General features: G+C 50.9%; 54 protein-coding genes and 3 pseudogenes (1 of these 57 running past the window's edge). 15 read left to right on the top strand and 42 right to left on the bottom strand.

What is annotated here, in order from left to right; genetic code table 11:
* Both Psfp_RS07580 and Psfp_RS07585 read left to right on the top strand, forming a co-directional pair.
* A partial coding sequence (locus Psfp_RS07580; RefSeq protein ID WP_205079499.1) for a hypothetical protein occupies positions 1-890 on the top strand: 890 nt, incomplete at its 5' end.
* 683 nt (positions 891-1,573) lie between these two features.
* Entirely contained in the window at positions 1,574-2,536 is a 963-nt protein-coding gene (locus Psfp_RS07585; protein WP_134217946.1) for a MauE/DoxX family redox-associated membrane protein, read from the top strand.
* A 988-nt stretch (positions 2,537-3,524) separates the two neighbouring features.
* Here the strand turns inward: Psfp_RS07585 and Psfp_RS07590 are convergent.
* Positions 3,525-3,683 (bottom strand): annotated as a pseudogene (locus tag Psfp_RS07590) (transposase); the annotation flags it as partial.
* A gap of 324 nt (positions 3,684-4,007) precedes the next feature.
* Here Psfp_RS07590 and Psfp_RS07595 point away from each other — a divergent pair.
* Positions 4,008-4,673 (top strand): hypothetical protein, encoded by a 666-nt coding sequence (locus Psfp_RS07595; protein ID WP_134217947.1) that lies wholly within the window; start codon positions 4,008-4,010, stop codon positions 4,671-4,673.
* 189 nt (positions 4,674-4,862) lie between these two features.
* On the opposite strand, the gene Psfp_RS07600 is transcribed toward Psfp_RS07595, so the two are convergent.
* From Psfp_RS07600 to gatC, 10 genes and pseudogenes are all read right to left on the bottom strand, one after another.
* A complete protein-coding gene (locus Psfp_RS07600; protein WP_134217948.1) occupies positions 4,863-7,337 on the bottom strand; it encodes a mannose-1-phosphate guanyltransferase in 2,475 nt (824 codons plus the stop codon).
* A 32-nt stretch (positions 7,338-7,369) separates the two neighbouring features.
* Positions 7,370-8,605, bottom strand: coding sequence for a glycosyltransferase family 4 protein (locus Psfp_RS07605; RefSeq protein WP_192895314.1), 1,236 nt, complete (start codon positions 8,603-8,605; stop codon positions 7,370-7,372).
* A 111-nt stretch (positions 8,606-8,716) separates the two neighbouring features.
* A complete protein-coding gene (locus Psfp_RS07610) occupies positions 8,717-9,094 on the bottom strand; it encodes a carbohydrate-binding protein (protein WP_134217950.1) in 378 nt (125 codons plus the stop codon).
* A gap of 273 nt (positions 9,095-9,367) precedes the next feature.
* A pseudogene (locus Psfp_RS07615) lies at positions 9,368-9,553 on the bottom strand (isocitrate/isopropylmalate family dehydrogenase); the annotation flags it as partial.
* Between the two features lie 5 nt (positions 9,554-9,558).
* A pseudogene (locus Psfp_RS07620) lies at positions 9,559-9,807 on the bottom strand (3-isopropylmalate dehydratase large subunit); the annotation flags it as partial.
* Positions 9,808-9,809: 2 nt separating this feature from the next.
* Positions 9,810-10,943: a homocitrate synthase gene (gene nifV, locus Psfp_RS07625; RefSeq protein ID WP_134217951.1), complete on the bottom strand. Its 1,134-nt coding sequence runs from the start codon at positions 10,941-10,943 to the stop codon at positions 9,810-9,812.
* A gap of 189 nt (positions 10,944-11,132) precedes the next feature.
* Positions 11,133-11,363, bottom strand: a complete 231-nt coding sequence (locus Psfp_RS07630; protein WP_134217952.1) for a DUF2164 domain-containing protein — start codon at positions 11,361-11,363, stop codon at positions 11,133-11,135.
* A gap of 208 nt (positions 11,364-11,571) precedes the next feature.
* The gene (gene gatB, locus Psfp_RS07635; protein WP_134217953.1) at positions 11,572-13,011 is read right to left on the bottom strand and encodes an Asp-tRNA(Asn)/Glu-tRNA(Gln) amidotransferase subunit GatB; all 1,440 of its coding nucleotides are present in this window, start codon (positions 13,009-13,011) and stop codon (positions 11,572-11,574) included.
* 603 nt (positions 13,012-13,614) lie between these two features.
* Positions 13,615-15,072, bottom strand: coding sequence for an Asp-tRNA(Asn)/Glu-tRNA(Gln) amidotransferase subunit GatA (gene gatA / locus Psfp_RS07640; protein WP_134217954.1), 1,458 nt, complete (start codon positions 15,070-15,072; stop codon positions 13,615-13,617).
* A gap of 44 nt (positions 15,073-15,116) precedes the next feature.
* The gene (gene gatC / locus Psfp_RS07645; protein ID WP_134217955.1) at positions 15,117-15,398 is read right to left on the bottom strand and encodes an Asp-tRNA(Asn)/Glu-tRNA(Gln) amidotransferase subunit GatC; all 282 of its coding nucleotides are present in this window, start codon (positions 15,396-15,398) and stop codon (positions 15,117-15,119) included.
* Between the two features lie 342 nt (positions 15,399-15,740).
* Here gatC and Psfp_RS07650 point away from each other — a divergent pair, with 342 nt between their 5' ends.
* Entirely contained in the window at positions 15,741-15,968 is a 228-nt protein-coding gene (locus Psfp_RS07650; protein WP_134217956.1) for a hypothetical protein, read from the top strand.
* Positions 15,969-16,047: 79 nt separating this feature from the next.
* On the opposite strand, the gene Psfp_RS07655 is transcribed toward Psfp_RS07650, so the two are convergent.
* From Psfp_RS07655 to pcrA, 6 genes are all read right to left on the bottom strand, one after another.
* The gene (locus Psfp_RS07655; protein WP_134217957.1) at positions 16,048-16,263 is read right to left on the bottom strand and encodes a spore germination protein; all 216 of its coding nucleotides are present in this window, start codon (positions 16,261-16,263) and stop codon (positions 16,048-16,050) included.
* A 108-nt stretch (positions 16,264-16,371) separates the two neighbouring features.
* Positions 16,372-16,725: a spore germination protein GerPC gene (gene gerPC, locus Psfp_RS07660; protein WP_134217958.1), complete on the bottom strand. Its 354-nt coding sequence runs from the start codon at positions 16,723-16,725 to the stop codon at positions 16,372-16,374.
* 180 nt (positions 16,726-16,905) lie between these two features.
* Entirely contained in the window at positions 16,906-18,915 is a 2,010-nt protein-coding gene (gene ligA, locus Psfp_RS07665; protein WP_134217959.1) for an NAD-dependent DNA ligase LigA, read from the bottom strand.
* Between the two features lie 206 nt (positions 18,916-19,121).
* Positions 19,122-19,991, bottom strand: coding sequence for a lipid II flippase Amj family protein (locus tag Psfp_RS07670; RefSeq protein ID WP_134217960.1), 870 nt, complete (start codon positions 19,989-19,991; stop codon positions 19,122-19,124).
* 114 nt (positions 19,992-20,105) lie between these two features.
* The gene (locus tag Psfp_RS21560) at positions 20,106-20,267 is read right to left on the bottom strand and encodes a hypothetical protein (protein ID WP_190258996.1); all 162 of its coding nucleotides are present in this window, start codon (positions 20,265-20,267) and stop codon (positions 20,106-20,108) included.
* A gap of 119 nt (positions 20,268-20,386) precedes the next feature.
* On the bottom strand, positions 20,387-22,555 hold the full coding sequence (gene pcrA, locus Psfp_RS07675; RefSeq protein WP_134217961.1) for a DNA helicase PcrA: 2,169 nt from the start codon (positions 22,553-22,555) through the stop codon (positions 20,387-20,389).
* 491 nt (positions 22,556-23,046) lie between these two features.
* On the opposite strand from pcrA, the gene aroF reads away from it, so the two are divergent.
* The 6 genes from aroF to Psfp_RS07705 are packed head-to-tail and all read left to right on the top strand — an operon-like array spanning position 23,047 to position 28,515.
* Positions 23,047-24,051, top strand: a complete 1,005-nt coding sequence (gene aroF, locus Psfp_RS07680) for a 3-deoxy-7-phosphoheptulonate synthase (RefSeq protein WP_134217962.1) — start codon at positions 23,047-23,049, stop codon at positions 24,049-24,051.
* Positions 24,052-24,081: 30 nt separating this feature from the next.
* Positions 24,082-24,957, top strand: coding sequence for a prephenate dehydrogenase (locus tag Psfp_RS07685; protein WP_134217963.1), 876 nt, complete (start codon positions 24,082-24,084; stop codon positions 24,955-24,957).
* Entirely contained in the window at positions 24,938-26,002 is a 1,065-nt protein-coding gene (gene aroB / locus Psfp_RS07690; RefSeq protein WP_134217964.1) for a 3-dehydroquinate synthase, read from the top strand. Before Psfp_RS07685 ends, aroB begins: the two co-directional genes overlap by 20 nt.
* Position 26,003: 1 nt before the next feature.
* Entirely contained in the window at positions 26,004-27,269 is a 1,266-nt protein-coding gene (gene aroA / locus Psfp_RS07695; protein ID WP_134217965.1) for a 3-phosphoshikimate 1-carboxyvinyltransferase, read from the top strand.
* Entirely contained in the window at positions 27,259-27,351 is a 93-nt protein-coding gene (locus Psfp_RS07700) for a chorismate synthase (RefSeq protein ID WP_134217966.1), read from the top strand. Before aroA ends, Psfp_RS07700 begins: the two co-directional genes overlap by 11 nt.
* A 21-nt stretch (positions 27,352-27,372) precedes the next feature.
* Complete coding sequence (locus Psfp_RS07705; protein ID WP_134217967.1) at positions 27,373-28,515, top strand: bifunctional chorismate mutase/prephenate dehydratase; 1,143 nt, start codon at positions 27,373-27,375, stop codon at positions 28,513-28,515.
* Positions 28,516-28,781: 266 nt separating this feature from the next.
* Here the strand turns inward: Psfp_RS07705 and hisI are convergent, their stop codons facing one another.
* From hisI to hisC, 6 genes are all read right to left on the bottom strand, one after another.
* The gene (hisI, locus tag Psfp_RS07710) at positions 28,782-29,180 is read right to left on the bottom strand and encodes a phosphoribosyl-AMP cyclohydrolase (RefSeq protein WP_134217968.1); all 399 of its coding nucleotides are present in this window, start codon (positions 29,178-29,180) and stop codon (positions 28,782-28,784) included.
* A gap of 565 nt (positions 29,181-29,745) precedes the next feature.
* A complete protein-coding gene (gene hisF / locus Psfp_RS07715; protein ID WP_134217969.1) occupies positions 29,746-30,504 on the bottom strand; it encodes an imidazole glycerol phosphate synthase subunit HisF in 759 nt (252 codons plus the stop codon).
* Positions 30,505-30,508: 4 nt separating this feature from the next.
* Positions 30,509-31,246 (bottom strand): 1-(5-phosphoribosyl)-5-[(5-phosphoribosylamino)methylideneamino]imidazole-4-carboxamide isomerase, encoded by a 738-nt coding sequence (hisA, locus tag Psfp_RS07720; protein WP_134217970.1) that lies wholly within the window; start codon positions 31,244-31,246, stop codon positions 30,509-30,511.
* Positions 31,237-31,851 (bottom strand): imidazole glycerol phosphate synthase subunit HisH, encoded by a 615-nt coding sequence (gene hisH / locus Psfp_RS07725; protein ID WP_134217971.1) that lies wholly within the window; start codon positions 31,849-31,851, stop codon positions 31,237-31,239. Before hisH ends, hisA begins: the two co-directional genes overlap by 10 nt.
* A 152-nt stretch (positions 31,852-32,003) precedes the next feature.
* A complete protein-coding gene (hisB, locus tag Psfp_RS07730) occupies positions 32,004-32,591 on the bottom strand; it encodes an imidazoleglycerol-phosphate dehydratase HisB (protein ID WP_134217972.1) in 588 nt (195 codons plus the stop codon).
* Positions 32,592-32,761: 170 nt separating this feature from the next.
* Positions 32,762-33,835, bottom strand: coding sequence for a histidinol-phosphate transaminase (gene hisC, locus Psfp_RS07735; protein WP_134217973.1), 1,074 nt, complete (start codon positions 33,833-33,835; stop codon positions 32,762-32,764).
* Between the two features lie 153 nt (positions 33,836-33,988).
* Here hisC and Psfp_RS22470 point away from each other — a divergent pair, with 153 nt between their 5' ends.
* A complete protein-coding gene (locus tag Psfp_RS22470) occupies positions 33,989-34,117 on the top strand; it encodes a hypothetical protein (RefSeq protein WP_282434330.1) in 129 nt (42 codons plus the stop codon).
* 103 nt (positions 34,118-34,220) lie between these two features.
* Here the strand turns inward: Psfp_RS22470 and hisD are convergent, their stop codons facing one another.
* The 11 genes from hisD to purE all read right to left on the bottom strand — a co-directional run bounded on the left by hisD (position 34,221) and on the right by purE (position 45,915).
* The gene (gene hisD / locus Psfp_RS07740) at positions 34,221-35,561 is read right to left on the bottom strand and encodes a histidinol dehydrogenase (protein WP_134218019.1); all 1,341 of its coding nucleotides are present in this window, start codon (positions 35,559-35,561) and stop codon (positions 34,221-34,223) included.
* Between the two features lie 82 nt (positions 35,562-35,643).
* A complete protein-coding gene (locus Psfp_RS07745; RefSeq protein ID WP_134217974.1) occupies positions 35,644-36,009 on the bottom strand; it encodes a YerC/YecD family TrpR-related protein in 366 nt (121 codons plus the stop codon).
* A 217-nt stretch (positions 36,010-36,226) separates the two neighbouring features.
* Positions 36,227-37,498 (bottom strand): phosphoribosylamine--glycine ligase, encoded by a 1,272-nt coding sequence (gene purD / locus Psfp_RS07750; protein WP_134217975.1) that lies wholly within the window; start codon positions 37,496-37,498, stop codon positions 36,227-36,229.
* Between the two features lie 297 nt (positions 37,499-37,795).
* Positions 37,796-39,337 (bottom strand): bifunctional phosphoribosylaminoimidazolecarboxamide formyltransferase/IMP cyclohydrolase, encoded by a 1,542-nt coding sequence (purH, locus tag Psfp_RS07755; RefSeq protein ID WP_134217976.1) that lies wholly within the window; start codon positions 39,335-39,337, stop codon positions 37,796-37,798.
* Between the two features lie 5 nt (positions 39,338-39,342).
* A complete protein-coding gene (purN, locus tag Psfp_RS07760) occupies positions 39,343-39,969 on the bottom strand; it encodes a phosphoribosylglycinamide formyltransferase (protein ID WP_134217977.1) in 627 nt (208 codons plus the stop codon).
* Positions 39,970-40,262: 293 nt separating this feature from the next.
* On the bottom strand, positions 40,263-41,306 hold the full coding sequence (gene purM, locus Psfp_RS07765) for a phosphoribosylformylglycinamidine cyclo-ligase (protein WP_134217978.1): 1,044 nt from the start codon (positions 41,304-41,306) through the stop codon (positions 40,263-40,265).
* A 132-nt stretch (positions 41,307-41,438) separates the two neighbouring features.
* Positions 41,439-41,561 (bottom strand): hypothetical protein, encoded by a 123-nt coding sequence (locus Psfp_RS22475; RefSeq protein WP_282432478.1) that lies wholly within the window; start codon positions 41,559-41,561, stop codon positions 41,439-41,441.
* Positions 41,552-43,009 (bottom strand): amidophosphoribosyltransferase, encoded by a 1,458-nt coding sequence (purF, locus tag Psfp_RS07770; protein ID WP_134217979.1) that lies wholly within the window; start codon positions 43,007-43,009, stop codon positions 41,552-41,554. Before purF ends, Psfp_RS22475 begins: the two co-directional genes overlap by 10 nt.
* Positions 43,010-43,076: 67 nt before the next feature.
* The gene (purC, locus tag Psfp_RS07775; RefSeq protein WP_134217980.1) at positions 43,077-43,796 is read right to left on the bottom strand and encodes a phosphoribosylaminoimidazolesuccinocarboxamide synthase; all 720 of its coding nucleotides are present in this window, start codon (positions 43,794-43,796) and stop codon (positions 43,077-43,079) included.
* Positions 43,797-44,061: 265 nt separating this feature from the next.
* Positions 44,062-45,357: an adenylosuccinate lyase gene (gene purB / locus Psfp_RS07780; RefSeq protein WP_134217981.1), complete on the bottom strand. Its 1,296-nt coding sequence runs from the start codon at positions 45,355-45,357 to the stop codon at positions 44,062-44,064.
* 33 nt (positions 45,358-45,390) lie between these two features.
* Positions 45,391-45,915: a 5-(carboxyamino)imidazole ribonucleotide mutase gene (purE, locus tag Psfp_RS07785; RefSeq protein ID WP_134217982.1), complete on the bottom strand. Its 525-nt coding sequence runs from the start codon at positions 45,913-45,915 to the stop codon at positions 45,391-45,393.
* Between the two features lie 836 nt (positions 45,916-46,751).
* Between purE and Psfp_RS07790 the strand changes: the two genes are divergently transcribed.
* A complete protein-coding gene (locus tag Psfp_RS07790; protein WP_134217983.1) occupies positions 46,752-48,008 on the top strand; it encodes a serine hydrolase domain-containing protein in 1,257 nt (418 codons plus the stop codon).
* A gap of 23 nt (positions 48,009-48,031) precedes the next feature.
* Here the strand turns inward: Psfp_RS07790 and Psfp_RS07795 are convergent, their stop codons facing one another.
* Both Psfp_RS07795 and Psfp_RS07800 read right to left on the bottom strand, forming a co-directional pair.
* Complete coding sequence (locus Psfp_RS07795) at positions 48,032-50,335, bottom strand: PAS domain S-box protein (RefSeq protein WP_134217984.1); 2,304 nt, start codon at positions 50,333-50,335, stop codon at positions 48,032-48,034.
* A 218-nt stretch (positions 50,336-50,553) separates the two neighbouring features.
* Positions 50,554-50,787, bottom strand: coding sequence for a helix-turn-helix transcriptional regulator (locus Psfp_RS07800; protein WP_134217985.1), 234 nt, complete (start codon positions 50,785-50,787; stop codon positions 50,554-50,556).
* Between the two features lie 64 nt (positions 50,788-50,851).
* Here Psfp_RS07800 and Psfp_RS07805 point away from each other — a divergent pair, with 64 nt between their 5' ends.
* The gene (locus Psfp_RS07805; RefSeq protein WP_134217986.1) at positions 50,852-51,064 is read left to right on the top strand and encodes a hypothetical protein; all 213 of its coding nucleotides are present in this window, start codon (positions 50,852-50,854) and stop codon (positions 51,062-51,064) included.
* Between the two features lie 479 nt (positions 51,065-51,543).
* Here the strand turns inward: Psfp_RS07805 and Psfp_RS07815 are convergent, their stop codons facing one another.
* From Psfp_RS07815 to Psfp_RS07835, 5 genes are all read right to left on the bottom strand, one after another.
* A complete protein-coding gene (locus tag Psfp_RS07815; protein ID WP_134217988.1) occupies positions 51,544-51,975 on the bottom strand; it encodes a type II toxin-antitoxin system HicB family antitoxin in 432 nt (143 codons plus the stop codon).
* A gap of 37 nt (positions 51,976-52,012) precedes the next feature.
* On the bottom strand, positions 52,013-52,201 hold the full coding sequence (locus tag Psfp_RS07820; protein WP_134217989.1) for a type II toxin-antitoxin system HicA family toxin: 189 nt from the start codon (positions 52,199-52,201) through the stop codon (positions 52,013-52,015).
* Between the two features lie 147 nt (positions 52,202-52,348).
* Entirely contained in the window at positions 52,349-53,890 is a 1,542-nt protein-coding gene (gene guaA / locus Psfp_RS07825; RefSeq protein WP_134217990.1) for a glutamine-hydrolyzing GMP synthase, read from the bottom strand.
* Positions 53,853-54,437 (bottom strand): hypoxanthine phosphoribosyltransferase, encoded by a 585-nt coding sequence (gene hpt, locus Psfp_RS07830; RefSeq protein ID WP_134217991.1) that lies wholly within the window; start codon positions 54,435-54,437, stop codon positions 53,853-53,855. Before hpt ends, guaA begins: the two co-directional genes overlap by 38 nt.
* A gap of 271 nt (positions 54,438-54,708) precedes the next feature.
* On the bottom strand, positions 54,709-55,425 hold the full coding sequence (locus tag Psfp_RS07835; protein WP_134217992.1) for a hypothetical protein: 717 nt from the start codon (positions 55,423-55,425) through the stop codon (positions 54,709-54,711).
* Positions 55,426-55,614: 189 nt separating this feature from the next.
* On the opposite strand from Psfp_RS07835, the gene Psfp_RS07840 reads away from it, so the two are divergent.
* Both Psfp_RS07840 and Psfp_RS07845 read left to right on the top strand, forming a co-directional pair.
* Entirely contained in the window at positions 55,615-55,938 is a 324-nt protein-coding gene (locus Psfp_RS07840) for a nucleotide pyrophosphohydrolase (protein ID WP_134217993.1), read from the top strand.
* 75 nt (positions 55,939-56,013) lie between these two features.
* Positions 56,014-57,423: a DUF1015 domain-containing protein gene (locus Psfp_RS07845; RefSeq protein ID WP_134217994.1), complete on the top strand. Its 1,410-nt coding sequence runs from the start codon at positions 56,014-56,016 to the stop codon at positions 57,421-57,423.
* Between the two features lie 101 nt (positions 57,424-57,524).
* On the opposite strand, the gene Psfp_RS07850 is transcribed toward Psfp_RS07845, so the two are convergent.
* Positions 57,525-57,671 carry the end of a glycosyltransferase family 4 protein gene (locus Psfp_RS07850; RefSeq protein ID WP_134217995.1) on the bottom strand. Its footprint extends 1,017 nt past the window's final position, so the window shows 147 of its 1,164 coding nt (coding positions 1,018-1,164); its start codon lies off the right edge, out of view — the gene reads right to left on this strand; the stop codon is at positions 57,525-57,527.

Below are 57,671 nucleotides of genomic sequence, written 5' to 3' on the forward strand. Positions count from 1 at the left end.
CGTCCTACTTGTTGGTGCTTGAACGAACTTCCGGCGACTTATTGTTATACGAGATAGCGGCAAACCGCTTCACCACTCACCTCCGCGTGCTCTGTAGTATACCGTCCCACGGAGTACATTTTAACAGATATGGACGGCAAATTAAATCTACGGCGATTGGTCCGCGTTTCATACCTTGTTGGTGCCTTTCGCAGAAAGGAATGGTCTTTGTTATGAAAATTAAAATTGCTATTCTTCTGGTTGCGTTATTTACTGTTATCGCTTATGTTACAGGAGCCATGGCATTGGAGTCTAAAGATCAATCATTGAAAATTGATAATGGAGAAGGTGAATTAAAAGTCTTTGTAGGACAACCTAGCGACAAAGAGAGCATGGATCTGTATAAAAATAAAAGGATTGATGTTTTGAAGAATCAATCTTCGGCCGAAGGAAGTAAAATTATGGAAGCCCTTGTCGTATATGACAAGTATCTTACTCTGAAAGAAGCCTCTACCTTTGTCGCTAAAAATGATATTAATGTAAAGAATATGTGGATTGCTGAACCCGGAGTTCAGGGCGGAGGCATTACAAGGGTTAACAATAATGATCTGAGTTCAGCCTACTCTACGTGGATAAACGAGTTTCTCGATTACTCCGAACAGAAGATCGCAGAAGATAAGGCCAACGATATTACCAAATCCCACTACAAGGCTGTGCAGGAAGGTGATTTCAAAATATACGCTTTACTCGTCTCTGCACCACTTGATTTGTTAGAGAACCTTACAAATGAATCAAATGTCTGGCTGGTTGACCTTCACTACCATTCCGATGCTGAAAAATTGGCCTCCCAAAAAGGATACAAGGTTAAGTATATTGATGTGCCAGAAAAGCCTAATCAAGTAGAAAACTAATGTATCACTAGACTAATAGTTATAGTAATCTCATTGTCAAGACACTTTTAGTGAAATTTAAGCTATACTGTTTCCCCTCCGCAAGATTGTTGCTCCCGTATCCAACGCCTGGAAATTATACTGCCTCCGGCGTGGGGTGTCAAGGTTACGCTACACCCCACGCCCGTTGTCGGTCTATGACAACTAATCTGTGTTTCAGGTTATTTCTGCATTTTCCTCCACCGCCGGGTGACTCCATGGTAATAGGATCCGGTGGGAGTAAAAGTTGTGAAATAGTATCTTTTAAACTAGATGGATTAGATGGTGTGAGCTTACCTCGTTAAAATAGACACGGGAAATAGCGGATTTTCTTCTGTTTTTATAGGATTTCGAAAAAAGAGCCGTAGCCACCCTTGACATGGAGCCTCGCACCGTGTTGCCAAGGACCAAAGGGCCAGTATCGCTTTGCTTATGGCCCTTGCCAATCAAGACCGACACGGGCATTCTCCATTTTAGCTCAACTGAAGCTAAATTGCTGGAAAAAAATTTTTCATACAGTTACAATTCTTTATCTCACAATGATTACATAGAAAAATGGCTTGTATTTCAAACGATACCTTACGAGAGAAATATGTGAACTCTTTCATAAAGGAGACATCTGGACGTTTCCGAAGTTTTCTTCTGCACCACAAGGGGTAGCTAAAATGAGATATATTATGCTTATCTTAGAAGTTAGCCTCAGCGCTCTTTTTCTATTAGCTTCCACAACTAAGCTTCTTGACCTCAATCACTTCACCTTGGTTCTTAAAAGCTTTGGATTAAAACCTGATTGGTTAGTTGAAGTTCTTACATACGGGCTTCCATTATTTGAGGTATTTCTCGGCGTAGGAATAGCTCTCGGTTTTGGTAAGAGGGTTCTAGCTGGAATTGCAGTGGTTTTTTTTATTAGTACTATAATACTCTATATAGCTAACTGGGGACATATTCTCCCTTATGGGTGTGGTTGCATTTCTATTAAACCCAAGGTAGAGATCGTTAACTTTAAACTTGTTTCTAAAACGTTATTAGCACTAGTTGTTTCTATTATTGTTTATCTTGACAAAAATAAGTATTGGTCTTTGGCCTTATTACTAAAAAAAAGATTTCCTTCAAATGTCACGGAAGCATTTCTAGTTTTTCTTTTTTCTTTGATCCTCTTTGTAGCGCCATGGGCGGTTGGGCTACATAGGCAAGTCTCTATTGCTAGCTTGTTAGAAATAGACATTACGAAAGAAGGACCTAAAGTCGGCGAGCAATTACCAAAGTTAAATTTATTAACAGAAGATGACAAACCGATTACTATTAATCAGCAAGGTTTGGAAAATATTATTTTTTATTTTGGTAGTAGCTCTTGCCCAGCTTGTAAGCAGTTGCTACCATACTTAGTAAAATTTTATGAGGATACTAAAATTCCGATTATTATGATCAGTGATGAACAGCCTTCAAGCATTAAACTCTTCAGACAAGAGGAAAACATTCCTTTTCCGGTTTTCTTTGGTTCTTCTTTTGAATGGGAAAAACTAAATATAACCATTAAACCTTTTTTAATATATGCTACAAAGGATGGTACAGTACTTCGAAAAGGTACCGCCCATACTTACGATGACCTATTAGTATTAACTACATGAGTTATGTAGTTATTTGGAAATCATTAGTTCGACACAAAAGCAAAAACTTTAAGATAATGAGTCCATGGAAAAAAGAAGAACTGACACATTAGAAGAAAAATCCAATATCGTCCTGCAGCTATTGAGAAAAAAAAGAACAGCCTCCCAGATAGCCGCCGAAACCGGGACGCATCCCACAGTCTGGCCCGGTGGAAGCCGAGGCCATTGTAGTATTTCCCCTTACGCTTTGTTCCTGCACATACGGCCGCATTTCTACATATCGTGATATCATAGCTAAGAACCGTGCTTTCCTACTACTATGCGTGACGAGCGTCTTTTCCTGGGAGAGTTGTAGTCTTAGCGTTTCAGCACAGTAATTTGTAATATCCAGTTTGATCTTTTCTGCACCTGCCTTAATGTGTCAAGGGCACTTGAAAATTGACCCTTTTTGGTATTTGATTTTGCCCCCCCACTTAATTTAGGCAGAGTAAATTAGTGAGAGTATCCGATAGTTCACCCCCTTTTAGAGGTGTAATAGCAAGCGGCTTTTTGATTAGCCCGGCTCGCTGCTTCTCTTTCAACCGGTAAGACTCGCCTTTGACGTTGATGACATGATGACAGTGCTATGCCGTATATTGAGCTTGGGTCAAAGTACTTTGATAAGCGCCGTGAAAATGCCACAGTCAACCGTGCTGTAAAAAGATTAGAGCCCTTTGTTAAGCCGCAGAATCTCTTTGTAACTGGTCATCTCTATGACCCTCCTCTCCTTGAATTTATTTGCACCTTTCAGATGCATAAATTCAATTTAGCAAAGGGCCATATCCGGTGTTCAACTTCGCCGGAACCGATGCTTAGTTTCAAACGGAGACACTGTTCAATCTTATCGGTCAAACTGTTCAGTTTTACCCGGTATACTAACTATGGTTGAGGCAGTTTAGCTTTTATCCTTATACACAATCTCGTTTCCCACTTAGTCGCCGCAGGATGGTTTGCAGACTTGTACCTTTCCGGCCATGCTCTTCTGGCGTTTCTTAACTACAATGGGCTCAAATTCGCCCTCCCAGTCACGGCGGACATCAAGGTCTATTTCACCATATTGGCTCCGGACTTTTTTCTTACTATGTACATTACACCGTCCATTACACCTGTTGGTAGTATCTTTATTTTTTCTCTTTTGATCGAAGAAAGCTTGTTACCCAAGGAACTGGCTGGCACGATAGGCAAATAACTGCAGGATCATCGACGTAAATATTTGGATAAATTTAGAAGGAATACCTTTTTCTTTGTAGAAATTTTATAGTCAAAATACAACCCATCTAAAAGGCAGGATCACAAAAACCAACCTGCAAGCTTTAATTTTGAAACTAGTCGGAGTATGACTTGACGGTGACGGAGGCGGCGATCCTTAACCGTGATATTCTTTATAACCTTATTAAAACAACCAGTGGGGTATACTTGGTTGTAGAACCCTTAACAAAGGAGGTTGTTTAGCGTGAGAATTAAGATCGCCATTCTTCTGGTTGCGTTATTTACTATTATCGCTTATGTTACAGGAGCTATGGCATTGGAGTCTAAAAATCAATCATTGAAATTTGATAATGGCGAAGGTGAAGTAAAAGTCTTTGTAGGACAGCCTGGCGGAAAAGAGAGTATGGATCTGTATAAAAACAGAAGGATTGATGTTTTGAAGAATCAATCCTCGACCGAGGGAAGTAAAATCATGGAAGCCCTTGTCGTCTATGACAAGTATCTTACCCTGCAAGAAACTTCTACCTTTGCCGCTAAAAATGATATTAATGTAAAGAATATGTGGATTGCCGAGCCCGGAGTTCAGGGCGGAGGCATTGCAACGGTTAACAATACTGATCTGAGTGCAGCCTACTCTACGTGGATAAACGAGTTTCTCGATTACTCCGAACAGAAGGTATCAGAAGATAAGGCCAACGATATTACCAAATCCCACTACAAGGCTGTGCAGGAAGATGATTTCAAAATATACGCTTTACTCGTCTCTGCACCACTTGATTTGTTAGAGGACCTTATAAATGAATCAAATGTCTGGCTGGTTGACCTTCACTATCATTCCGATGCTGAAAAATTGGCCTCTCAAAAAGGATACAAGGTTAAGTATATTGATGTGCCGGAGAAACCATACTGAGAGGTGAGCGGGGTCAGACTTGAAATATTTACTTATTAAATGCCATAATCATCCGGATAATTGATATGACCAAAAACCGTGTAGCCTTGTTATCAAAAATAAAGTCAAGTAGGTATAAAGGCACGGCTCATGTAAAAGATGATTTGGAAGAAATAAGTGAATAATTCAAGCCTAACCCCAATGATTACACTAACTCACACTACCCGCGATATCGTTGATTTTTTTGATGTACATATCGGTCAGCGACTCGGCGATTTCCATGGTGCTGCCTTCGCTGAAGACACGGCAGAAGGGCTCGTCCGGGTCCGGCAGCACCAGCGCCCAGCCGTCCTGGTGGTAGACCTTGACCCCGTCCAGCAGTTCCAGCCGGCTGGCCGGGGGATCCTGGATCAGCTGCCTGATGACTCTGCCCTTGGCCTCCCAGGGGACGGGGGCCTCCCGCCGGTCCATGAAAAATTCAGGTATTTCGGCCACCAGATCGGATATCGAGGTGTTGAAACGGGCTGCGTGGTCGAGCACCCTGGCCAGGGCTGCCAGCCCGTCAAAGTGGAGGAAGAACTGGGATATTCCTTCTATCCCGTTCTCCGGAGCCAGTACTTTATCCAGGAAATCCTGCATGGCGGTTTTGGTGCGCACCACCCTGCTCCGGTAGCGCTCGGCCAGCGCTTCTATGGCGCGCGGGGCCGTAACCGGCACCACCACCGGGCCTTCCTCCCCCTTCAGGATAATCAAAGAGAGCAGGGCTGTCAGAAGTTCATCCTGAATTACCTGCCCCTTGTTGTCGATCAGGATCAGGCGGTCGGCGTTGGAGTCCAGGACGGCTCCGGCGTCGGCGGCGCCGTCAACGACCGCGCGGGACAGGGCGGGCAGCAGCTCCTGGTAAGAACGCCAGCCACGGTATGCCTTTGCGTCGCTTTCCAGGCCGATGCTTTCCAAGCCTAACCCAAGCCTGGCGCAAAGGTTCCCAACGATATTTTCCAGATTGACCTGGTCATAGCAGAGCAGCAGTTTAAAATTGGCTTCCCGCAGCCTGACTGCGCTTAAACCCGCACATATGGCTGAAAGATAGCTGTCCGCAACTTGCGTAAGGACCTCCGGCGGCTTGATCCTGCCTGTTTCCGCCCGCAAAAAGTCCTCTCTGGCCATGGCGTTTTCAATCTTGCGCTCCTGGTCCCTGGAAATATTCCCACCGTGGGGGTTGGTAAATACCATGGTCACCTTGTCGGGCGCCTGCGGTGATATCCTGACGTGAATTCCCCCCCGGCAACCCGTCTCCCTGACACCAAAGCGGCTCACCGGCGTAATGCCGGGACCGAAGTCCAAAACTTGCGCCCCTACCGACTGCATCCCGCTTTTCGCGGCTTCCTTAAGCATTACAGAAGCAGCGTAACTGTCGCTGCTGACGGCTAGACGCGCCCCGGCTCCGGCTACGGAGCCACAGGCAGCGCCGATCCTGGCAGCGAACTCAGGCGTAATCTCCACATTGATCAGGCCGGAGATCCCCTCAAAACCAAAGATTTTCTTGGGAGAACAGGAACCCCAGATCAAGCTGCGCTGAACGGTCGCCCCTGTTTCAACCAGCTTGTGCGGCCACAGCTTGACGTCAGGCTTGAGCAGGCCGTTTTCACGGATAATCGAATTGTCACCAACAACCGCCCCCTCGTATATGCCTGCCTTAGCCAGCACCTGGACCCGGCTGCCCAAGACAGCCCCGCGTAAAGCAGCCCCGGGACCCACATAGACATTGTTCCAGAGGACGCTTCTCTTGATCGAAGCCCTTTCCCGCACCAGACAGCCCTGCCCCAGGATCGAAAAAGGTTCTATGCGGGTTGCAGCCCCCAGCTGACAATCAGCCCCGATCAGGGCCGGGCCTCTGATTTTCGCGGAGGGGTCAATCGAGACGCCCTCCTCCACCCATACCTGTGGCATAACTTCCGTTCCCGGTATTTTGATCCTGGCTTTTCCCGCCAGCGCGTCGTACTGCGCCTCCTGGTACTGCTGCAGGTTGCCCACGTCGCACCAGTAACCGGGCAGCACCAGGCCGAAGAGAGGCTTCTTTTCCCGCAGCAACAGGGGAAACAGGTCCTTGCTGAAGTCAAACTTTTCTCCCGGCGCAAAATAGTCCAGCACCTCTGGTTCCAGGACGTAAATGCCGGTGTTGACAGTATCGCTGAAGACCTCACCCCAGCCCGGCTTCTCAAGAAACTGGGTGATCCTGCCGTTATCACTGGTGATAACCACGCCGTATTCCAGCGGGCACTCCACCCGGGTCAGCACCAGGGTGGCCATGGCCCCCTGTTTCCTGTGGAATTCCAGGGCTTTGGAAAGCTCCAGGTCAGCCAGGGCGTCACCGCTGATGACCAAAAAAGTCTGGTCCAGGAAGCCGCCGGCGTTTTTAACGCTGCCGGCCGTACCCAAAGGCGACTCCTCAATAAAATAACGCAAATTGACCCCATATTCCGCCCCGTTGCCGAAGTAGTCTTTGATCACCTCCGGCTGGTACTGCAGGGTGACCCCTATATTTGTAAAACCGTGCTCTTTGAGAAGCGCTACAATATGGCTCATAATCGGCCTGTTTAATACCGGTACCATTGGTTTAGGCCTGCCGCAGGTCAGGGGCCTCAGGCGGGAACCCTCACCACCGGCCATGATAATGGCTTTCATGGCTTTAAAACCTCCATTTTGTTGCACTTGGATTATCTGGCCCGGAGACGGTTGAAGCGGCTGAAAAAATTGCCCTGCCGCTGGTCAAACCACGGAGTTCCGCAGTGCGCTTCCCATACCTCATGGTAAACCGAGGCCGTCTGCCGGGCGATAGTTTTCCAGTTGAATTCATTTATAGCCCTGTTGTAAGCCCTTTCTCTCAACATAGCGCCAAGCTGCGGCTGCTGCAGCAGGGCCAGTATATTGCGGGCGAGAGAATGACTGCTGCCGGTGTTGGCCTTCAGGCCGTCCTCACCGTGTCTGACGATCTCACTTATACCGCCGCAATCTGAAACGACCACCGGGGTGCGGGCGGCCATGGCCTCCAGCGCCACAATGCCGAATGGTTCATAAAGGCTTGGGAAGACGGCCGCATCGGCCCAACTGTACAGGCTGTTCCTGACCTCGTCGTTGATATACCCTGTGAAATAGACCCTGTTGGCTATACCCAGGAAGGCCGCCTGGCGCTTTAAAGAATCCATGAAAGGGCCTTTGCCGGCAATCACAAACTTGGTCTTGGGGTGATGGGACAAAATTTCCGGTGCGGCATCCAGGAGGACCTGGACCCCTTTTTCCATGACCAGCCTCCCCACGTAAAAGACAATTTTTTCATCGGGCGCGGCATATTCACTTCGCCGGGCAGTCCTGCTGAGGCCCTTGAAGCTATTGACGTCGACACCATTGGGAATTATAGCCACTTTGTCATTGGGTACCTGGAAAACCCGGCGCACCTCATCTTGCATAAAGTTGCTGCAGCAGATGACCTTCCAGGCCTCATATGTAATCCACCACTCGATGTCACTGATGTGTCTTTGCGTATCGTTGTGCAGCCCGTTATTGCGGCCGTATTCAGTGGCGTGAATGGTAACCACCAGCGGCAGCCGGGAGGCGTACTTGATCGCCCTGGCAGCGTAAGCCACCAGCCAGTCGTGGGCATGCACGATATGGAATTCGGTGCCGGCCAGGAGAGGCATGGCCCGCTCCAGCAAGGCAACGTTGAACTGGGCCACCCAGGTTACAAAGTCCGGCGAAGACACCTGGTAAGGTTCCACCCGGTAAACCTTGACCCCGTTAACATTTTCAAAAAAGGGGGCGCCCTGGCCTCCCGAAGTAATCAGGCTCACCTCCACCCCGTTTGAGACCAGAGCGCCGGTCAAGTCATAAACGTGCTGGGCCAAACCGCCGACGCTTTTAGGCGGGTATTCCCAGGACAACATTAAAACCCTCACGTACATTCTCTCCCTTAAAACCGCTTACTACCTCCTGGTTGTGCTTGGAGGTCTGGCGGTTAATTTTATTTTTAAAAAATCCCCACCGGACTGCAGTGGGGATTGTTCCGTTTAGTAGCGGTTGCTCCCGTTATGAATCTGGAAGCTCCAGTTGACACTGCTGTTATTGTCCCAGTGGTCCGCGCCATCCTTAAAACACAGGTTGAAGCGCCCCTCATGCTCCGGCATCACCACGCTGGTAACCCAGCCCCAGCCGGTTTTCTCCATTTTCATATCAATCACGTTGCGCCAGCTGTCGTGCTTACCGAAACCGTAGTGCAGATAAACCTGTCCCTGTCCTTCTTTGCCGAGCAGTCCGTTGTAAAAAACGGTCACTTCTTCCCCGGCGGTTATCGGCACGGGGTCAACTACCACTCCACCGGGGTAGTCGACTTCATGCATGGCTTTGAGCCTGGCCTCGTTGTCGCCGAACCTGCTGCGGTTCGCCAATACAGCCACCTCCTTTTGAAAATTGTATCTATAATAGTATGGTTGGCAGGTGGATATATTATGCAGTCAGGCCGGCTTTTGACTAAATTCTGTAAAAGGCAGCAAGGGGACGGTTCTTTTGCTTCCTTTTTTTCAAAGGGATATGAGTAAGGAACAAAAAAAGCATGCTATTCTGTGGTATTATTGTCAAATTACCCAGAAAGAAGCATACTTTAAGTTAATAATCAATATTTGAAGCATGGAAGCAGGAGAACCGTCCCCCTGCTTCTTTTTTTACTCCATAGCCTCGATGATGGCGTCAGCCATGCCGCTGGTGCCGGCGCTGCCGCCGAGGTCATAGGTCAGCGTTTTTTTCTCTTCCAGCACTTTGCTTACCGCGGCCATAATCCTGCCGGCGGCTTCCATTTCACCCAGGTGCTTGAGCATCATCACTCCGGACAGCAGAGCGGCCAGAGGATTAACCCCTCTCTCATTAGCTTGTGCAGGGCCGATACTCCTTCGTTGGGGCTGGGAGAGCTGTGGTCAATGACAAAGGCGACTTTCTCCCGGTCAAACACCTCATGGCCGCCCATATCCTGGAAAGCCCTGATGGCCAGGGGAGAAGTCCCGTCCTGGCCCATAACGTAGTCGACCCTGGCCACGACAATTTCGTTGGCGTGGGCTTCCTGGTCACTGTGGCTGGAAAGAATTTTTTCAATGATGGTCTGCCCCAAGGCTAATCCCTCTTTCCAAAATAATCTTCGTAAACATACATTAATTCCTTGTCAAACAGGTTCCGCTTCAGTGAAATGGTAACAGAACGGATTTTTGGGAGCAGTTCCTGAGCCTGGTGGTCCGTCAGGACAATCCCGAACTCAGCGAATTTGGCTTTCAGGGCTGCCGTACCCGAGTGTTTGCCAATAACGATCTGGCGCAACAGGCCGACTTCCTCCGGCTGGAAAGCTTCGTAGGTTTTGGGGTTCTTCTGTACTCCGTCGGCGTGGATGCCGGACTCGTGGGCAAACATGTTGGAACCCACAATGGCCTTCCAGGCGGGAAGCTCCCGGCCAGAGGCGCGGGAAATGTATTCCGCCACCTCCACAAACATTTCAGTTTTAAAGTTGAGATCAATATCATACAGGTGCTTCAGGGCCATGACCACTTCTTCCAGGGCGGCGTTACCCGCCCTCTCGCCCAGGCCCAACACGGTCACCCCGACGTAGTTGGCGCCCGCCTTGACCCCTGCCAGGGCGTTGGCAGTGGCCATGCCGAAGTCATTGTGGGTGTGCATTTCAATTTCAATGTCCACCTTGTCCTTGATGCGCTTAATCTGCTCATAGATGGTAAAAGGCTCCATGATGCCTACGGTGTCGCAGTAACGAAGGCGATCCGCCCCCGCCTCCTTGGCGGCCCCGGCAAACTCCAGGAGAAAATCAAGTTCGCTGCGGGAAGCGTCCTCTGCGTTGACCGAGACATACATGCCTTCTCTTTTGGCAAAGCGGGTGGCGTTCACCATCTGCTCCAGGACCCATTCCCTGGATGACTTTAACTTATGTTTAATGTGGATGTCCGAGGTTGAAATGGAGATGGCCACGGCATCAACTCCACACTCGAGGGAAGCTTCGATGTCTTTAAGCACCGGCCTGTTCCAGCCCATAATGCTCGCTTTCAGTCCGGCTTTGCAAATGGCCCGGATCGCTTCTTTTTCATCACCACCCATAACCGGAACACCGGCCTCAATCTGGGGAACTCCGATCTCATCCAATAGTTTCGCGATCCGGACTTTTTCTCTATTGGCAAAAACAACCCCCGCCGTCTGCTCCCCGTCACGCAAGGTGGTATCCACTATGACAATTCCTTTTTCGCTCATTAAACCAAACCACCTTTCAACTGAATAAATATTTGATTGTTACCTCAGACACCGGAGGAAAATTTGTAATACGTATAGTATCATAAATCCACGCAACATAGAAGTATCATATTTTGAAAATATTGTATACATTTACATGCGTCCTGTTATGAATTTTACGCCCAGAATTTAACTTAAAAAAATTTCCTTCTAATATTTTTGAATGCCTAATAAGTCCTCTATTCTGTCACTCATATATTTGTATGAATCATAAACACCTTGATTGTAAAATTCAGGCGCTAATTTATCGATAAAGAAATCTAAAATGATACCTGCAGCCAAATCCCCCAGGTTTTCATCTCTTTCTTCCATAAAATAGGTTTTGATCGATGAAATCATATATTGTCTTTTTTCTTGACTTAGTTTTATTTTATATTCCAAATTGTTTCCTCCTCATCATCATATTACCAACAATTTTCTGCATTATACATTAATACAAAACAAAAGAAGGCGCCCTGAAACCCTATGTTAACCGGGTTTAAAGACGCCATTGTCTACAGATATTTTATTCATTTGGTACGGCCGCCATAACTACGGGGCTCATGTTCACCTTATTTATTTTAACATATTCTCCTCAAATCACATACATTTATTGAAGCTTTTCCTTAAGAAGCCTGTTGACAAGGTCGGGATTGGCCTTACCTTTGGTGGCCTTCATGACCTGGCCCACCAGGAAGCCCAGCGCCCGTTCCTTGCCGGACCGGAAGTCCTCCACTGATTTGGGGTTGTCTGCCAGGATTTTGTCCACAACAGCCACAATAGCCCCCTCGTCGCTGATCTGAACCAGCCCTTTTTCCTTAACGATAACCCCGGGCTCCTTGCCGGTGGCAAACATCTCCTCAAAAACTGTCTTGGCTATCTTACCGCTGATGGTGCCTTTATCCATAAGCTGCAGCAGAGAGGCGAGCTGTTCCGGCCTGATCCTGCAGCCGGTAATATCCACGGCGCCTGAATTCAGGAGCCTGGTCAGGTCACCCATGACCCAGTTGCTGACCACCTTGGGGTTGGGGTAGGCTTTGACACAGTCCTCGAAGTAATCGGCCAATTCCTTGGTATCTGTCAGGATCGTGGCGTCATATGCCGGCAGACCGTACTCTCCTATATATCTCTGCTGGCGGTCATCGGGCAGTTCCGGCAGGGAGCTGCGGATATCCTCAACCCACTCCCGGTCAATGATCATGGGCACCAGGTCCGGGTCGGGCAAATAACGGTAGTCATGGGCGAACTCCTTGCTGCGCAGGGGGAGCGTTATGCCCTTGCCCTCGTCCCAGGTGCGGGTCTCCTGGACAATCCGGCCGCCTTCCTCCAGCACTTCGGTCTGGCGCTCGATTTCGTAAGCCAGCGCCCGCTGGAGTGCCCTGAAAGAGTTCAGGTTTTTAATCTCGGTCTTGGTGCCGAATTCGGCGCTGCCGGCCGGCCGGAGAGAAATATTGGCGTCACAGCGCAGGCTGCCCTCTTCCATCTTGCAGTCCGAAACACCGGTATATTGAATGATGGCCTTTAACTTTTCCATATAGCGGCGGGCTTCCTCAGGCGAACGCATGTCAGGCTCGGAGACAATTTCTATCAGAGGAACCCCCGCCCGGTTGTAGTCCACCAGTGAATAAGGGGTGGTCGTAATCGTTCCCTGGTGCACCAGTTTGCCTGTGTCTTCTTCCATGTGCAGCCGGGTGATCCCGATCCTTCTGGTCTCGCCGTCCATCTCGATATCCAGGTAACCATTCAGGGCGATCGGCAGGTCGTACTGAGAAATCTGATAGTTTTTCGGCATGTCGGGGTAGTAGTAGTTTTTGCGGTCGAACTTGGAAAATTCGGCTATGCTGCAGTTAATGGCAAGGCCGGCACGGATGGCGTACTCTACCACGGTCTTGTTGATGACCGGCAGTGTCCCGGGCAGGCCAAGGCAGACCGGACATACGTGGGTATTGGGGTCGCCGCCGAATTCGGTGGTTGAGTCACAGAATACTTTTGACCTGGTCTTGAGCTCTATATGAACTTCCAGGCCGATAACACTTTCGTACTGGGCCATTTGAAACCCTCCTAGGTCGGTCCTTAAATTCGCATTCATTCCCGCACCTGAAAACATAGTAAAGGAGTAAAGGTCATTGTTAACTGGGTTCTCGAAAAGCCTCATGCGTAGTGGGTTTGGGGTTATCCTCCGCTCTCTTCGCAATTCTCCATTTGTGCAACAAGAGCGTCATGCCGACCGCATCTACAGACAGCCATCCGGTAGCTACGCGCTATTTAAGCTTTGACTTTAAGCTACGCACGCGCTAAGGAACGCACCCAGGTGCAGGCTTATACTGACTTGTATCTAGGGTCAGGCGTAGGGTGTAAGGTTATTAAAAAAGGTAGGGGACGATCCCCTGCTATTATTTTTTTACGCCTTACGCCTTACGGCCTACGGCTATTTTTAGCCCCAAACCCGCAAGTCAAGCCTTTTCGAGCAACATTTTTGAGACAGGTGAGGCAAATGACAAGACATATGTCTCTCCATTGACACTCCCCATTGCCTTGTGCAATTGAAATCGCATCCACATTGCTAAGTTTTAATTCTCTACTGATACCACGGCTGCGGCGTAGTACTATATCTTTGGACATCTCTAGCAAAAAAGGGGATTAAAATAACTGTCTAAAGTTCGGGAAACGCTTTATGGTAGTCGGTATTTTGCTCGAAGGTGTAGGCTGCCCGCAGCAGCGTTCCCTCGTCAAAGTGCCGGCCCATAAGCTGGAGCCCGACCGGCATCCCCTGCGCAAACCCGCAAGGGATAGACATGCCCGGGATCCCGGCCAGGTTAATCGAAATAGTGCAGACATCGGACAGGTACATCTCAAGCGGGTCGTCCGTTTTTTCCCCAATCCGGAAAGCTGTTGTAGGACAAACCGGCGAAACCAGCAGGTCGTATTTTTCAAAGGCCCGGTCAAAATCCTGCTTAATCAGGGTGCGTACCCGCAGAGCCTTCAGGTAGTAAGCATCGTAATAACCGGCGGAAAGGGCGTAAGTCCCCAGCATAATCCGCCTCTTGACCTCGGAGCCAAAGCCTTCGCTGCGTGTTTTCATGAACATGTCGATGACATCGTCGGCGTTTTCCGCCCGGTAACCGTAACGGACTCCGTCATAACGGGCCAGGTTCGAGCTGGCCTCAGCCGGCGCAATCAGGTAGTAAGTAGAAAGGGCGTATTCGGTATGCGGCAGGGTGGTGTATTCAACATGCGCGCCGAGTGTTTCCAGACGGGCCAGCGCCTCTTCGATTACTTCCCGTACCCCTGGGTTAATGCCTTCGGCCATGTATTCCCGGGGAACTCCAACCTTTAGGCCACGCACGTCATTTTTCAGAAAGCCGGTGTAATCCGGCATATTATAACTGGCCGAGGTTGAATCAAGGGGATCATGTCCACAAATGACATTCAGCATCGCTGCGCAGTCGGACACATCCCTGGTGAAAGGACCAATCTGGTCAAGTGAAGAGGCAAAGGCAATTAATCCATAACGGGAAACAGCTCCGTAAGTCGGCTTGAGCCCAACCACTCCGCAGAAGGAAGCCGGCAGGCGGATGGAGCCGCCCGTGTCGGAACCCAGGGAACAGATAGCCTCACCGGCTGCAATGACCGCGGCGGACCCCCCGCTGGAGCCGCCGGGCACCCGTTCAGTATCCCAGGGATTGCGGGTTACAAAGAAGGCCGAGTTTTCTGTGGAAGATCCCATGGCAAATTCATCACAGTTGGTTTTGCCCAACATGGTCGCTCCGGCCCCATCCAGCCTTTTGACCACTGTGGCGCTGTAAGGAGGGACGAAATTAGCCAGTATTTTTGAGCAGGCCGTGGTCCGGACCCCGTCTAGGCACATGTTGTCCTTAATTGCTACCGGGATCCCGGCCAGCGGTGAGATTTTATCTCCGTTTTTAATCTGCCTGTCCACCGAGCGGGCCTGCTCAAGGGCCCTCTCTTTGGTCATGGTAACGTAGGCCTTAACCCTGTCATCCACCGCTTCAACCCGGTCAAAAACGGCAAGGTTTAATTCCTCCGCCGATATTTCCTTTTTTACTAGAAGATCGTGCAGTTCATGGGCCGTCAGCCGGAAAAGCTGCAACGCAAATCGCCTCCCTGGTGATGGGTTATCAATAAACCAATCGTCTATACAATTTTAGGAACCTTAAAGCAGTTTTCCTCTACGTCGGGGCCGTTGGCCAGGACCTCTTCACGGGAAAGGTGCAGTCCCGCCCAGTCCTCACGGTAAACATTCTTGAGCGGCAGGACGTGGGCGGTAGGCTGGACATTCTCGGTATTAAGGCGCTCCAGCGCCTGGAAATGCCCCAGGATATCGTTTAGCTGCCTGGTGTACATCTCCCTTTCTTCCTCGGTCAATTCCAGACGGCCCAGGAGAGCGACATGGTCGACGTCCTCTTTCGTGATCAAAATATCACCTACTCTCTATTTGTCGGGATACGGACAGGATCCCGCTGTTATCAGGATAATCACACAAAAACCTACAATATTATACCATTACCCAACATATATTTCAAAGTCCTGGCAATGCTGAATAATTTTAAACGGCGGGTAAATAAGGGCGTAACCAGAGACGGATACCGGTTTTCCACGCTCTCAACTCCCGCATCAGGTCTTGCGGATACTTTACGTAACAAAATCTCCTTCCGGCACATAAAATGCAATATATATTTTGCAATAAGGACTGCCACCGATAATCCCATAGTGACCAGATTGCTCTTGCAGAGGCAGGAAATCACCTGGAGGTTAACAATGCCCCTATTAATAAGTCCTTTTAAATTGGTAATTCAATATGGAGGAAAAATTAATTTAGGAACTCTTATCATAACGCGCGACAAGGTTCCCATAAACCAGTCTGCTGACGATAATGCTTTTAATACCGGTGATGCTTGTCTTATGATAAATATCGGCAATAATGAACCAACTATTTCGCTAGCTAGTCCGGCTAGTAATTTATTCGATGACGATCTAGTGGATTAGGCCTCAAAAGCAATTAAGCTGCTCTTTAAAATACGTCTTGATACAAAGTAATGTTATCTGTGATATAATGGTAGTAAAATTATTTTTTTGATAACAAATTTTTTTTAACTCTATCAAGACTTTGCTGCTCTTTTTGGACTATTGCAGTTATACCGTCTCCAGAGCAAAAAGAATTGCCGCTTGCCGACAACTTAATTTTGTTGGAAGGCAAACTAAAAATAATGTCTCCAATATTTAATACCGCACCTGAATTAATGCAATTTATTTTTAAACTACCTATTACTATTTGTGCCATCGAACCAACCCTTTAATCATTGAATTGCACCTCATATCACCTTAATACTATCAGCAAATTTCATATTATATTATATTGTTAAAAAGTCAAAAGGTGATAACAATACCTTTATTCATAAACCATATTAATCCTTGGTGGTTTTTCAGGTTCTGTATGTCCCAAAGAATTTTCCTTCTTATTAAGACTCCATTTCAACTTCGAACTGGGATATACGGTTCCAATATTCATTGTTCCCGTAAGATTTTCCACTGCGACAGAATCAATTTTGTAATTAGTTTCAATCTTTTCACAAACAATTTTTTCAACAACAACTTTATTTATTTTTACAATCTTTCTATCATTTATTTGTAATTTAATTTGTTCAATTTGATTTTCTAATTCCTGAATCTTATCCAGGTAACCGCTAGCCTTTGAATCCCGAAAGATCATTTTTTTTATTTTTGAACACAAGAATTGCTTCATGATTTCATATCCTTAATCAGATTTTCATAAAAGACTCCGGAATTAGCGCAATCAAATTTCCAAATTTTCATAACCAATACATGAACTATAGAATTTTATTCATCAGTAAAAACATCAAGGACTATCTGCTTAAAAAAATATTAATAATGGGGCGGATATTGCCCGCCCCGGCATTGTTGGTCAATCTCCGGCAGTTAGCTCTTTGAATTCCTCTTCACTCAATATGGTCACGCCCAGCGCAACCGCCTTGTCATATTTTGAACCCGGTTTTTCTCCTACCACCACGTAGTCGGTGCTGCGGCTGACGCTGGAGGTAACTTTTCCTCCCAGCTTTTCGATCAGTTCCCCGGCTGCCTGCCGGGTGAAATCCTCCAGGGTCCCCGTGATTACAAAGACCTTTTCGGCCAGCGGTTTTTCTCCGGCCTGGTCATCTTTCTCGGAAGCTGTGTTAACCCCGGCCTGGATCAGCTTGTCAACCACCTGACGGTTCTGAACGCTCTCAAAGAAAGAGACGATGCTGGCGGCGATTTTCGGCCCGATTTCAGGAACCTCCGTAAGTTCCTCCTGCCGCGCTTCCATCAGCGCCTGCAGCGACTCATAACGTTCGGCCAGGATTTTAGCGGCCCGTTCACCCACATGGCGGATGCCCAGGGCAAAAATAAGCCTGGACAGAGGATTGGCCCTGCTGGCGTCGATAGCCTCCAGGAGGTTTTGGGCGGATTTAGATCCCATACGTTCAATTTTCACCAGATCATCATAGCGGAGGGCATACAGGTCGGCCGGGTCATGCACCAGTCCGGCAGCCAGCAGTTGGCCGGTAACCGCGGGTCCCAACCCGGCAATATCCATGGCGTTGCGGGAGACAAAGTGGATCAGTTCCTCCCATAGCTTGGCCGGACAGGCCATGTTGGGGCAACGGACAGCCGACTCCCCTTGCGCCCGTTCTACCTGGGAGCCGCAGGAAGGGCACTGGGCGGGCATGCTCCAGGGCGTCTCCTGCCCCGTCCTTTCCTGCGTCAGCACGGCAAGCACTTCAGGGATAATGTCCCCCGCTTTTTGCACCAACACGTGATCGCCGACCCGGATATCCTTTTCTTTGATAATATCCTCGTTATGCAGGGTAGCTCTGGTCACGGTAGTGCCGGCAAGCTTTACAGGTTCGAGTTCAGCGCCGGGGGTGAGCACTCCTGTGCGCCCGACCCGTACAAAAATATTCTTAACGACACTGACGGCCTGTTCCGGAGGAAACTTATAGGCAATAGCCCAGCGCGGGCTTTTCATTGTTGCCCCAAGCATTTGCCGTTGGGACAGGGAGTTGACCTTGAGCACCATCCCGTCCACTGCGTAAGTGAGGTTAAAGCGTTTGTTATGCCACGTCTGGCAGTACTCCACAACTTCATCAATGGCGCTGAAGACTTGATACCCCTGGGCAACCTTAAAACCCAGCTCCTGCAGCAATTCAAGCGTCTTGACATGCTCTTGCAGGTCAAGATCGCTGTTGTAGCCAATCTCATAGGCAAACAGGGCCAGATGGCGTGAAGCGGTTATTTTCGGGTCAAGCTGCCGCAGCGTGCCCGCCGCAGCGTTACGGGGGTTGGCGAAAAGAGGCTCACCGGTTTCGTCCCTGGCTTCGTTGAGCCGGGCAAAAGCTTCTTTGGGCATATAAGCTTCGCCCCTGACCTCCAGGGCCGGGAGCGGCCGGCGCAGGCGCAGGGGCACGCTGCGGATGGTCTTCAAGTTCTCCGTGATATCCTCACCGGTTTCTCCATCTCCGCGCGTGGCTCCCCGCACAAAAACCCCGTTTTCGTAATAGAGAGAGACGGCCAGCCCGTCAATTTTTTGCTCCACCACATATTCCACTGTTTCGCCAGGTAAGGTCTGCCTGACCCGGCGGTCGAAATCCTGCAACTCGCCTCCGTTGAAGGCATTGGCCAGGCTGAGCATCTGGGTCAAGTGGCGGACAGTTGAAAATCCTTCCTTCGGGCGCCCCCCGACACGCTGCGTGGGCGAATAGGGTGTAGCCAGAGACGGATACTGTTTTTCCAGTTCCTCAAGTTCCCGTATCATCTGATCGTATTCGAAGTCGGTAATGGTGGGCTCGTCCAATACATAATAACGGTAGTTATGCGCTTCAAGTTCGCTGCGCAGAGCCTCCGCCCTCTCCCGGGCCTGCTCGAGAGACTGCGTCATCTGCCTGACACCTCCTGTTGTTTGGGACGTGGGACGTGAGAAATGCAGATATGAATAAATATTAAACAGTTTATACTCTTACCTGCATAGAACAATCAAGTTATTGAAATCGAAAAAGATTACAAGGCAATATAATAGCGCCCCTTATCAGGGATTTGGTAACTTCATTATGGAGTGCGCCCTTATTTCCGGGCGCATTGTCCTGTTTACGCCAGCAATGACGCCATATATTTGATGAAGTAGGCGGACGGGACAAAGATCAGCTGGGCGAAACCGGTGCCCAAAAGCCTGGTGATGGACAGGTAGAGAGCCATTTGCTTGACGTCGTCCTCGCTGCGCTCCCCACGTAAGGCCTGGTCGGTGATAGCCGCCGCGGTGGGGTCCACCACCGTTGCCGACAGGATAGTGGCAAGACCGTTCACGACTGCCGAAAGCGTTGCGGCTGCTGCCCGGAAATCAGGGAAAAGCGCTCCGGCAAAGAGCGCGGAGAGGACCCCGGTAGTGTATATACCGGTTACAAAGAAATTAAGGATCAGAAACATTTTGGGAATGGCCAGGCGCCTGACGGCCGCCAGCTTAAAAGTTTTTTTCCCGGGCAGGCGCATCTCCCCGGCCAGTCCAAAGACCCGGCGGGGAGAAAAGATGACCATCCCCAGCATCCTCGGCACCGAACCTGTTTCCTCAAAAAGATAGATAGCCCTGGTAAAAATATTCACGAATGCCGGAATCAAGGCCGCTCCGATTAATGTACCCAGAGTCGCGGCCGCGATGACCAGGCGGATATTGTGATCAATAACGGATAGTTGGACCTGATAGGCAGGGTGATGTACCAGCTGTTCAAGGACAGAGATACCTGCTTGTGTTTGGGCGGTCTTGATTGCTTTTTCCACTATGGACGCCAATAAAAAGCCCTGAATGCTGTTGGCGGTGCTGGCCAGCAGAAAGATTACGTTGAAAAGGGAAAAAGCGGTGGCCAACCGCTGGGTACGTACTCCCGAGATGCGAACCGCATAAATCAGTGTATTTATCAGGTGAATAATCGCCGTCAACACAGCGACAGCCAGGAGTCGCTCCATACTGCCTCCAAAGGTTGCTTAACTTTAGGTAATATATATAAGTATTACCAGAAACGCAATAAGCTGTTCGTAGTTATCAGCCAAGGATCTTTTTAATACGCTGAGCCATAAGGCTTAATTGTCTTTTCGCTTGTTTCGGGCCAAGGTAACAAACGCCAGGTAAAAAATCATGGGAATTACTGCATACCCCGCATTCGCCCGTCCGTCTGCAGCAAGGACAAAGATCACGCCGCAAATTGTTAGTATGCCAAAAATAACACCTGGTATTTTTCCCACTCTGCTACAGATACCTCCCCCCCAAGGTTACCGTAACTCCGAATGTGTTGTTCGTACGCATCCGGCAGGTTTTGTGCCAGGCTGCGTTCACCTGGCAGCCCCGTTCTTTTACTGTTGCCCTAGTTGGCCCGCTCAAGCGGGGCGTACTTGGCCAGCAACAGCTTGATACCCTGGTCCGGGAAGGCTACTTTAAACTCGGCATTCACGCCCTCCCCCTGGATCCCGACAATAACACCGACGCCCCACTTGCTGTGCTTCACTTTGTCCCCCAGCACGAACGCTTCCAGCGCCTGGGGACTTCTTTCGCGGAAATCCCTTACTGGCGCCGGCCTGGAGGATTTACTTTTCCCGGGTCCGGACAGAGCATCGTCACCCTCCATAAGGTGAGGAGGGATCTCTTCCAGAAAGCGGGAAGGCTTGTTATACCGCTCCGCCCCGTACAAAGTCCGCTTCCAGCAGTGGGTAAGATAAAGCCTTTCCCTGGCTCTGGTTAGACCCACATAGCAAAGCCTGCGCTCTTCCTCCATTTCACCGGGATCCAGGAGCGAACGGCTGTGGGGAAACACTCCTTCCTCCAGACCGGTCACGAATACCACAGGGAACTCCAGGCCTTTGGCGCTGTGCAGCGTCATCAAAGAAACGCGGTCTATTTCCTCGTCCAAATTATCCATGTCCGTGACCAGGGCTATGTTTTCCAGGAAACTTCTCAAATCCTTTTCCTCAGCCAGCCGGTCAAACTCTCCGGTGGCGGAGAGGAATTCATCCAGGTATTCCAACCTGGTGCGGGACTCCACCGTGTCTTCGGCCACGAGCTCCTGGCGGTAACCGGTCTCTTCCATGACGGTCCGGGCCAGTTCGGTAACCGTTAAGTTTATCGATTCCTCCGCCAGCCGCTGGATGAACTCTCCCAAGGCGGCGCCGGCAGCCCGGGCTTTGACTGTCAGGCCGGCTACTCCTGCCGCGCCGGCCATAGCCTCAACCGGACTGATACCCTTTTCCCCGGCAAATGCTATTATTTTGCTTAAGGAAGCCTGCCCGATGCCGCGCCTGGGCACATTGACAACTCTAGCCAGGCTTATCGCGTCGAACTGATTGAGGATTAGCCTCAGGTAGGCCAGGATGTCCTTAATTTCCTTGCGCTCGTAGAATTTCTGACCGCCGATGATGATATATGGTATACCCGCCCTGACGAGGATATCTTCAAATACACGCGACTGGGCATGGGTACGGTAGAAGACGGCAAAGTCCCCGTATTTACGGTTTTCAAGTTCCTTTAAACGTATGATGCGGCTGACCACAAAATCAGCCTCGGCATGTTCGTGTTCCCCAAAATAGTTTACCAGGGGGGCCCCCGGCCCGGCTGCAGTCCAGAGCCGTTTTTCCTTGCGGTTGGAGTTGTTCCGGATCAGGTGGTTGGCCGCATCCAGGATGGCGGAGGTAGAACGGTAATTTTGCTCCAGCTTGATTACCTTTGCCTCGGGGTAGTCACGCTCAAAACTCATGATGTTTTTAATATCAGCTCCCCGCCAGCTGTAAATCCCCTGGTCGGGGTCGCCCACCACGAACAAATTACGGCTGGTTTTAGCCAGTAAGTTGACCAGGACATATTGGGCATGGTTGGTATCCTGGTATTCATCCACCAGGATGTGGCGGAACCGTTCCTGATAGTAGGAAAGGACTTGCGGATAGTCTCTAAAAAGCCGTACGGTCAGAAATATCAGGTCGTCGAAATCAACAGCGTTGTTCTGGCGTATTTTTTCCTGGTAGCGATGATAAACACTCGCAGCGTTACGGCTTAAGATATCATAGGCGCGCTGCTCGAAGTCGACCGGGCTGTATAGCTGGTTCTTGGCCTGGGATATCACTGCGGCTACCGCTCTGGGCGGGAACTTTTTATCATCCAGGGCCAGATCTTTCATGCATTCCTTTACCAGGGTCAGCTGGTCATCGGTGTCGTAGATCACAAAATTGCGGTCACGCCCGTAAAATTCGACCTGCCGCCTTAAGATGCGCAGGCAGGCGGCATGAAAGGTGCAAATCCAGAGGTCGCGGGCCGCCTCCGGCGCGAGTTCCGCAACGCGGCCCTTCATCTCCTGGGCTGCCTTGTTGGTAAAGGTGATAGCTAAAATCTGGCGGGGAGATACCCTCATCTCCTGTAGAAGGTAGGCTACCCGGCTGGTCAATACTTTGGTCTTGCCGCTGCCTGCCCCGGCCAGCACCAAAAGCGGGCCGTCGCCGTAAACCACGGCCTCTCTCTGGTCAGGGTTCAGCTGGGATAATAAATCCATTCATTCCTCCGCTTAATCTTTTAATGTAATCTCTATATAATAATAAAGATTCTAATAAAGATGTGCAAATCCTTCATGTCCGGCAACGCCAGGAAAAAGTCCCAAGCAGAAACCGCCCGTATAACCACCTCAACAGCCGCGTCGAAAGCCTCCCCTGTCAGATGGTTTTACCGGGTGGGATCTTCGGAGAGAAAGCTGAAAAACATTTTTTTCCAAATACTTTTCTGTTGACAAACGCGCTTCATTATGCTACTATCAAACACAATATTCGAGGAGTGCTGAAAATGACAAAGCTATTGTTTGCAGCGGAATACTTTTATTTTTACTTTACTTCTTTTTGGGGTAAGGTTAATTTGAGTTTCACTGCAAGCAGGTATCGATATTTGATTTAGAACGAAGCACAGTGTCTAAATTGATACCAAAGGGTTCAGCAGTGAAATGCAAATTCACGCTGGACCCTTTTTTATTAAGAAATTAAGGAGAGAAAAAACATGATTGTCATACTGAAGAACAACAAACCGGTCCAAAAGCAGCTGGAACCTCTTGTTGCCTGGCTAAAAAGCCTGGGCATCAGCACGCATTGTTCAGTTGGAAAACACCAGACGATCATCGGCTTGATTGGTGATACCAGTGTCGTTGATATTGGTCTGATCAAATCGCTGGAAATCGTTGAGGATGTTAAAAGGATTCTGGAGCCGTATAAAAAAGCAAACCGCAAGTTTCACACCGATGATACTGTGGTTGATGTCAACGGTGTCAAAATCGGCGGAGATAATTTTCAAATCATTGCAGGCCCGTGCTCAGTAGAGTCGCGTGAACAAATTTGTTCTGTTGCGCAAAGCGTTAAAGCATCCGGAGCATCTATGCTGCGCGGCGGCGCTTTTAAGCCTCGCACCTCACCTTACTCTTTCCAAGGTATGCACGCCGAGGGAATTGAACTGCTGCTCGAAGCAAAAGAGATGACCGGGCTGCCCATTGTGACGGAAATCATGAATATTTCACACCTGCCGCTTTTTGAAAAGGTAGATGTGATTCAGGTCGGCGCCAGAAACATGCAAAACTTTGAACTGCTTAAAGAACTCGGCATGATTAAAAAACCAATCCTTTTAAAGCGCGGCCTGGCAAACACGCTGGAAGAACTGCTGATGAGCGCGGAATATATCATGGCCGGCGGAAATGAAAATGTAATTCTGTGTGAAAGAGGCATCCGCACCTTTGAAACCGCGACAAGAAACACCCTTGATATTTCAGCGATACCTGTGCTGCGCAGTAAAACACACCTGCCCATCATTGTCGATCCGAGTCATGCGGCGGGTATCTCCGCACTGGTAAAGCCGCTGGCGCTTGCTTCAACCGTTGTGGGAGCGAACGGACTTATGATTGAAGTCCACAATGACCCAAGCAAAGCCCTTTGCGACGGAGCGCAATCGCTGACACCGGATGCTTTTGCTCATTTGGCCAATGAAGTCCGCAATGTTTTACCTTTTGCGCAGTGAAAAGTCTGCTTTTGATGAGGAGAGTGAACAATGAATATCGGGATTGTCGGTCTTGGATTGATTGGCGGATCAATAGCCAAATCAATCAAACAAAACACGGATCACAAAGTGTTTGGCACAGATATCCAGGAATCGGTGATTTGCCTGGCGAAACTAATGGAGGCAATAGACGAGGTGTTGAGCGACGAGCTCCTGCCGCAATGCGACATGGTTATTGTGGCGCTTTATCCAAATGACACAATCAATTACATACAAGCGCACGCCGGCAGCTTTAAAAAGGGAAGTGTCGTATGTGACTGCTGCGGGGTTAAGCAAATGGTTTGTGACGCCCTGCAGGATCCCGCAGCTAAAAATGATTTTGTCTTTATCGGTTGCCACCCAATGGCCGGCAAGGAATTTTCCGGATTTAAACACTCTTGCACGCGCCTGTTTCATAATGCCTCCATGATTATGACTCCTTACTTCAGCGCAACGCCTCTGGGGCTCATTGAAGCCATGAAAAAATTTTGGCTGAGCCTGGGATTCTCAAACATCACCCTTTGCTCTCCCGCAGAGCATGACCAGATGATCGCATACACCTCCCAATTGGCGCATGTGGTTTCCAGCGCCTATGTCAAAAGCAGCCTGGCGCATAAGCACAAAGGTTTTTCGGCAGGCAGCTACCAGGATATGACCAGAGTGGCAAAGCTGCACGAAAAAATGTGGACCGAGCTTTTCTTTGAGAATAAAGAAAATCTTATAGGCGAGCTTGACGGTTTGATCGAACGGCTTGTCGAGTATAGCGACGCTTTAAAATCCGGCAACCGGGGTAGCGTTGAAAAACTGCTGCAGGACGGAAGAATAATGAAAGAGTCTATCGACTATTCATACGGGATGGGGAGCTTCCATGAAAACAGTGACCGTTAACGCATCCAGGAGTTATGACATTCTTATCGAAAACAAAAGCCTGCATAAGGCAGGAAAGGAAATATTAAAAAGAGTCCCCGCCTGCACGGCTGCGATTGTGACCGACAGTATTGTCGATTCACTATACGCGGAAGCGCTCTGCGAATCTTTGCGGCAGGCAGGTTTTAATGTCGTGAAATTTGTATTACATAACGGAGAAAGCTCGAAAAATCTTGCTGTTTTCGGTCAAATTCTTGAATTTTTCGCGCAGCGGCAGCTGACCAAGACCGATCTTGTCGTGGCTTTGGGGGGCGGGGTGACCGGAGATGTGGCCGGTTTTGCTGCTTCCGTTTACCTGCGCGGGATTCGTCTGGTGCAAATTCCAACCACCTTTTTGGCGGCAATTGACGCCTCGGTTGGCGGTAAAACGGCAATCAATCTCGCCGCAGGCAAAAATCTCGCGGGCACTTTTTACCAACCCAGCTTCGTGCTCTGCGACCCCGCAACCTTTTCCACATTACCGGAGACCGTTTTCGCCGAAGGCGTAGCTGAAGCCATAAAATACGGCGTGATAGCGTCCCCAAAGCTGTTTGACAAACTGGCGGGCGGAAATGCGCATTGTGACCTGGAAGACAGTATTGAACAATGTATCAGCATTAAGCGTGATCTGGTCATGCGGGACGAATTCGATAACGGGGATCGCCAACTGCTCAATTTCGGACACACCATAGGACACGCCGTTGAGCATTGCAGCGGCTATTCAATCACGCACGGCTATGCCGTAGCCATCGGCATGGCGCTTATCAGCGCTGCGGCCTGGCGGCTGGGGCTTTCCGAAACAGACTGTTCCGGGCCCATTAAAGCCTGCCTGGCAGCCAACCATCTGCCTGTTTCCTCTCCTTTTACCGCCGAGCAGCTGGCCGGGGTTGCTTTGCGTGATAAAAAACGTCGCCAGGACAGCATTACCCTTGTCATTCCCCAAAAAATCGGTCAATGTGTTCTCTATAAAATGCCGGTGTCTGCCCTGCCTGATTTCATCCGGCAGGGTATGGGAAAGGAGCCGTAAAATGAACATTCGCATCACGCCGTCGGCTTTGCGGGGCAGGGTTGAAGCAATCCCCTCAAAATCAGACGCCCATCGCATTTTGATTGCAGCTGCTCTGGCAGATCAGCCCACGGTTGTCCGGCTTGGCTCCTCCTCCCGGGATATCCAGGCCACAATGGAATGTGTGAGGTCGCTTGGAGCGAAGATAGATCACGATGCGCCGGGGTTTTTAAATATCTCGCCCGTTTGGGGCAATACTGGTGATTTTGCCAGCCTTGATTGCGGCGAAAGCGGCGCGACACTGCGTTTTCTGCTCCCTGTCGCGGCGGCGCTGGGCGTCCCGGCAACTTTCTCGGGACAGGGCAGACTGCCGCAGCGCCCGCTCCAACCGCTGGTGGAGCAACTGGAAAACCACGGCTGCCATTTTGACAGGGCAGGGCTGCCGCTGACTGTTCGCGGCAGATTGACAGGAGGGCGTTATACCCTGCCCGGCGATGTAAGCTCACAGTTTATCACCGGACTGCTGTTGGCTTTGCCGCTGTTGGAAAAAGACAGCCGCATTGTTCTCGCATCGCAGTTGGAATCAAAAGGGTATGTCCAAATGACCATCGCGACTCTCAAGAAATTCAGCATCGCCATCGAAGAGCATGCGCACGGCTATCAAATCAAAGGCGGACAAAAATACCGCTCGCCTCAACATCTTAGTGTCGAGGGGGATTGGTCCAACGCGGCATTCTGGATTTGCGCAGGTTGCTTGCAAGGCAATGAGATCCTATGCGGCGGCCTTGCGCAAGACTCATGGCAAGGGGATAAAGAGATCATCAACCTGCTGCGCGGTTTTGACGCCAATGTGTCTTTTTTTAAAGATACCGCTTACGCAACCGGAAAACCACTCAAGGCTCTGCGTATTGACGCGGCCGAAATCCCCGATTTAATCCCTGTTATGGCAGTGGTGGCGACAGCGGCAGCCGGAACAACAGTCATCTACAACGCCAAACGCCTGCGGATCAAAGAAAGCGATCGACTTGCGGCAATTGCGCAAAGCCTGTCACAGGTGGGCGCCGATGTTACCGAGAGGGAGGACGCGCTGCTCATCCGCGGGGGCAAACCTTTACGCGGCGGAGTTGTGCAGGGATTTGGAGACCATCGCATCGTGATGTCAATGGCGATCGCTGCAGCGCTTTGCGAAAGCGAGCTGATCATTGAGGGGGCGGAGGCGGTAGATAAATCCTATCCACAATTTTTTGATCACTTCAAAAGGCTTGGAGGAATTGCAGATGTCATTTGATACGATTTCCATCAAGGGGCGACACGACCCTTGTATCGCGCCACGTGCGGTTCCCTGTGTTGAGGCTATAATAGTGATTTAAAACGTGTTGGGAGGCCAAAAAATGGATATCAAAGAATTGAGAGAAGAACTCAGTCAAATTGATTTAGAGTTGGTTCAGTTGTTTACCAAACGGATGGATGCAATCGCCAGGATTTCAAAGTATAAAATACAAAACAATTTTCCTGTTTTAGACAATGAGCGGGAACGCGAGGTTTTAAACCGCGTTGCAGAAATTTCCGGAGAGAAAATGGAAACATATGCAAAGAGGCTGTTTAATACCCTGTTCGACCTGAGCAAAAGCTACCAAAATCAGCTTTTGTCGCACAACTCTCAGCTGGCGCAGGACATTAAAGCAGCGACCTGCGAACTGGCCAGGCAATTTCCTTCAAAAGCAAATGTCGCCTGCCAGGGGACAGAAGGTTCCTATTCCCAACAAGCCTGCGAAAAACTTTTCTCACTACCGACTCTGATGTTTTTTAATGATTTTGAATCTGTTTTCCAGGCAGTAGAAAAAGGGATGTGCGAGTACGGTTTATTACCGGTTGAAAATAGTTTGGCAGGTACGGTGATCGCCGTATATGACTTGATGGAGAAACATAAATTTCATATTGTCCGCAGTATTAGGCTGAGAATTAATCACGCCTTGCTCGCCAAAAAAAGCGTAGTTTTCGATGATATTAAAGAAATTGTTTCGCATGAACAGGCCATCGGCCAATGCAGCGAATTCTTGAAAGCCAACCCGCAAATCAAGGTTACATTGTTCAGCAACACGGCCGCCGCAGCAAAATACGTCGCTGAGTCAAGCCGTTCCGATCTTGCTGCGATATCATCTGAAACCTGTGCAGAGCTTTATGACCTTGACATTTTGACAAACAACGTCCAAAACCGGGATAACAACTATACCCGTTTTATCTGTATCTCCAAAGATATGAAAATCTATCCCGGAGCAAACAAAATCAGCATCTTGCTATCGCTCCCCCATAAGCCGGGATCGCTTTGCACACTGCTTTCAAAATTTTCATCGCTCGGGCTCAATCTGACCAAGCTTGAAAGCCGTCCGGTTATCGGAAAAGATTTTGAGTTCATGTTCTACTTCGATTTCGACGCTTCCATTTACTTGACCGAAACAGTGAATTTGCTCTGTGAGCTGGAAAACAGTCTGAGTAAATTTATTTTTTTGGGGAGTTACAGCGAAATATTTTAAGCAGTCAGGTTTGATTGGGATGAAATCGCATCCGCAGGGCAGTTGCCCATGCCGCCGGCGGCGCCACGTATGATCAAAACACCAGGTGATGTGACTGCGATTTCAATCGCACACGGCGCGCCGGCGCCGGACTTGTGTGGCTGTGTTGCATTTGTACGAATGAACTCGCACCTTTTTTGAGATTCGCTCTGCGGGCTGAACAGCTATACAGTATTTTAAGGGAAGCAAAAGAACCGTCCCCTTGCTTCTTCCCTTGCTTCCTTTTTCTAACCCCGCTGTTTTCTGCCGTAAACCTGGTCCGGGTCGAACATTTTCTCTCCGACTACTGTTACATTACCGTCCTGCTCCACCCGGTAGTGAAAACAGGTGAAATAGCCCTCGTGGCAGGCGGCGCCCTTTTGCTCCACTTTCACCACAAGAGAATCCCGATCGCAGTCGTACAAAATTTCCCGCACCTTCTGGACGTTGCCCGAGGTCTCCCCCTTGTGCCAGAACTCCTGCCGGCTGCGGCTCCAGAACCAGGTCTCACCGGTGGCCAGGGTCTTTGCAACCGCTTCACGGTTCATATAGGCCATCATTAAGACCACGCCGCTGGCCGCGTCCTGGACTATGGCGGGAATCAGTCCCGCCTGATCATATTTTAAGCTGCTTACGTCGAATGACAATCGATCTTCCTGGTTTCTGAAAGCTAAACATATCTGATTTATGCAAGATAATCCAGAAATATTTAGATTTCTCTCCCGCCGACTAACGGGAGGCAGCGTAACAGGATTCAACTGCTGAGCTGCAAGCTTTCGCTTGCATTCCGGGTGGCTTATGCCGCCGTCACCTTTCTGGTATCCGTTCTGCCCGGAAGGGGGTGTTACCCACCGCCTAGTTGTTCTAACCTCTGCGCCCGACTTTCACAGCGTGTCTTTGCGACGCATCATCGGAAGTGACTGCTAAGAAACCTTCTCTCTTTCACTTATATTGACTCAGTATTCATACACCGTTACCACCTCCTGTTACTATACTACTACAGAACAGGTGTTTGCATCAACGGTTTTTGTTATTCTTATCTCAATTTATTCAGTTATTCTGTAGCTGTTTCATTCCTCCATTGCAATAGAATAGGCGCCATTTCAATCGCACAACGGCGCGTTTGCGCCGCACTTGTTGAGGTCAATGTTACATTTGTGCGAATGAATTCGCACCTGCATTCCTCACGTTCTCATTTCCCACGTCCCACGTCTAAATACGCACGGGGATGCCTTGGGAGTGCAGGTATTGCTTGGTTTCCCGGATGGAGTACTCGCCAAAGTGGAAAATTGAAGCGGCCAGGGCGGCGTCGGCTTCTCCTTCAGTCACCCCCGCGGCCACATGCTCGAGATTACCCACTCCGCCGGAGGCAATTACCGGGATATTCAACGCCCTGACAATGGTCCTGGTCAGGGGCAGGTCATAACCGTCCTTGGTCCCGTCCCGGTCCATGCTGGTGAGCATAATTTCCCCCGCGCCCAGTTTTTCCACCCGCCGCGCCCAGGCCACGGCGTCAATACCGGTGGGCGTGCGACCGCCATGTATGTATACTTCCCAGCTTTCCGGCCCGCACTGCCGCGCGTCGATAGCCACCACGATGCACTGGCTGCCAAACCGTGATGCGGCTTCGGCCACCAATTCCGGCTTCTTAACCGCGGCCGTATTCATCGATACCTTATCGGCCCCGGCACTGAGCATGGCCCGGATATCCTCCAGGGTGCTGATCCCGCCGCCGACGGTAAAAGGAATAAAGACCTCTCCGGCGGTGCGGTAAACCATATCCAGGGTAGTCTTGCGACCATCGGAGGAAGCGGTGATATCAAGGAAAATCAACTCGTCGGCGCCTTCCCGGTCGTAAAAAGCGGCAAGCTCGACGGGATCCCCGGCATCCCGCAAGTTTATGAAATTGGTTCCTTTAACCACCCTGCCGCCGGTGACATCAAGGCAGGGGATGATCCTTTTGAGAAGCATAGCCCTACCCTACTTCCTTTCCTTCCGCCACAGCCAGAGCTTCCCTCAGGTCTATGGCTCCGGAGTAAAGGGCCTTGCCCATGATCACTGCGTCAACACCCAGGCTCTCCATAGCTCGAATTGCCCGCAGGTCATTGAGGGTGGAAACACCGCCGGAAGCAACTACCTTTAAGCCGGTTTCTTTCGCCAACTGTCCGGTCGCCTCGAGGTTGGGTCCCTGCAGCTTTCCGTCCCGCCTGATGTCGGTAAAGACCACACGCTTTACACCCAAATTTTTCATGTCCAGGGCGAGTTCAACTGTTCCTTTTTCAACCGTCAGCCCCCAGCCTTCAATGGCGACCTGCCCGTTGCGCCCGTCGATACCCACCAGGACGGCCTCGCCGTACCTGCCGCAGGCTTCTGACACCAGTTCAGGGTCCACAATGGCTACCGTACCCAGAATAACCCTGGCTACACCCATGCCCAAAAGGCTCTCGATGGTCTCCATGCTGCGAATGCCCCCGCCCACCTGAACGGGAATATCAACAGCGGACAGTATCTCCTTTAAGACGTCAAGGTTTTTGGGAGCGCCGGCAAAAGCGCCGTCCAGGTCCACCACGTGCAGCATACGGGCGCCCTGGTCCTGCCAGAGGGCGGCCATAGCGGACGGGTCATCTGAATAAACGGTTTCCTTATCGAGTCGTCCCTCCACCAGGCGGACGCACTTCCCTTCCCGCAGGTCAATAGCTGGGATCAGCAACATTTTTTAACCATCCTCCCGAAATTTTCTAGGATCCTTAAGCCTATCCCGCTGCTTTTTTCGGGGTGAAACTGGATCCCGTAAACGTTTTCCCTCCCGACGATGGAAGCAAAGCGAACCCCGTATTCGGTCCTGGTCAAGACAACCGCTTGCTCCTCCGGATCAACATAATAGGAGTGCACGAAGTAGAAAGAAGACGCTTGGGGAATACCCTCCAGAAGCGGGTCGGCCCGTTGAATTTCGGCCTGGTTCCACCCCATGTGGGGTACCTTCAACCCGTCCGGCAGGCGCCGGACCCGGCCCCGGAAAATACCCAGCCCCCTGGTCAGGCCCCATTCCTCACTGGCGTCAAAGAGCAGCTGCTGCCCCAGACAGATACCCAGAAAAGGTTTCCCGGCCTCAACCGCCCGGTGGACGGCCTCGTCCATTCCTGACGAACGCAAATTGGTCATAGCGTCGGCAAAGGCCCCCACCCCGGGTAAAACCACCCCGGCGGCCTGGACCACCTGTTGCGGTTTTCCGGTCACGACAGCTTCAACGCCCATTTTCTCAAAGCCCTTCTGGACGCTCCTTAAGTTTCCCATCCCGTAATCAATAATAGCAATCATGTTTCCCCCTGCAATTCTTCCCGGTAGAGGACACGGAAATATAAGACCGTAACCAATCAAAAACGGCGATCGTACCGGCGCCATTCCCGGCCAGGCATTTACTTCACAATACCCTGGTTAACCCCACTTTTTTATCTTTAGGGCAATACGTCTTAAAGTTCACCCTTGGTGGAGGGAATGCCCCCGCCGACATAGGTAGTGGCGTCCTTAAGAACACGGGCCAAGCCCTTAAAAATGGCCTCAATGATGTGGTGGGTGTTGGTCCCCGCCAGAAGCCGGATATGCAGTGTGAATTCACCGCTGATGGCCAGAGCCCTGAAAAATTCCTGAACCAGCTCGGTTTCAAATTCTCCTACCCGCGCCGCAGGCATGGGCGCGTCAAAGGCCAGAAAACCCCGCCCGGAAAGGTCCACCGCAACCATGGCCAGCGCCTCATCCATGGGAATTATGGCATGGCCGTAGCGTTTTATGCCGTGTTTTTCACCCAGAGCCCGCTTGATGGCCAAACCCAGGCAGAGTCCCACGTCCTCAACGGTATGGTGACCATCCACCGCCAGGTCGCCACGTGCGGTCAACTCCATGTTAAACGAGGAGTGCTTGCAGAATAGCTCTAGCATGTGGTCAAAGAACGGCTGTCCCGTATTGACGAAGTAAACCCCTTCGCCGTCCAGGCTGAAAGAAATGTTGACTTCCGTTTCCAGCGTTTTGCGGTTGACTAAACTCTCGCGTGGTTCGGACATTTGTATCACCTCTTTATCTTATTAACAGCCTCTTTTAAGGAAGCAGGGGGACGGTTCTTTTGCTTCCTTGAAAATAACTGTACAGCTGTTCAGCCCACAGAGCGAATCCCCGTTAGCCACACAAGTCCGGCGCGAGCGCCGTTGTACGATTGAAATCGCACCTACACCCCTTATCCAGCCAGGATTTCCCGCATACCGGCAAGGAATGTTGTGTTCTCCTCCGGCTTACCCACTGAAACCCTGAGACAGCGGGGAAGGCTAGGGCTGTCCACATTGCGCACCAGCACACCTCGTTCAAGCAGCCCCTGGTAAACCTGGGCGGCCGGCAGGGCAGTCCTGAATAAAATAAAGTTGGCCTCAGTAGGAAAGGTCTCCACACCTGGGACAGCCGAGAGCTCGGCATGCAGGCGGTCTCTTTCCTTTAAGATGGTCCCGATCCTTTCCCGGAAAGGATCGAGGTTTTTCATGACCACCCGCGCGGCAATCTGGGAAAAAGCGTTTAAATTGAAAGGTTGTTTCACCCTCAACAACTCATTAATAATCGAAGCGCCGGCCAGGAGGTAGCCTACCCTCAGCCCGGCCAGGCCGAAGGCCTTGGAAAAAGTCTTTAGTATGATTAAATTCGGATAGCGGCTTAAGAGCGGTATGCAGGACTCCCCGCCAAATTCCCCGTAGGCTTCGTCAACCACCACTAGCGCGCCGGTGCTTGCCAGGATGGCCTCAATCTCCTGCCGCGGGGTGGCGGTCCCGGTCGGGTTGTTCGGTGTGCAGATGACAACCAGTTTCACCTCCGGCTCAGCCGCGGCCTTTTGCATCGCCGCCACATCAAGGCGGAAGTCGCTTCGCCGGGGAACGTCCAGCCTGGTCGAGGAGGCGATTTGTCCCTGTATCCCGTACATCACAAAGGAAGGCGAGGCCACGACAAATTTCGCCCCGGTACCGAAAGTCAGCATCAAGTCCAGAATAAGTTCATCTGAACCATTGCCTACCATAATGTTTTCCGGGTTTACTCCGGTGTAAGCAGCCAGGCTCTCCCGCAATTCCACGGCCATTGGATCGGGGTAGCGGCTGAAACCGGCCGACGCCGTTTCCCGGTAAATCTCCTTCATCACAGCTTGCGGAAATGGATACGGGTTTTCGTTGGCGTCAAGTTTAAGCACAGACGGGTAGTAAGGCGCTTGATAGGGAAGCAGGCCTTTTAATTCTTCCCGTACCAGTGACGCCGCGTTAAATACAGTAGTCATTCTATGAACAGCCTGGTTTCTGAAAGCTAAACAAATCTGATTTATACAAGATAATCCAGATTGATTAACTTTCTCTCCCGCCGACTAACGGGAGGCAGTGTCACAGGATTCAACTGCTTAGCTGCAAGCTTTCGCTTGCATTCCGGGTGGCTTATGCCGCCGTCACCTTTCTGGTATCCGTCCTGCCCGGAAGGGGGTGTTACCCACCGCCTGGTTGTTCTAACCTCCGCGCCCGACTTTCACAGCGTGTCTTTGCGACGCGTCATCGGAAGTGACTGCTAAGAAACCTTTTTCCTTTCACTTATACTGGCTCAGTATTCATACACCGTTACCACCTCCTGTTACTATACCACCATAGAACAGGTGTTCGTATCAACGGTTTTTGTTAATCTTCCCTCAATTTGGTATTCTGTAGCTGTTTAAAACCTCCTCTTTCTTTCGAACAATTTTTCATCCTGATCCTTACCGCGTTGGCATGGGCGGAGAGTCCTTCCACACCGGCGAGATTGATTACGTCGGCCCCTACCTGTTCCAGAGCAGGCTCATTATAAGCAATCAAGCTGGTCCTTTTCAAAAAGGCATCGACACCCAGTGGCGAGTAGAACCTTGCCGTACCGCCGGTCGGCAGGATATGGTTGGGTCCGGCCAGGTAATCCCCCACCGGCTCAGGCGAGTAATGTCCCATAAATACAGCGCCGGCATTTTCCACCTTGAAAAGCCAGCGGAAGGGTTCGGCCAGCATTAACTCCAGGTGTTCCGGCGCAGCCTGGTTGGCCAGGTCAAAAGCCTGGTCAATATCACCCGTGATTACAATCGCCCCATAGTCAGCAAGGGAATGCGTGATGATTTCGTAGCGTCCGAGCCGGCCGGCCTGCCCGGCCACCTGCTCCTGGACTTTGCCCGCCAGTTCGCGGCTGGGGGTGAGCAATATGGCGGAGGCCCTTTCATCGTGTTCCGCCTGGGACAAAAGGTCTGCGGCGACATAGCCCGGATCTGCCGTTTCGTCGGCAATGATCAGCACCTCGCTGGGTCCGGCCAGCATATCGATATCCACCTGGCCGTAGACCTGCTGTTTGGCCAATGTAACGTAAATATTTCCGGGGCCTGTGATCTTGTCGACTCTTGGAATGGATGCCGTGCCGTAAGCCAGGGCCGCCACTGCCTGGGCGCCACCGGCTTTGTATATTTCGCTTATACCCACCTCGGCAGCCGCCACAAGAGTATAGGGGTTCATTGAACCGTCGGAAGCGGGGGGCGAAACCATGGCAATTTCCCGCACACCGGCAACTTTGGCCGGTATTGCGTTCATCAGCACCGAGGAAGGATAGGACGCCTTGCCGCCCGGCACGTAAATCCCGACCCGGCGCAACGGTCTGACCAACTGTCCCAGAATAGCCCCATTTTCATCAGTTTTGAACCAGGAATTGGCCTGCTGTTTTTGATGATAGGCGGTAATGTTTTTGATTGCCAGGCGGAGGGAACTCAGAAAATTTTCCTCCACCAGGCCGTACGCAGCCTTAATTTCTTCATCATTAACCCTTAGCTGGTCCGGTCGCAGTTCAGGCCCGCCAAAGCGGGCGGTTAACGCGCACACTGCAGCGTCACCGTCACCTCGCACAGCTGAGAGGACTTCCGCGACCACAGCCGCTGTTGCACTTTGGTCAAGGGCTTTTCTGCGCAGTATTTTTTCGAGAACCGGTTCATCAGCTTCAAAAATTTTAATCAACGGTTCCAATTTTCTTCACTCCCAGAAAACAAACGAATGGTTTAAAGTGGTTACATCATCTACCGGCGCTTCATCAGATTCATTATTTTTCATCATCCATTATTGGCTCCGCAACAGTCGCTTTTTCTAACCGACTATCCAGGGAAGCTTTGCCGGATGTTGAGGCAAGTCTTTCCAGAATCAGTTTATAACCGTCCGCACCGTAGTTGAGAGATCTCTTTACTCTGCTGATAGTGGCCGTGCTGGCGCCGGTACGACTGGCTATATCGCCGTAAGTATGGTTATTCTGCAGCATTTTGGCGACTTCCAGGCGCTGGGCCAACGACCTGAGTTCTGCAACAGTACAGACGTCTTCAAAAAATTGGTAGCATTCATCCGTGTTTCGTAAAAGCAGCACTGCCTCAAAAAGCCTGTCCAAAAGCTCATCTCTAAGTCTTCCTGCGTACACAGCTACAACCCCCTGGGCTGATAATCTGTTTCTTTAATATTTTAATACGTTAAAGAGGAAAAATCAAGACAAAAAAAGGCGCTTTTGGTTAACTAACAGCAGGCGTTGCAGCCTGTGAGGATGTTAGGGTTCCGCAGTGCCATTTGTATATAATGATTAACGGTTGCGCAAATGCGCCAAACCATGGTTCCATCAGCTATCTATGAGAGCTCTCTCGCTATTTTAAACGCTCCAGCGCCTTGCGCCCCACGTCATGCCGGTAGTGCATGCCGTCGAAATGGATTTTTTCCACTGCCGCGTAAGCCCGTTCGATAGCCGAAGGGATGTCCGAACCGGCTGCCGTCACACCCAGCACCCGCCCCCCGGCGGTAACAATGTCCCCGTCCTTCGCGGCGGTGCCGGCGTGGAAGACGAGCACTTCCCCGCCTGGGTTTTCCAAACCTTTGATGACTTTTCCCTTTTCGTAAGAACCGGGATAGCCTCCCGAGGCCAACACTACGCACACTGCGGCCTGTTCCTTCCACTTGATTTCGATTTGGCCCAGGCGCTTTTCCAGGATGGCCTCGATAATATCAACCAGATCAGTCTCCAACAGCATCAGGACCGGCTGCGCTTCCGGGTCGCCAAAACGCGCGTTAAATTCCAGTACTTTCGGTCCGTTTTCATCAACCATCAGCCCGGCGTAGATAACACCCCGGTAGGTCCGGCCCTCATTGTTCATAGCCTGGACCATGGGAATTAATATTTCCTCCATGGTTTTCCTGTGCACATCGGCAGTATAAACCGGAGCCGGGGCATAGGCTCCCATACCGCCGGTGTTCGGCCCCTCGTCGTTGTCATAGGCGCGCTTGTGGTCCTGCGAGGCAATCATGGGCACTACGCTGACCCCATCAGTGAAAGCCAGGATGCTGACCTCTTCCCCTGACAGGCGCTCCTCCACGACCAGACGCTCCCCGGCCGCCCCAAAGTCTTTGTCCACCATAATCGAACGCACCGCATCGAGCGCGCTTTCCTCATCAAGGGCCACGATTACTCCCTTGCCGGCGGCCAGGCCGTCAGCCTTGACCACACAGGGAGCGCCGGTTCGTTTGATGTAAGAAGCGGCTTCAGCGGGGTCGGTAAAAACAGCGTAAGAAGCCGTGGGGATACCGTACCTGGCCATAATCTCCTTGGACAGCACCTTGCTGCCCTCAATCTCAGCCGCTGCCTGTGAGGGCCCGAAGATTTTCAGCCCTGCCGCCTCAAACCGGTCGACAATACCTGCGTTGAGCGGCGCTTCCGGTCCTACCACAGTAAGGCCAATTTCGTTTTTAAGAGCGAAATTCAACAGCCCCTGTACATCCTCAGCTTTTATATGAATACAGTCAGCGTCCCGGGCTATGCCTGCGTTGCCCGGAGCACAGTAAACTTTAGTCACGCGGGGGCTTTGCTTCAGCTTCCACACCAGGGCGTGTTCACGTCCGCCGCCACCCACAACCAAAACCCTCATACACTACCCTCCCAATTCGTACATAAACATCGAAAGGCCGGTTAGATACTAAAATTTTAAACCGTTTAGGAAGCAGTCGCAGGCCGTAGGGCGCAGGGCGTAGGTTTAAGCATTTCTTTGGGGTTGACACGGGAAGCAGGGGGACGGTTCTTTTGCTTCCGAATTCGGAAGCAAAAGAACCGTCCCCCTGCTTCCTTCGGCTGCTTTATCTTACACAACAACCAACGTAACAAACTAACCCTGCAGCCCATTCTTTTTACGCCTTACGCCCTACGGCCTGCGACATCATTCATCCTGCTAGTGTTTGAAGTGTCTCATGCCTGTGAACACCATGGCCATACCGGCCTCATCACATGCTTTGATCGACTCCTCGTCACGGATGGAGCCGCCCGGCTGAATGATGGCGGTGATGCCGGCGCGGGCTGCTTCAAGCACGGTATCGTTGAAGGGGAAGAAGGCGTCCGAGCCCAATACGGCCCCCGCAGCCTTTTCCCCGGCCTGGTTGATGGCTATTTTGGCCGAACCCACCCGGTTCATCTGGCCCGCTCCCACACCGATGAGCTGGCGTTCCTTGGTCAGCACGATGGCGTTGGACTTGACGTGCTTGACCAGGGTCATGGCAAAAATGAGCTCGTCCATTTCATTCTGCGTCGGGGTCCTTTTGGTAACTACTTTCAACTCAGGCAGCTTAAGTACCTCACGGTCGAATTCCTGCACCAGGAGACCGCCGTTTACCTTCCTCATATCCAGGCGGTCGTTGGTTTGGATGGTTAAGTCGCCGGTTGAAAGCAGCCTTAAGTTCGCCTTCTTCTTCAGAATCTCAAGAGCTTGATCTTCGTACCCCGGCGCAATAATCGCTTCCACGAATAGTTTGGCCATCTCCTGTGCGGTGGGGGCGTCCACCACCCGGTTTAGCGCTATTATGCCCCCAAACGCCGACACCGGGTCACCTTCCAGAGCCTTAAGGTAAGCATCTGTCAGTTGTGCCGAAACAGCACAGCCGCAGGGGTTGTTGTGCTTGACAATAACCGCGGCCGGCTCTATAAATTCTCTTACCAGCTCAAAAGCCGAGTTGATATCCAGGATATTGTTATACGACAGTTCCTTGCCCGCAAGCTGAACAGCATTGCCGACGCAGGGCCCGGTCACGGCCGGGTCGCGGTAGAAGGCAGCCTGCTGGTGGGGATTTTCTCCGTAGCGCAGGACCTGGACCCGTTTGAGCGAGAGATCCATGGTCGGCGGAAATTGCTCCGCGCCCTCACCTATCCCGGAGAGGTAAGCCGTGATAGCTGCATCGTAAGATGCAGTATGGGCAAAAGCCTCACGGGCCAGGGCCATCCTCAGCTCCCGCCCGGCTTCACCCTTGCGCAGGGCTTCCAGCACCTCATGATAGCGTTCCGGGTTGACGATGACCAGCACATTTTCGTAGTTCTTGGCTGCGGAACGGACCATGGTGGGACCGCCGATATCAATATTCTCAATGGCTTCCGCCAGGGTTACCCCGGGCTTGGCGATGGTCTCGCGGAAGGGATAAAGGTTTACCGCCACCAGGTCGATGGGGGTAATGTTATGCTTTGCCAACTGGCCCAGGTGATCAGGATTTCTTAAAGCCAGGATGCCGCCGTGCACGGTGGGGTGCAGGGTCTTGACCCGGCCGTCCAATATTTCCGGGAACCCTGTGACGTCGGAGATATATGTAACAGGCACACCCGCCTCACGCAGGGCTTTAGCCGTGCCCCCGGTGGAAACAATCTCCACACCCAGTTCCGCCAGCCCGCGGGAAAACTCAATTACACCAGCTTTGTTCGATACGCTGATTAAAGCACGTTGAAGAGCCAAGTTATTTACCTCCTATTATTTATTTTACTCACGTATACTTTCCTGCCTTCAATCCTCAGCCGTCCCTCCGCATAGAGCCGGATAGCTTCCGGGTAAATCTTATGTTCCTGCTCCAAAATACGGGCGGACAAGTCATCGGCCGTATCTTCATCGTAAACCGGAACCACAGCCTGGAGAATAATCGGCCCGGTATCCATGCCCTCGTCAACAAAATGGACGGTACAGCCGCTGAATTTGACCCCGTAGGCCCAGGCCTGTTCCTGGCCATGCAACCCCGGAAAGGACGGCAGGAGCGCCGGGTGGATGTTCATAACCCTGTTCGGAAAAGCTGCCAGGAGTACCTTGCCTACAATTCTCATATAACCGGCGAGACAGACCAGTTCCACTCCATGCTGCTGCAAAAGTTCGACAATTGACCTTTCATACGCATCCTTGGATGGGAAATCACTGTAATTAATGTGTCCGGCCGGGATACCCGCCATCCTCGCCCGCTCCAGCGCATAGGCATCTTTTTTGTCGCTGATGACCACGGCTACCGCGGCGTTTATTTTCCCGGCAGCAGCCTGGTCCATGATGGACTGGAGGTTTGAGCCCCGGCCGGAGGCCAGAACGCCCAGGCGTAGCTTGCTCACTTGATCCCCTCCTTAGCCAAGCCCAATTTTCACATTTTCACACTTCACTTGACCACTACAATGCCGCTCAAAAGGAAGCAAGGGGACGGTTCTTTTGCTTCCTTGAAAAATAACTGTACAGCTGTTCAGCCCATAGAGCGCCCCCCAAATATAGCTGCGAATTCATTGCTACCTTTCCACATAAGCCCGGCGCGAGCGCCGTGCGCTGCTGAAATCGCGCCTGCATCGCCTGGTTTTCACTCTCTGCTGCGCCGTGATCGCGACTCCCTGTGCGGGCGCAAATCAAGGCGTGTTTAGGTGTAAGTTACTTCCCGTTTGCCTTCCACCACTTCGCCGATCAGGTAGCTTGTCTCGCCCCTGGCGGACAGGTCAGCCATTACGGCGCCTGCCTCCGCACGGGCAACCACCGCCACCAGGCCGACACCCATGTTAAAAGTCCGCAGCATCTCGCTTGCCGCAATATTACCCGTCTCTTGAATCAGGTTAAACACCGGGGGCACGGGCCAGGTGCCTAAACGAAACTCGACCCCGGTACCTTCCGGCAGAGCGCGTGGCACGTTTTCCGTCAGGCCGCCTCCGGTAATGTGGGCCAACCCCTTCATTTTAAACCGATCCAGTAAAGGCAGGATAGCTTTCACATAAATCCTGGTGGGCTCGAGCATTTCCTCACCCACGGTCCGCCCCAGTTGTTCCAAATATGTATCAACACCGTACCCGGCGACCTCCAGCAGGACTTTACGGGCCAGAGAGTAGCCGTTGCTGTGCAGCCCGCTTGAAGGCAGGCCGATTACCAGATCCCCCGGCACAATATCCCGGCCGTCGATAATCCTGCTCCGTTCCACCACTCCTACGGCGAAACCAGCTATATCGTATTCCTCCGGTCCATAAAAACCAGGCATCTCGGCGGTCTCCCCGCCGATTAAAGCGCAACCGGCCTGGCGGCAGCCCTCAGCCACGCCGCCCACGATAGCGGCCACCTGTTCCGGCGACAACCGGCCGACTGCCAGGTAATCAAGGAAAAAGAGCGGCTCCGCCCCCTGCGCCAGGATATCGTTGACACACATGGCCACCGCATCTATGCCTACTGAATCATGCCTGCCTGTCAACATGGCCACCCGCAGCTTGGTACCGACGCCATCCGTACCGGAAACCAGCACCGGCTCCCGGTACCTGTCCTTATTGAGGGCAAAAAAACCGCCAAAGCCGCCGATATCGGCCAAGACCTCAGGTCTGAAAGTGCTGCGCACGGTGTCTTTCATCAGGTGGACCGCCTTGTTGCCGGCTTCAATATCCACCCCGGCATCGGCATAAGTGAGGCCCTTCTTCTTTTCGGTCATGTATACCTCCGTATTTAGACGTGAGTCGTTGGACGTTGGACGCAGGCAAAAAAATACTTTGTTTGAAAATAAGTTAAAGGTTGTATATTATTGTCGCAAGGCGTAGGGCAAACCTAATATGAGAATCTTATGTCACAATATCGTTGAGTTTAGTCCCGTCATGCAGCTAGCCTTTAGAAATAGTTTCAAGTACCTGCCGGGCATCATCCGCACCAAGCTGCTGCCGGCATGTTCAGCCCCTGTACTTAGCCGCACCCGTGCTCCTCCTCGAATACCAGCTTGCCCTGCAGGTTGGGATCGGGCACATAGGTGGGGTAGTCCCCGCTGAAGCAGGCAGTGCAGAAGTTGCCCCGCGCTTCACCGAATATTCCCAGCAGGCCCTCCTGGCTCAGGTAATGCAAGCCGTCGGCGCTGATATACTCCCTGATCTCCTCAACCGTTTTGTGGGCGGCAATCAGTTCACTGAGGGAGGTATCTATGCCGTAATAGCAAGGCAGCTTGGTAGGAGGAGAACTCAGGCAGAAATGGACCTCCCTGGCGCCGCACTCCCGTACCATGCTCACGATTTTGCCGCTGGTGGTGCCGCGTACGATGGAGTCGTCAATCAGTACCACCCGCTTACCCTGCAGTATATGCCGGACCGGGTTCAGTTTAAGCCTGACTCCCAATTCCCTGATATCCTGCGTAGGCTGAATAAAGGTGCGGCCGACATAGCGGTTCTTCATCAGCCCCTCCTCAAAGGGTATGCCGGATTCCCAGGCAAAGCCTCTGGCGGCGATCGTCCCCGAATCCGGCACCGGTATCACCAGGTCCGCTTCAACCGGATATTCCCTGGCCAATTGGCGACCCATCTCGTACCGGACACGGTTAACGTTGAACCCGTCGATGCGGCTGTCGGGACGGGCAAAGTAAATGTATTCAAAGATACAGTGCGCTTTCCGGCGGGGAACCTGCAGTGACTGAAGCGATTGCAGACCGTCCTCGTCAATCACGACGATTTCGCCCGGCTCCAGGTCCCGTACAAATTCAGCTCCGATGGTATCCAGAGCGCAGGATTCCGAGGCCAAAATATAAGCGTCGCCTTTGCGTCCCAGGCACAGCGGGCGGAAGCCGAAGGGATCGCGTATGCCAATCAGTTTGTTTTCCGTCAGGACCAGGAGTGAGTAGGCTCCTTTGAGATCGATCATGGACTTGACGATGGCCTCAACCAGGCTGTTCTGACTGTAACGGGCAATCAGGTTGACAATGACTTCGCTGTCGGTGGTAGATTGGAAGACCGAGCCGGTCGAGGACAATTGCCGGCGCAGTTCGGCAATATTGGAGATGTTGCCGTTATGGGACAGGCCAATCATCCCGCGGGAATAATTGAAAACCAGAGGCTGGGCGTTGGCCGGGTTATTAGAGCCGGTAGTGGAGTAGCGTACGTGTCCTATCGCCAAGTGCCCCTGGAAGCTGCCCAGTTTCTCGTCGTTGAAGACATCTGAAACCAACCCCATACCCTTAGCCAGTCGAATCTTGCTGCCGTTGCCGACAGCTATCCCGGCGCTCTCCTGGCCGCGGTGCTGCAGGGCGTAAAGACCATAGTAGGTAAGCCTGGCTACGTCAAAGCCCGGCCCGTAGATACCGAAAATACCGCATTCTTCCCGCGGCTTGTCAACCACCGGCAAGACCTCATCGTATCCATTTCCAAAATCCCCGGCCATTTTGCTCCTCCATTCCCACATCTCTATATTTTCTCTTCTCTAAAACCTTGTTAACGATATGGGAAGTTTAACTAAAACTCTTCCCGGTCAGCCGTTTAAAAACCTCTTCGTAAGCTCCTTCAACATTGCCCAGGTCGCGGCGGAAGCGGTCCTTGTCCAGCTTTTCGCGGGTGTGTTTATCCCAGAAACGGCAGGTATCAGGAGAAATCTCGTCGCCCAGGATAACCGCACCTTTGTGTATACCAAATTCAAGTTTAAAGTCTACCAGATCGATATTTTTGTCTGCCAGGTATTCGAGCATGATACTGTTTACAGCCAGGGCAATATCCCGGATCCGCTCCATTTGTTCAGGAGAAGCCAGGCCAAGCGCCCTGATATGGTAGTCGTTGATCATGGGGTCGCCCAGTTCATCGCTCTTGTAGTAATACTCAAGAACCGGTGAGGACAGGACGGTCCCTTCCGCCAGTCCCAGGCGCTTGGCCAAGCTGCCGGCGGCAATATTGCGGACCACAACCTCCACCGGTACTATTTCCAGTGTTTTAACCAGCATCTCCCGGTCGCTGACCAGTTCTACAAAGTGGGTAGGTATCCCCCGCTCTTCCAGCATGCGGAAAAACACTCCCGAGATCTGGTTGTTAAGCACGCCTTTATTTTGTATGGTCCCTTTTTTGGCGCCGTTAAAGGCAGTGGCGTCGTCCTTGTACTCCACCAGGTATAAATCCGGATCATCTGTGCGGTAAACCCGCTTGGCCTTTCCTTCGTAAAGTCGTTCAAGTTGACGAGGCACTTGTCAAACCTCCCGCATCTTAATTTTTGAAAATAACGGAAGCAGGGGGACGGTTCTTTTGCTTCCTTGAAAATAACCGTACATCTGTTTAGCTCGCAGCGCGAATTCATTCGCACAAATGTCATGCAGGTCCGGCACCAGCGCGCCGTGTGCGGTTTGAAATCGCCCTTGCATCGCCTGGTGCTTTCATGATACGTTCGCCGACGGGGCCCGTGGGCAACCCATTTCATCCGCTGCTGCGGGAACCACGACGGTGTTATGTGAACTACAGGCCGAACCTGCTGTATATTAAATCAACATTTTTCAGGTGGTAGTTATAGTCAAAGAGTTCATCAACCTCCTGAGGAGTGAGGAGCGAAGCAACATCACCATCCTTCAGCAGCAGGCTGCGGAAGCTCTCTCCGGTGCGCCAGGACTGCATAGCGTTGCGCTGCACCAGCTCGTAAGCACGCTCCCTGGTCAGGCCTTTCTCTTCCACCAGGGCCAACAGCACCCGCTGAGAAAAAATCAAGCCATGGGTGCGATCAATATTCTTCAACATGTTTTCCGGGTAAACCTGCAGGTTGGTGATAATGTCGGTGAGCTTGGCCAGCATGTAGTCCAGAGTAATCGTAGAGTCGGGGACAATGACCCGCTCTACCGAGGAATGAGAGATATCACGTTCGTTCCACAGGGCCACGTTTTCCATGGCGGCCAAAGCGTTGCCGCGCAGGAGGCGGGCCAGCCCGGAGATACGCTCGCCGGTAATGGGATTGCGCTTGTGCGGCATGGCCGAGGACCCTTTCTGACCCTTCTTGAACTGCTCCTCAACCTCAAGGATGTCCGTACGCTGGAGGCTGCGCAGTTCGGTGGCGAACTTGTCCAGGGAACTGCCGATAACCGCGATCGTGGTCAAATACTCGGCGTGCCGGTCGCGCTGCAGCACCTGGGTACTCACTTTGGCCGGCGCCAGGCCAAGCCTGGCGCAGACATGCGCCTCTACACGCGGGTTAATGTTGGCGTAGGTCCCCACCGCTCCGGAGATTTTACCCACGCTGATAATCTCCACCGCCCGCTCCATTCTCTGGATACAGCGTTCTACCTCGTCTACCCAGAGCAACATTTTTAAACCAAAGGTGATGGGCTCGGCGTGGATGCCGTGGGTACGGCCGATCATCACGGTGTTGCGGTGCTCCACGGCTTTTTCCAAAAGAGCTTCCTTCAGCTTTTCCAATCTTACCAGCAGATATCGCCCGGCCTCTTTCATCAGGACAGCCATAGCCGTGTCCAAAACGTCCGAGGAAGTCAGGCCGAGGTGGATGTACTTGCCGGCTTCGCCCACATACTCAGCCACGTTGGTGGTAAAGGCAATGATATCATGGTTGGTCACAGCTTCAATTTCGGCAATACGCTGTACATCAAAATTCGCTTTTTCCTTGATTTCAGCCAGCGCCGCCGGCGGCACCTGACCCAGCTCGGCCAAAGCTTCACAGGCATAAATTTCAACGTCCAGCCACTTGCGGAATTTGTTTTCCTCGGACCAGACAGCCTTCATTTCAGGCAGAGTGTATCTTTCGATCATTGTTAATCCTCCATACTCAACAGCTTTTATGCCTTATTTTCTCGACCGTTCCAGATACCCGTCGATGCCCAGTTCATTTAAAAGGGCGTCTTTTTCAGTGACCTGTCTGGCCAGCTTATCCTTAAAAGCCGTTACCCTGTCTCTCACTGCAGAGTCCGTCGCGCCAATGATTTGGGCGGCAAGGATACCGGCGTTCTTGGCCCCGTTGATAGCCACGGTGGCTACCGGAATACCGGAAGGCATTTGGACAGTGGCATAGAGAGCGTCAACCCCGCTAAGAGGACCCGACTGCAGGGGAACGCCGATAACCGGTAGAGGAGTATGGGCCGCTATTACGCCCGCCAGGTGGGCAGCCTGGCCGGCCCCGGCGATGATTACCGCAAGGCCCCGCTCCACAGCTGTCCTGGCGTATGCGGCGGTCTTGTCCGGAACCCGGTGGGCGGAGGATATGACCACTTCACAGGGAATTCCCAATTCCTCCAGCACATCGGAGGCCGCTCTCATTACCGGCAGGTCGGAATCACTGCCCATGACTATGCCAACCAGGATTTTTGACATTTTTAGTTTCTCTCCCTTTGGTAATACATTCATACCAAACACCATATCATTTGGCCTGATCATATTATTAATATCAAGTAGTATCCCAATCCCCAAAAAACATAAGCCCGGACGAATAGGATTTCGAGTGAAACCTACCCGCCTGGGCTTTTCTCCCTGATCGGTGTAACCATAAGGAAATGGCTGCAGACACAAACCGAATACCGGCCAATTTCCATCAGGCCTGTGCCGCTTGGACCGAACTGCCTTCCCTAAAGGCTGAAGACATGGAACCCTAGGCACACTTTCTCCCCGTTTGTGGTTCTAAGTTATACAAAACAATATGCCCGTATGCAAAACGGGCTGGATTTATTACAGCCTTATATTAACAAGTTTATAGAAGAATTTCAACATCAAAAACCCTTTTATTTTAAGTTTATGTACATTTCATACTGTATTTCTATTGGCTTGTTGTCCAAATAACGGGGATAAAGCTACAGGAATTTTTTCCGGTGAGCCGTCATATCCCTTAATTGCCACGGGAATACCTTCCAGCACCACAGCCAAACCGGAAAGATGAAGGTTCTAATGGGGTATGCTCTTTTGTATGATACATACATATTTTATATAGATATACAAAGTAGTTCCACCCGCCGCCAGCGCGGCGCTCCGCGCCATGAAAACACCAGGCAGGCGGCATGGGGGCTAATGTAACTTCTTTGCGATTGAATTCGCCCCTGCATTTTGGGGGATTCGCTCTGAGCCGTAAAGCTATTTTCAGGGAAGCAAAAGAACCGTCCCCCTGCTTCCCGTCCCCCTGCTTCCGTATTTAAACGAGGTCTGCGAGGTGGATATATATGTCCCGTCCACTGTACCACTGGCAACAACAGGCCAACCCGGCCGAACCTTTTTGGCCGGAGCAGGCCGGTCCACCACAAGAGGTCAGCCTAAAACCTTACCCCAATGTCCCCCAAAACATCCTGGATACTGCGATCCTGGAGGAAATGCATAAGAGTCAAATCGTCGGAGTCTCCGCAGCCTTTGTCAAGGATAGCGGGGTGGTCTGGGCCAATGGCTATGGGTGGGCTGATTTAGAGAAAAGCCGCCCGGCAGGCCCCGATACTATCTACAGGATAGCCTCGATTTCCAAAACCATAACCGCTACCGCACTGATGCAGCTCTGGGAGTCTGGTCTCTTCCGCCTCGACAGCGATATCAGCAGTTGCCTGGGCTACCCGGTTAGAAACCCGCATTATCCTGATGATAAAATTACGTTCCACATGCTCTTAACCCATACCTCCAGCATCCTGGATACCGGCGGATATGCGGCGGCTTTAAGTTCACCCAACCCACCTCCCTTAAGGGAACTCCTGGTCCCCGGCAGTGAGGCTTACAGCAGTTTGACCTGGGGCGACTACCGGCCGGGCGCCCGTTTCAACTACTCCAATTTCGGCGCCGGCATCATCGGCGCTCTGGTGGAAATGCTCTCAGGGGAACGTTTCGACCGGTATGCCATAAACCACATCTTTAAGCCGCTGGGGATGGATGCCAGCTATGTGCCGGCCGATATCGTCAATCACCAAAAAATCGCCGTTCTTTATGAAACGAGCGGAGACGGCAGGTTTTCCCCGGCCTGCGATTACTACCCGGAAGGCCAGAGGCCATCCAGAAGGACATATCAACACCCTTTGGGGAACTTCTATATCGGCCCGGCGGGGGCGGTCAGGACAAGTGTGCTTGACCTGGCCAAGTTCACGATTGCTCATATGAACGGGGGTGTTTATGGCGATGTCCGTATTCTAAGCAGCGCTGCTGTTGATCTGATGCACCAGATACATTGGTGCGGTTTCGGATTGGCAGGGTTCTTCAGGCAGATGGGTCTAATGTTCCACATCACCGACGCCCTGGCGGGCAGGAGGCTGACCGGACACGCCGGGGATGCCTGCGGCCTGGTCAGCGACATGTATTTTGACCGTGACGAAAACAACGGGGTTATTTTCGTGACCAACGGCGGTTGTTATGAGTTTTTAAAGAGCGGGTATAAAAACATCGAAGAGAGTGTAATCAACCGGATTTACGCACAGTTCGCCGGCCCGCCCGGACCGGCCCCATAAGCAAGTAAAGCAACCAAGCGCTGTTAAGCCTTAAACCTAACGTAAAAAGTTGTCCCGTTGGAATCAGTCGCTATATCTATCCTGGCATTATGCCTCTGAGCAATGCTGTAGCATATGGCCACTCCCAGCCCGGTGCCATTCTCCTTGGTTGTAAAGAAAGGCGTGCCTATTTTTTCAAGGACCTCCGGAGCAATCCCTGTCCCATGGTCCTGCACAGCAAGGACTACCTGAGCGCGTTCCTGGAACGTCTTGATGGTTATACAGCCTCCTGCCGGCATTGCCTCGAGACCGTTAAGAACAAGGTTAAGGATAAGCTGGTGAATCTCATTTTTATCAAAGGTTACATACGGAATATCACCAAGTTCCAGTTCAATAATTTTATCTTGTTTCATGGCTTCGGCCTGAAGCAGAGGGAAGAGGGTCTCTATTATCTTATTTAGACTCTGGCTCTTCAATTCAACAGCCTTATTTTTGGCAAGGGCAAGGAACTCTGTGATAATTGAATTAGCCCGATCCAGCTCCTCTATCATCAAAAGTATGTAATCTTTGTCCTGGGCATACCTTTCCCTTTTCAAAAACAACTGCAGGAAGCCTCTGACAGTGGTCATTGGATTTCTTATCTCATGAGAAATACTGGCTGACATTTCTCCGATTAAGTTTAGACGTTCTAAACGCTCAATTTCTCTCTGGTAACGTCTTAGTTCTGTAATATCATTAGCGATTGCCAGGGTGCATTGCTCATTATTCCACATAATGATAACCCCTGACAACAAGGCTCTCCATATCTCACCTGATTTTTTGCGAAATCTGACATCATGGTTATTTATGGAACCTTCTTTTCTAATATCCTCAATAAACTCAAAATACTGATTTATGTCAACCCAATGATGGATATCAGTCATCCTGACGCCCATTAATTCCTCTTTGTCATAACCGTTTCTTTTGGTGAAAGCTTCGTTAACTTCCACAAACGCTCCATGGTTCATTGACACTATGATCATCGGAAGCGGGTTCGTATTAAAAGCTTTAAAAAACAGTTCTTCCGATACACGCAAATTCTCTTCAATTATCTTACGTTCTGTTATATCTATAAAGGAAGAAAGTAAACACTTCTCGCCCTCTACGTCAAAAATATTAAAAGAAGAAATTGCATAAACGCTCTCTCCCGACCTTTTCTTGAACATAATTTCAAGATTTTTGACATAACCATTTTCAAACAGTTTTCTCAGCATATCCTGTCTTTCTTTCAGGTCCGCCCAGATATTCAGTTCATAAATAGTTTTACCTATAAGCTCTTTCCGGTCGTAACCCAAGGCTTCCGCAAAAGTCTTATTCACATTAATTAACTCGTTATCGCTAAGCCTGGTAATAGACATCATAGCTTGACTGTTATAAAAGGCTTTTGAGAATTTTTCTTCAGATAAACGGAGGGCCTCTTCCGATTTCTTACGCTTTGTGATGTCCCTAATAATCGTGCTGGCTAAAATACGGCCATTCTGATCCTTAAACAGGTTCGAAGTAACTTCACCCGAAAATCTAGTTCCATTCTTGCGCAACAATGTCATCTCGCTGTTGTAGCTTCCTATCTGGTCTCTTTCCTTAACAGCTATCATAATCCTTGGGTCATCCAAATCAAAGATTCCATTCCTGCCAACAGCACACAACTCCTCTTCTGTTCCGCCAAACATACGGCAAGCCGCGGGATTGGCTGATATGATTGCGCCTTCTACATGACTCAAGATAATACCATCGTGGCTGTTATCATAAATGGAACGGTAATGTTCTTCACTTGCAGACAGCTTTTCTTTAAATCTAACATGTTCAGTAATATCACACAAAGTGAGAATCAATAAATCGACTTCTCCGGACGAATCAAGCACAGGCGCAAGCGTCCAATCCCAATAAGTAACCCCCCGTTCGGGTTGGTCATTGTAGGTGCAAGGTCTTGCAGAAACCTTATAGGTTTCTTTCGTCCTCACCACATGATCAAAGATTTCTTTAGCATCGGAGGGGTAGAATTCAAAGTGATTATGACCGGGAAAGTCATCGACATTACGCCCGCCTGCTTTTGCATAGGCTTCGTTAACACGCACAAAATTATAATTTCTGTCAAGGATAGCTACCGGGAAAATTGTATGTTTTAATAATACTTCTAAAATTTCTTCCGACTTTTTTATTCTTTCAACTTCCTCTTTAAGTTGTAAATTGACTGCTTCAAGCTCTGAAATGTCTGGAGTCTTTTCCCTGGTCAAGCCGGTACCGTCCGAGTTGGTAATGTCATTGCATTTTATTAAAACTCCGGGAGCTGCCTCTCTTATGATACTCAAATGACATTCATCCTCTCGACAATAAATTATACATTTTGCTATTGTACATAAGTTCTGTTTTTACCTTCGGGGAATGTGTCGTTATTTGTCGTGGTTAAAATATTTCGCATTTTATCATGCTTTCCGAAAAGGGGCTGGATTTTTCCTGACGGAAAATCCAGCCCCTTTCGCCTGTTGGAAAAGCATCCCCAAACCCCTTTGAGCGGCTGCGCCGCGCTTTACTGCGTGAAAAAATCGTCGTATGCGATATCCAAGATGGCCTTGACTGCGTTTAATTCTTTTACGGAAATATGGCGGATGCCCGCTTCGATTTTTGCCAGCGTCCCGCGCGAGATGTCACAGCCGCACACCTGCAATTGCGCCGAAAGTTGTTCCTGCGTCATGCCTTTGGCGTTTCTCCACTTGCGGATATTTTCGCCGATATTTTTATCGGCCTTGATGCTTTGGCCCATTTACGATCAACCACTTTTCTTTGTTCTAAATACGGAGCATTTTCTTCTTGATTATAGAAAAGAAATGAGTTATAATTGCTCTGATAACGGAGCAAAGGGGAGATATACCATACCCGACTACAAGAACATGTATTTTTCGCTTTTCAACGCAGTGAAATCCGCCATCGATCAACTACAAAAGGCCCAGCGGGACGGGGAAAACGAATACATCGAAAGTGAGGATATGCCTCTTATTCTGCCCAACGTGATAGACGAAAAAACGGAGGCCAACGAATAAAACCGCCACCTCCGGCTGTATTATGCTTGCTGAATTAGATGTGTTTATTGCTCTGTTTTCTCCTGGTTTTCGCCGCCTTTATGACCTACTACACAGGGATACGTATCAGGGAACTGATGGCGCTGACTCCGACAGATATTGATTTAGAGAACGTAAACCATTATCATCTTCAAACCTTACCAACGGTTAAGTCAGCAGAAGATCATCACTGGAAACCTACAGCTATCTTTACTCCAACAAACAAACGGAGGTATCCGCCAAACTGCAAGCATTGCACAGTCAGGCTGATACCTCCGAAGCCGTAACGGAAAGTAACCCGTTTTTATTTTCTTCAGGATTAGAAGCATTTTAGAAGCACCATGCATCAATTAATCCTGCAAATGCTGATTTTACAAGCATTTGCAGGATTGTTGATTTTACTCCCACTCGATTAAGGAAAGGGCTTGAGAATACCTTTTCGTACGGCTATTATGCGGCCTCTATCTGCTCTGCCCCGGTGGTTTTGGGCTCGGCGGCATGTTAAGATAATCAAGCAGCGCGGTCTCGAGCACCCTCGAATAATTTACGCCCTTTTGCTCGGCAGCCTCCTTGAGCCATGCCGGCAGGGTGATATTGGTCTTTACCCGTTTATTGTCCAGTTCATTTTTCACCATGTCAGGAAAAATAACAACCGGAGAAACCAAATAACCGGGCGCGGTATCGGGGTCTATCTCCGGCACTTTTGAAGGCTCCGGAATCGGCTCTCCGTCTTTTTCCATCCCATAAATGTGCAGCCCGAGCGCGTCGGCCGCCTCACGCTGCGCCTCTTCAAAGGTCGCTCCAAAGCTGACGCAGCCAGGGAGATCCGGGAAGTATACGCCGTATCCGTCCTTGCTGGGCTCAAAAACAGCCAAATATGACAACTTGCGCATATGCATAAACTCCTTTCTCGCGGCAGGTGGGGCTTGGTTATTTTAGCCCTGCCTGCTTTTTTATGCTGCGTAATGTCCCGGTGGGGATATCACCTGAATGGTTTGGGACAGTGACTTTGCCGGGCTTTGTTGGATGCTTCAACTGAATGTGCGAGCCTTTGGTCCTGCTCGGCACTTCATACCATCCATCCTTATGCAGCATCTTCAGGATTTCCCGGATCGTCAATGTCTTCCCCTCCTTACATTATCCATTATACGCCCATTTTATGCGTATGTCAGTAAAAATATACGTATATTTTATGCGCATTATTCTTTGAATAAAAAAATAACCCCGAAAGCCCGCATGATTTCAGGCTTCCGGGGATTTTTTCCTTTACTCCCACTCAATTGTCGCCGGGGGCTTCGAAGTGATGTCGTAGACCACCCGGTTGACTTCCTTGATCTCGCTAACAATGCGTGAGGAGATCGCTTCCAGCACCTCGTAGGGCAGGCGCACCCAGTCGGCGGTCATGGCGTCGTTGCTCATAACGGCCCGGATGGCGACCGTATAGGAATAGGTACGCTCGTCCCCCATCACGCCGACGCTCTTCATATCCGGCAGGATGGCAAAGGACTGCCAGATCCGGCGGTAGAGGCCGGCTTTGCGGATTTCCTCCTCCACGATGGCGTCGGCTTCCTGTACCACCGCCACCTTCTCAGCGGTGACCTCGCCCAATACCCGTACAGCCATGCCGGGACCGGGGAAAGGCTGCCGCCAGACCACCTCTTCCGGCAGATCCATCTCCTCGCCAAGCGCCCTGACCTCGTCCTTGAACAGCCAGCGCAACGGTTCCACCAGTTCAAACTTCATGTCCTCCGGGAGGCAGCCCACGTTATGGTGGCTTTTGATCACCGCCGCTGTGGCCGTGCCGCTCTCCACCACGTCCGGGTAAAGGGTGCCCTGGACCAGGAAATCAATATCGCCGAGCCTGGCGGCCTCGTCCTCAAAAACGCGGATGAACTCCTCACCGATAATCTTTCTCTTCCGTTCAGGATCGGTAACCCCGGCCAACTTGGACAAAAACCTCTCCCTGGCGTCGACATAAACCAGATTTATCTTAAATTTTTCCCGAAAAGTCTTCTGGACTTGTTCCGCCTCCCCTTTACGCAGGAGACCCTGGTTGACAAAAACGCAGGTGAGCTGGTCGCCCACCGCCCGCTGCACCAGCACGGCGGCAACCGAAGAGTCGACCCCGCCGCTTAAGCCGCATAGCACCTTTTTGTCGCCTACCCGCCGCTTAACCTCCGCCACTGCCCGCTCCAGAAAGGAACCCATGGTCCAGAGGCCGTGACAGCCGCAGATATCGTAAAGAAAGGCCTTCAACACATCCTGGCCTTTGGGGGTATGCACCACTTCCGGATGAAACTGCACGGCATAGAGCCTGCGGTCCGGGCAGACCATGGCTGCAACAGGGGAGTGATCCGTACTCGCGGTAATAGAGAAACCGGGTGGAGCTTTTTCTACGCGGTCACCGTGGCTCATCCAGCACTGCTCCACAGGTTCCATACAACCCAACAGCTTGTCCCGCTCCAGGACATTAAGCCCGGTCTTGCCGTATTCCCGCTGGACGGCCCGGGATACCCCGCCGCCAAGCTGCTGGGCCATCAACTGCATCCCGTAGCAGATACCCAGGATAGGGATACCTGTTTCATATATGGCAGGGTCGCAGGTCGGCGCCTTGTCCTGGTAGACGCTGGAGGGGCCACCGGAAAAAACGATGCCTTTCGGCTTTTTGGCGGCGATTTCCGCCACCGGGGTCGAAAAGGGCAGCATCTCGCAGAAGACCTTCAGCTCCCGGATGCGCCTGGCAATTAAATGGCTGTACTGGCCGCCAAAATCAAGGACGATTACCAATTCCTGCTCGGGCAGAGTCATGTTTTTTTCCCCCTTTGTATATGTCCGGTTTTAAAACCATGATGCAGGGTTGATTCCGGTACAGCCCGTTAAAGTCAAGCCCGTAACCCACTACAAAATGGTTCTCTATTTTGAAACCGTTATAGTGAACATCTACATCAACAACACGCCTGGATGGTTTGTCCAGCAGGGTGCAGATTTTTAGACTGGCCGGTCCGCGGGTTTTGAGGTTTTCCACCAGATAGCTGAGGGTGAGACCGGTATCAACAATATCTTCCACGATGAGGACATGCCGTCCTTCGATACCCTGGTCCAGGTCCTTCAAAATCCGCACCACCCCGGAGGACTTGGAGGAAGCCCCGTAGCTGGAGACAGCCATAAAGTCAAAACAGGTGGGCACGGAGATATTTCGCACCAGGTCGGCCAGGAAGATAACCGACCCCTTCAGGATACCAACCACCAACAGTTCCTTATCTGCGTAGTCACGGGATATCTGCGCGGCCAGTTCCTTTACTTTTAAACGTATCTCTTCTTCTGTCAAGAGGATCCTTTCACAGTCCGGATGCATCCACTAAAGCCCCCCGTTAATGAAATACACTTCACATTTAACATATTAATATATAACAGTTTTGATGAACTCATGTCAATTGCGACTGGCGCGATTTCAAGCGCATAAAACTGCGGATTGGTTTAAAGTATTCTACTAAACCATAATATACTGCATTTCCATGGGGCCGTGTACGAAGAAATTCGAACCACATTTTTTTGGGAATTGCCCCGTAAGAATAAAAAGCCGCCCCAGGGGACGGTTCGCGACTCAGCGGCAGGAATGTAATACCTTAAACGGGCGGGTTAATGGGAGGGACTTTATCATAGTCCCAGAAACGGAGGTTGATTTCGATACCGCCCTTGGGATTGTGCTTATCTTTGGCCTGCAGCACAGCCTGGCGCAGGCGGTAGTCCTCCGGGCTCAACCACACCTTATAATAATAATCAGTAAGCCGCAGTTCTAAAAAAGGATCCATCAGGTTGGGGCGCATTTCCAGCAAGAGCAGCGTCTCTCCGTTGACTATCTCTGTCCCCGCATATTTTAGTTCGGGGACGTCCTTGAAATTAAAATAGGCCAGGGGGTTCAGTTCGGCATAAAAAAGCTCGGAATCAGCCAGCCTGTTGCCGGTGAGAGTCACCCACCTGCCGCTTGGCTGGTCCTTAAAATAGGAGCTGTCGCCCACCTGAATAAACTCAATGGGAGTATTCATCATGGTACCCTGCATGTGGATATTGGCCGGGGCAACCATTTCTCCTTCCACCTTGCTAAAGAACTCCATATCGCTCTTACCTTCCGAAGTCAGCCTGGTTTCAGCCTGGTAGCGGAAACTCACGCTGGCTTTCGTCTTTTCCAACCCGGTCTTGAGCATTTCCTGGGGTGGAACTTTGCCGGCTCCGCGGGAAATCAGCTGCCCGACGCCCCAAATCACCAAAAATAATACCAGAGCCAGCGCCAGTGAAGGAACAACCGCTCTCCTTTTCAGAACCAACCAACGCGGACGCTGCACGGTCATCCCCCGTTTCTTTAGAAAAATTAAAACTTATCCTATTTTACTGATATTGTGAGGTAAATATGACAGTTCAAGAAGGTCCCGTGCTAATAATTAGTTAAAAACATCCTAAACTTGCGCGAGAGAGAGAAACAGGGTAAAATTTACTCATACCAGTTCCAAGTGGACTTTATGGAGGAAATATATTTGGAAATCAAAGATATGCAGGCAGAAGTAGATAATTGGATCAGCCAATTCGAAGAGGGTTACTGGAGCCCCCTCTCGATGATGGCGTGCTTGACGGAAGAAGTGGGAGAACTGGCGCGGGAGATTAACCACCAGTACGGGGAAAAGCCCAAAAAACAGGACGAGCCGATCGGTGACCTGGCGCTGGAAATTGCGGATATTTTGTTCATCCTGCTTTGTTACGCCAATTCCCTCAATATAAACCTGGAAGACGCTTTCAAAAGGGTTATGGCCAAGTACCGCTACCGTGACAGTGACAGGTATACCAGGAAGGAAAACCCGTAGCAGCGGTTCTCAACCAACCATGATCACTCAAGTGGTCGAAAGTTTTATTTACTGGAATCATGGAGGAACTATTGAATGGCAATAATTATACCGATTCAGGGTTTACGCTACAATCCGGCCAAAGCGGCCAAACTGGATGAGGTGGTCACACCGCCCTACGATGTCATCGACGCCGCTGCCCAGGAGGGATTCTATCAGCGCCACCCTTATAACATCATCCGTCTGGAATACGGCAGGATCTTGCCGGGGGACGACGAAACCAACAACCGCTACACCCGGGCTTCCGCCGATCTCAGCGCCTGGCTGAAAGAGGAGGTTCTGGTCTCCGAAACGGCCCCGGCCCTTTACTATTACGAGCAGGAGTTCAGTCTGGCCGGCGAAAGGGTCGTACGCAGCTGCTGTATCTGCGGAGTGAGACTGGAACCGTACGAAAAAGGCATAGTACTGCCGCATGAAGAGACCATGACCAAACATAAGGCTGACCGGCTGGAGCTGATGAGGACCTGTATGGCCAATTTCAGCCCTGTTTTCAGCTTGTACGCCGACCAGGAAAAAATGGTGGACCGTATCTTAAAGCAGGCTGCAGGAGACCGCGAGCCGGATATCCATTTCACCGGCAGCAACGGTGAGACGCACCGGATGTGGGTTGTCCAGGATGCCGGCGCCATCGGCAAGGTCCAGGAAGCTATGGCCGGCAGGCGTATTTTTATTGCCGACGGCCACCACCGTTACGAAACTGCCTTGAATTATAAAAGGGAGCGCGAGCTTTCAGGCCAAAGACCTGCAGACAGATTGGTAAGCGCGGCCAGTTCCTGCTCCACCACCCCGCAAGGTGTTTCCTGCTGTTCGTCCAGCGCCGACCCGGCCTACAATTACGTCATGATGACCCTGGTCAACCTGTACGACCCGGGTCTGGTCATTTTGCCAACGCACCGGCTGGTCAAAAACGTTACCGGCTTTAACAGAAGCAAGTTGATTGAACAGTTAAAAGAAAACTTCTCGGTGAAAGAATATCCCCTGGCGGCGGACAGAAGCAACCTCCAGGACTTTCTAGGTGTCATGGGCGAGCATGGGAAGCCGCACCCAGGCGATATTAAGAAAAACGTCTTCGGTCTCTATACCGGGGACAACAAGCTTTATTTACTTTCCTTGATTAATGAGAGGGACCTGGCGGGTATAATGCCGCAGGACAAGCCCCCCGTCTGGCAAAGGCTGGACGTCGCAGTGCTGCACACGCTGGTAATAGAAAAATATTTAGGCATCTGCGGTAAACTGCGGGCCAGAGCTGAACATATTACCTACACCCAGGAAGAAGAAGGAGCGCTGGCGGCGGTTGACCGGGGTGAATACCAGTTGGCCTTTTTCCTGAACCCGACCCTGGTTGAAGAAGTTACCGAGGTTGCCGCCCAGGGAGAAAAGATGCCGCAGAAAAGTACCTACTTTTACCCGAAATTTATTACAGGGCTGGTTATTAATCCGCTCTAGAACATGCCAACAGCCCGGCTTAAACCGGGCGGCGGCGCCGCATTATCGACAGCTCATTCGCACATTCTTTCATGCATTCGCCAGTGAATTTCAGTACTATTCTATTGCCTGCAACCCGGGAGACGCTCAAGGTACAGATCCCTGTACTTTTGAATCATGCTATCTATGCTGAACAGTTGCAGAGCACGCTCCCTACCAGCTTTACCCATAGCCCGGCGCTTGGAAGGATTGGCAATCAAGTCCATGAG

It is taken from the genome of Pelotomaculum sp. FP (genome assembly GCF_004369245.1).
Taxonomy (GTDB): Bacteria; Bacillota; Desulfotomaculia; order Desulfotomaculales; family Pelotomaculaceae; genus Pelotomaculum_C; species Pelotomaculum_C schinkii.

Bases quoted from the DNA above. Each gene is read 5' to 3' on its own strand.
- Psfp_RS07845 (WP_134217994.1), top strand. From the start codon at position 56,014: ATGGCAATAATTATACCGATTCAGGGTTTACGCTACAATCCGGCCAAA.
- Psfp_RS07800 (WP_134217985.1), bottom strand. From the start codon at position 50,787: ATGGGCCAAAGCATCAAGGCCGATAAAAATATCGGCGAAAATATCCGC.
- nifV (WP_134217951.1), bottom strand. From the start codon at position 10,943: ATGAGCGAAAAAGGAATTGTCATAGTGGATACCACCTTGCGTGACGGG.
- purF (WP_134217979.1), bottom strand. From the start codon at position 43,009: ATGGCCGGGGATTTTGGAAATGGATACGATGAGGTCTTGCCGGTGGTT.
- hisA (WP_134217970.1), bottom strand. From the start codon at position 31,246: ATGTTGCTGATCCCAGCTATTGACCTGCGGGAAGGGAAGTGCGTCCGC.
- Psfp_RS07700 (WP_134217966.1), top strand. From the start codon at position 27,259: ATGTCATTTGATACGATTTCCATCAAGGGGCGACACGACCCTTGTATC.
- Psfp_RS07790 (WP_134217983.1), top strand. From the start codon at position 46,752: ATGTCCCGTCCACTGTACCACTGGCAACAACAGGCCAACCCGGCCGAA.
- gatB (WP_134217953.1), bottom strand. From the start codon at position 13,011: ATGGCCCAGTACGAAAGTGTTATCGGCCTGGAAGTTCATATAGAGCTC.
- aroF (WP_134217962.1), top strand. From the start codon at position 23,047: ATGATTGTCATACTGAAGAACAACAAACCGGTCCAAAAGCAGCTGGAA.
- guaA (WP_134217990.1), bottom strand. From the start codon at position 53,890: ATGACTCTGCCCGAGCAGGAATTGGTAATCGTCCTTGATTTTGGCGGC.
- Psfp_RS07585 (WP_134217946.1), top strand. From the start codon at position 1,574: ATGAGATATATTATGCTTATCTTAGAAGTTAGCCTCAGCGCTCTTTTT.
- Psfp_RS07650 (WP_134217956.1), top strand. From the start codon at position 15,741: ATGCCCCTATTAATAAGTCCTTTTAAATTGGTAATTCAATATGGAGGA.
- ligA (WP_134217959.1), bottom strand. From the start codon at position 18,915: ATGACGCAGTCTCTCGAGCAGGCCCGGGAGAGGGCGGAGGCTCTGCGC.
- Psfp_RS07600 (WP_134217948.1), bottom strand. From the start codon at position 7,337: ATGAAAGCCATTATCATGGCCGGTGGTGAGGGTTCCCGCCTGAGGCCC.
- purE (WP_134217982.1), bottom strand. From the start codon at position 45,915: ATGTCAAAAATCCTGGTTGGCATAGTCATGGGCAGTGATTCCGACCTG.
- Psfp_RS07685 (WP_134217963.1), top strand. From the start codon at position 24,082: ATGAATATCGGGATTGTCGGTCTTGGATTGATTGGCGGATCAATAGCC.
- purB (WP_134217981.1), bottom strand. From the start codon at position 45,357: ATGATCGAAAGATACACTCTGCCTGAAATGAAGGCTGTCTGGTCCGAG.
- Psfp_RS07705 (WP_134217967.1), top strand. From the start codon at position 27,373: ATGGATATCAAAGAATTGAGAGAAGAACTCAGTCAAATTGATTTAGAG.
- purM (WP_134217978.1), bottom strand. From the start codon at position 41,306: ATGACCGAAAAGAAGAAGGGCCTCACTTATGCCGATGCCGGGGTGGAT.
- hisH (WP_134217971.1), bottom strand. From the start codon at position 31,851: ATGATTGCTATTATTGATTACGGGATGGGAAACTTAAGGAGCGTCCAG.
- aroA (WP_134217965.1), top strand. From the start codon at position 26,004: ATGAACATTCGCATCACGCCGTCGGCTTTGCGGGGCAGGGTTGAAGCA.
- hisC (WP_134217973.1), bottom strand. From the start codon at position 33,835: ATGACTACTGTATTTAACGCGGCGTCACTGGTACGGGAAGAATTAAAA.
- hisF (WP_134217969.1), bottom strand. From the start codon at position 30,504: ATGCTTCTCAAAAGGATCATCCCCTGCCTTGATGTCACCGGCGGCAGG.
- Psfp_RS22470 (WP_282434330.1), top strand. From the start codon at position 33,989: ATGCCGCCGTCACCTTTCTGGTATCCGTCCTGCCCGGAAGGGGGTGTT.
- hisB (WP_134217972.1), bottom strand. From the start codon at position 32,591: ATGTCCGAACCACGCGAGAGTTTAGTCAACCGCAAAACGCTGGAAACG.
- Psfp_RS07815 (WP_134217988.1), bottom strand. From the start codon at position 51,975: ATGCGCAAGTTGTCATATTTGGCTGTTTTTGAGCCCAGCAAGGACGGA.
- purD (WP_134217975.1), bottom strand. From the start codon at position 37,498: ATGAGGGTTTTGGTTGTGGGTGGCGGCGGACGTGAACACGCCCTGGTG.
- Psfp_RS07670 (WP_134217960.1), bottom strand. From the start codon at position 19,991: ATGGAGCGACTCCTGGCTGTCGCTGTGTTGACGGCGATTATTCACCTG.
- Psfp_RS07655 (WP_134217957.1), bottom strand. From the start codon at position 16,263: ATGGCACAAATAGTAATAGGTAGTTTAAAAATAAATTGCATTAATTCA.
- hpt (WP_134217991.1), bottom strand. From the start codon at position 54,437: ATGCATCCGGACTGTGAAAGGATCCTCTTGACAGAAGAAGAGATACGT.
- gerPC (WP_134217958.1), bottom strand. From the start codon at position 16,725: ATGAAGCAATTCTTGTGTTCAAAAATAAAAAAAATGATCTTTCGGGAT.
- Psfp_RS07805 (WP_134217986.1), top strand. From the start codon at position 50,852: ATGAGTTATAATTGCTCTGATAACGGAGCAAAGGGGAGATATACCATA.
- aroB (WP_134217964.1), top strand. From the start codon at position 24,938: ATGAAAACAGTGACCGTTAACGCATCCAGGAGTTATGACATTCTTATC.
- pcrA (WP_134217961.1), bottom strand. From the start codon at position 22,555: ATGGATTTATTATCCCAGCTGAACCCTGACCAGAGAGAGGCCGTGGTT.